Here is a 57,671-nt window from a genome sequence, read left to right as displayed (position 1 = left end):
GTAAGGGCCAGAGGCTTAGACATGGTAACTCCTGATTAGGCTTTATTTTTTAGAATTTTGGCGATGGGTATGAATTGCGGCAGAAATAGCTGCGATAACGTTTCCGTCTATTCCTGGTTGTACCGCTTGATTGTTTCGACTCAAATTAGCTGAAGGCCCTTTTAAATTTGCTGAAGGCTCTTTTAAATGAGCTGAAGGCTCTGCTGTTTCACCAGGAAAAGCTTCACAAAATCGGGCAATGAGATGAATACCCACAATAAGAAGCCCTAAGAATGAGAAAACAAATACCATTCCTATAAGCATAAGAGAACCTGCTTCAAAGAGCAGGCTAGCGACGGATCCCGAATCCATATTCAATCCTGTTGTTATTTTGTACCTGAATAAGTATCACGTGGTTTTTCAAAACACAACAAAGCAGCATAAAAAACCACTTTAAAATGAATAAAACCCGCCAAAATGAAACTTAATGCATTATTCTTTAATAAATTTGCAACAAAAGTATATTTTAGGAATTAGCATAAGCGTTGCCGATGCCAGCAATCTACGTTTACGTTCATTTATACTCACGCCTTAATGAAAGCCTATATTTTCCGTAAAGTCACTGTCTAGCTGTTTAGCGAAATCTTTCGCATGCATCGCCAACAATACCAATCCACATAGATAATCGCCCACTCAGAAGGCGCTGGCAAGTTTCCTAGCAAAGCGTGGGAATGCAGGAATGGCTGTTCCCTTTCAAATTCCCAGAATGTAGCTAGGAAGCTTGCCAGACCTTCCCGAAGGGCGAGTTTAAAATGTCCGTACTCTTTGTTGTGTCACCTTGATGTAGAACCACTATACCTACGGTAACACGCCGCGATTACGAACATTTTAACTCTCGCTGAGTGGGTGATTATCTATGCGGACTGGTATAAATCTAGCTGCATATGTCGTTCATCCTCGGGTACGTAAGCAGGCACATTTACTGGGTTTCCCTCACAGTCCACCGCCATAAAAGTTAAATAGCGATTTGCGACAGACGTAGTGTTTTCCGTGGCGTCGCCCGATTTAACCACAACATAGATATGCATACTTGACGCTCCAGTGTGTACCAACGATGCGGTTATCTCAACTAGCTGACCTACTTTTATAGGTTTTATGAAACGTATGCCATTGGCAGACACCGTGACGCAGTAACATTTGGACCACTGCGCGGCACAGGCATAGGCTGCTTGGTCAATCCATTTCATTAAGCTGTTATAGAGAGCATGCCACCGTGAACGTTACCGCCAAAGTTTACGTCGGTAGGTTCAGCTAAAAATCGAAAAGTAGTAGATGGATGTGCCATAGCGTACCTCGCGCTTTACTGCTGTTAGACACATTAAGTTTAGCTTAAATTTTAAACAGCGCGCTTAGACGAAAGTGGAGAGAACAAAAATAAAAGGAGTAGAAATGAAAAAACCCACCTAAAAACGTGGGTTTTTCAATATGGCGCGTGTGGAAGGATTCGAACCTCCGACCGCCTGGTTCGTAGCCAGGTACTCTATCCAGCTGAGCTACACACGCGTAAACTTGTGTACTTTTGAATTCTACCTCAAAAGGTGACGCCTTAAAATAAGTGGCGCGTGTGGAAGGATTCGAACCTCCGACCGCCTGGTTCGTAGCCAGGTACTCTATCCAGCTGAGCTACACACGCGCAAAACTTGTTGTTGGCCGTCACTGCCAACGAATAATGGCGGAGAGGGAGGGATTCGAACCCTCGATACGCGTATATGCGTATGGTTCCTTAGCAGGGAACTGGTTTCAGCCACTCACCCACCTCTCCTTGACTGCGGGGTGCATTTTACGGATTCATTGGCCTGAGTCAAACCTTTTTTATAAAGAAATTGTTCACCCGCTGCCATTTTAAACGATTCGAGCAAAAAACCAGTAATTTGTTCGCAATACAAGCAATTAAACCGAATTTTATTTAACGATGCTCGTTAATTTGCATTTGAATATGCGCAGCTTCATTGCAGTTTTAACTGACCCGCCTTAATAATTTAGTCAATTTTTCAAAAATAATATCAAAAAGTTTTGAATTTATTTGTTCAAAACCAAGTACGCTGATTCGTATTACTTACTTAAGTTATTTAAAAGCGCTCCAAAATCTCAGATAAAGCGGTTAATGTCTCGATTTAAAAATCGCCCCCCCAGAAGGCATTATGCTAGAAAAAAGCTGTGCACGACCCAGAGACTTAACTTGGTCGTTAGCGCGAGACATCACAACGTCATTTCTGGCGAAATAGAACAGAAACAATAGACTTGCGCTAAAGCCCGATAAGATTTACTCACTTAAAACAAAAAAGGCCAGCGTAAGCTGACCTTTTCCAATGAAGCGTATAATGCAATTATTCTGCAGAGCCTGGCTGACCGCCTTTTTCTGCTTGAATGCGCATGTATATCTCTTCACGGTGCACAGAAACTTCTTTTGGTGCATTCACACCGATACGTACCTGATTCCCTTTTACACCTAGTACGGTAACGGTTACATCGTCACCAACCATAAGCGTTTCACCAACTCGACGAGTCAAAATAAGCATTCGCTTGCTCCTGTTCCTTAATACTGAACATCATCCATTAAGATTTGCCAACCCATCGGCACGACCCGATGGAAGCGACAGTGATTCCATGTTTCTGCGTCACTTCAAAAACTCACTGTTATACACAAAAATAATTATAGCTTATCTTGTAACCAAGCGTTAACCGAATCTAGCGCCTGGCCTAAGTTTTCAGGCTGGTCACCGCCTGCCTGTGCCATATCTGGACGACCGCCCCCTTTGCCACCTACTTGTGATGCGACAAAGTTAACTAGCTCGCCCGCTTTAACTTTACTAGTGAGGTTTTTAGTAACGCCAGCAATAAGATTCACTTTCGCGTCATTAGCCACACCTAATACTACGATCCCTTCACCAATTCGGTTTTTAATGTCATCCATCATTGAACGCAATGACTTCGCTTCAACACCTTCCAAATTCGCAATAAGAACTTTAACGCCATTTATCTCTACTGCATTACTAAGCATATCAGCACCTTGCTGACTCGCCAGTTTTTGTTTCGCAGAATTGAGCGCTTTTTCTAGTTCTTTAGTCTGATTTTGTAGAGAAACTACGCGATCAAGTACATTTTGGCTGTCTGTTTTCAATAACGCTGACAATGAAGACAGTGTCGCTTGTTGGGTTTGCACGACTTCAAGTGCATGCTCGCCAGTAACTGCTTCGATACGTCGAACGCCCGATGCAATACCCGCTTCACTGGTAATTTTAAACAAGCCAATATCACCAGTACGTGTAACGTGAGTACCACCACATAGCTCAACAGAGAATGGCCCCATGGTTACCACGCGAACTTTTTCGTCGTACTTTTCACCAAATAGCGCCATTGCGCCTGATGCTTTGGCTTCATCCAAATCCATTAGTTCAGTTGCTAACGTGTGGTTTGCACGTATTTCTTGGTTAACTCGTCTTTCAATCTCAGCAAGTTGCTCAGCCGTTACTGCCTCAAAGTGCGAGAAGTCAAAACGCATGCGCGGCGCTTCAACCAATGAACCTTTCTGAGTTACGTGCTCACCTAAAATTTCACGCAGTGCTGCATGAAGTAAATGCGTTGCGCTGTGGTTCTTTTTAATAGCTTCACGATTTGCTGCATCAATCGCTGCGGTTGCCGTATCACCTTTAGATACCGAACCTTTAGCAATACCTTTGTGTGCAAACGCATTACCCATTTTTTGGGTGTCGGTAACGATGAATTCACCGTTTGCCACGCGAAGCACACCTTTATCTCCAGCCTGACCACCACTTTCAGCGTAGAACGGTGTGCTGTCTAATACCACAACGCCTTCTTGACCGTCTTCAAGCTTCTCAACAAACGCATTGTCGGCAATAAGTTCAACCACATTCGCCTGGCCTTCTACATCGGTGTACCCAGTAAATGAGGTTGTGTGGTCAATGGCGAGTTTACTATTGTAGTCTGCACCAAAGTTGCTAGCCTGCTGTGCACGGGCACGCTGTGCTTGCATAGCAGCTTCAAAACCTTCTTCGTCAATCTTAAGGTCGTGCTCACGTGCTACATCATTGGTTAAGTCAGTAGGGAAACCATAGGTGTCGTAAAGCTTGAACACTACGTCACCCGGCACTGTGTCGCCTTCTAGAGTTTCTAATGTATCGTTTAGGATAGCCATACCACGGGCTAACGTTTTGCTAAACTGCTCTTCTTCAACACGTAGTACTTTTTCAATTACCGGTAGCTGGTCTACAAGTTCTGGATACGCTTCACCCATTTCTTTGGCAAGTGATGCTACAAGCTTATAGAAGAAGATATCGTTTGCGCCAAGCTGGTAGCCGTGGCGAACAGCGCGACGAATAATGCGACGTAATACGTATCCGCGCCCTTCATTTGATGGCATAACGCCATCGCAAATTAAGAAGCTGCACGAACGAATGTGATCGGCGATAACCCGTAGCGATTTATTTTCTAAATCTTCGCTTCCAACAATTGATGCTGCTGATTTGATCAAGTTTTGGAAAAGGTCGATTTCATAGTTGCTGTGCACGTTCTGCAAGATAGCGGAAATACGCTCTAGGCCCATACCGGTATCGATTGAAGGCTTAGGGAGTGGTTCCATGGTACCGTCAGCTTGTTTGTTAAACTGCATAAATACCAGGTTCCAAATTTCGATAAAGCGGTCGCCGTCTTCTTCTGGTGTTCCCGGAGGACCTCCCCAAATGTGCGCACCGTGATCGTAAAAGATTTCAGAACAAGGACCACATGGACCGGTATCGCCCATAGACCAGAAGTTATCTGACGTACTAATGCGAATAATCTTTTCTTTTGGAACACCAATATGGTTTTCCCAGATGTCGAAAGCTTCGTCATCTTCAGAATAAACGGTGACTAAGAGCTTTTCTTTTGGCAAACCAATTTCTTTGGTAAGGAAATTCCACGCAAACTCTATCGCTTCTTTTTTGAAATAATCGCCAAAGCTGAAATTACCCAGCATTTCAAAAAAGGTATGGTGACGCGCAGTGTAACCTACGTTCTCAAGGTCGTTATGCTTACCACCTGCGCGAACGCAGCGCTGTGACGATACCGCACGGGTATAGCTGCGTTTTTCCGCACCTAAAAAACAGTCTTTAAACTGGTTCATGCCCGCGTTGGTAAAAAGAAGTGTGGGATCATCTGCCGGAACCAGTGACGAGCTAGCCACCGCTTGGTGGCCATGGCTTTTAAAATAATCGATAAACTTGTTACGTAAGTCAGCAGTTGATAATGTCATTGAAAACCTAACTTCCTTTATTTTATTTTTGAAACGTGCGATTTGCCTGTTCTGATGAGCTTTATAATCGGGGCAGTTTGCGAATACGCAATACGCTTATCCTCGCTATAATTCTCTGGATAATTAAAATGCACACAAATTTGCGCAACAATACCATGGATAACGCAATTTTGTTAAGTGTAACGGGGAGAAGATAGGCTCAAATTTCACTTTAAATCGACGAAAATAGCCAGTATTCATAAAACGAATCGCCAACGGCATCTATTTGTCGGTAAACATGAGCATAAACCAGCCGTTTTAGCTAGATTCGTTTGCGCTTACCGCATATTCAATGTGATCTTGGTAAAAGCCACGATATTGAAGAAATTGTTTCTGCTTCTGTCTCAACGCGAATTCGGTTTCATAAAACTCGCCAAACTTTTTCTCTTTTACTTTTTTAGCACTTTCAAACCAGTCAGCGTCAATCTCTCTCATTGCGTGTTCTGCAGTACTTTCATCTACACCGTATTGCTGTAAGTCTAATTTAATTGCGCGGGGTCCCTTCCCTTTTAAATACAGTGCGCGAGCTCGGCTTTCTGCAAATCTAGCATCGCTTTGGATATCAGCATCTTTGAATTTCTCCAGAATAGGCATGAAAGCATCACTCGCTATTCCCTTCTGCTGCAACTTTCGCATAATCTCGTTAAAGCTATGCTCTCGTCGTGCCAGCATGCGAGTAATCGCGTCGGTAATGATTTTTCGGTCGAACTCTGACATTTTTGTAAACTTACTCTTCTGTATTAAACGTAGAAACCGCGTTATTTTAGCGTTAATTACTCGTACATTGCGACTATCTAGCGTTTTACGCACTTAACCTCTACATGATGTAAACTGCATGACAGCATCCAACTATCGCATAACAATAATAGATTCGATTGAACAGATCTCTAAAGAGCGCTGGCAATACCTCGCAAAAGAATCGGGTCCTTTCGTTTCTTATGAATTCTTACATGCGCTAGAACGCAGCGGCTCGTGCAGCAATGAATCTGGGTGGCAGCCTTGCCATATTGCTATAGCGAAAGGTCAGCATGAGGCTGCAAATCTTGTTATTCCCGGCTACCTGAAAACTCACAGCTACGGTGAATACGTGTTTGACCACGCATGGGCTAATGCTTATGCACAGCACGGTCTCGACTATTATCCTAAATGGATATCGGCCATCCCCTTTACCCCCGTAACAGGCTCTAGACTACTTTCTGATGGACACATTGCGCTTACTCCGTCACTTTTAAGTGAACTAGAAAATACATTGACAGCGTATGTAGAGTCCGTATTTGGTAAGGCTTTATCTTCTTTTCATTGGCTATTTCCCAATGAAAGCACCTCGGCTCAACTTATTGGTAAAGGCGAGCCTGAGGCCAGTGCATTAGCCGCTGATTTGCCTAATGACCAATTCAAAGTTCAACCCAGTATTCCCAACCACTACCTGACCCGATACGCAGTTCAGTTTCAGTGGCATAACTACGGTTATGGTGATTTCGACGATTTTCTTAACGCGCTTACCTCCCGCAAAAGAAAAGATATCAAGAAAAGTCGACGTAAACTGAACGAGCAAGGCGTCCGCTTTACCCATCATACTGGCAATGAGATTAGTCCAGAGATACTGCAGTTTTTCACAAAGTGTTACAAAGCAACCTATTTAAAACGAAGCGGTCACGTGGGATATTTGAACGATGCGTTTTTCGAGCAGCTAGTCGAGAGCATGAGCGATAACATGCTTATAGTGACGGCAATAGAGAATGAGGTAGCAGTAGCCAGCGCCCTCTTTTTCTATGATGAGACAGGACTGTATGGCAGATACTGGGGAGCACTGAAAGAAATAGACGGGCTACATTTTGCCTGCTGTTATTTTGAAGGCATTGAATTCGCCATTGAGAAAAAGCTATCGCTTTTTAATCCCGGCACCCAAGGTGAACATAAAATACTTCGAGGCTTCGAGCCTATTTATTGCCGTTCTCATCACAAATTACAACATCCGTCGTTTCACACTGCTGTAGCAGACTTTTTACAGCGAGAAACGCCACATATCGCAAGCTATTTTAATCAGGCACGGAATGCTTTACCGTTTAACAAGGAATTTGTGCCTACTTTAAAAACAACGAGTGTCACTGCACCTAACGACGACACTTATAATCACAACGAGAAAAACGATGAAATATAAACTTCTTGCCGTAGCGATTACGGCATCTTTGGGACTTGCTGGTTGCGGTCAGCCTGAACAAGCCCAAGAACAAACCAGCAATGTTGAAGCGCCAGAAATGAAGGGCGAAGCGGAACTAGGCTCTTTTGGCGTAGACTTGACCGCTCGTAATGAAGCGGTAAAACCTGGTGATGACTTCTTCATGTACGCGAGCGGTACATGGTACGACAACTACGAGCTGCCCGCTGACAAAACTCGCTACGGCGCGTTTACGGGTCTTGCAGAGCGTAGTGAAGAGCAAGTTAAAAACATCATTGATGGGCTAATGGAAAAGTCTTCTCTAAATGCAGAAGAAAAGCTTGTTCACGACTTTTTTGTTGCTTATATGGATACAGATACCATCAACGAAAAAGGTATTGAGCCAATTAAAGACGTACTCACGTCTATCGATAGCATTGAAAACAAAACTGACCTAACCAAAGCATTTGGTAACAGCTGGTTAGTAGGCTCAACCACGCCAATTGGCGGCGGTATGTGGTACAACCGCCTTGACCCAAATGAATACCAATTAAGTGTTGGTGTTGGTGGTTTAGGCCTTCCTGATCGCGACTACTACCTGAGCGATAGCGAACGTTTTGTTAAAATTCGTGAAGCTTATGTAGCGCACATCGAGCAGATGCTAAATTTTGCAGGCGAAGAAAACGCAGCTGAAAAAGCGGCGAACATTCTTGCCCTTGAAACACAAATTGCAGAAATTCAGTGGCCTCGCGAAAAACGCCGTGACCGCGATCTTACTCTCAACCAGATTGAACGTAGCAAGCTGTCTGACGAGTACCCTGGCTTTGATTGGGATACGTATTTTGCTCAAACCGGTTATAAGGTACCTGAGCTAAATATTACACAGCCTGAGCCAGTAAAAGACGTTATTAAAATTATTAACGAAGCTGATCTCGCTGATTGGAAGTCGTACTTGAAATATCACACTATTTCAAACAATGCGGATTTCCTTTCTGAAGATATCTACCTAGCCAACTTTGACTTCTTTGGTCGTACACTAAGCGGTCAGCAAGAGCCTCGTCCTCGTTGGAAACGCGCAGTGAGCCAAATGTCTGGTACTGAGTCACTTGGTTTTGCTATCGGCAAGATTTACGTAAACGAATACTTCCCAGAAAGCTCAAAAGAGCAGATGGCAGAGCTGGTTGAGAACTTGCGTACAGCACTAGGTGAGCGTATTGAAAACCTAGACTGGATGAGCGAAGAAACCAAGGTAAATGCCAAAGAAAAGCTAATGGCATTTAACCCTAAAATTGGCTACCCAGACGAATGGCAGTCTTTCGACGGCGTAACCATCAGCGACAAAGACTTAGTAGGCAATGTTCGAAACCTACGCACATTCTTCCAAGACCAATCGGTAGAACGTGAGCTAGAGAAAACAGATCGCAATCGCTGGGGTATGACACCGCAGCGCGTTAACGCCTACTACAATAGCTCGTTCAACGAAATTGTATTCCCAGCGGCTATTTTGCAACCACCATTCTTTGATCCAAACGCCGACGCAGCAGTTAACTACGGTGCAATCGGTGCGGTAATTGGTCACGAAATGGGACATGGTTTTGACGATCAAGGCTCGAAGTCAGATGCAAACGGTATTCAGCGCAACTGGTGGACCGATGCTGACCGCGCAGCGTTTGAAGAAAAAGCAGATATGCTAGCCGAGCAATACAGCCAGTACGAGCCTATCGAAGGTAACTTCGTAAATGGTCGCAACAGCTTGGGTGAAAACATTGGTGACGTGGGTGGTCTAGCCATGGCTTACCACGCCTACAAACTTAGCCTTAACGGCAAAGAAGCACCGGTAATTGACGGCCTAACAGGCGATCAGCGTTTCTTCCTTGCATGGGCACAAGTGTGGAAAGAAAAACGCACTGAAGAAAGCATGTTGAATCAACTTCGCGCAGGTACACACGCGCCAGGTCGTTATCGTGCACAAGCTCCAAGAAACCATGATGCATGGTATGAAGCGTTTGACGTGAAACCAGGTGATGCACTTTATCTTGCGCCTGAAGAACGCGTTAGAATTTGGTAGCTCATTGAGTTTAGCACTTAGTGAGCACATGCTAGCTTCTCGCGCCGGATAGAATTTGTATCTGGCGCCAGCTAATACCAGTCCGCATAGCTCATTTAGAAAGTGTAGATAATTAAAAAGGGCGGTTCGACTTATCTCGAACCGCCCTTTTTATTTCTCTAATCAGTATTCGATCAGTGGTACTTATACGCCAGCCGCGAGTACTTGTTTAACTTCCGTTTGCTTATTTATCTTCCGTATTGGGCAACTAAATCGCGAACGTATTGCTTACAACGGGCTACAGCTTCTGAAAAATCACCGTTACCCACACTGCCCATGGAATAACGAAGCCAATACCCATCAATTAATGCAGCGGTAGACGCAGCGGCGTTTTTGACCTGCTCAGGTTTAAGTAGCTTGCGGTAACTAAACGCTAAATTACGCTCTAAGCGTTTGTGGTTAATACACTGCAAACGATGCAAGCCTTCGTTGTGTAGTGACAACGCCCAGAAGTTAAACCAGGTATTGGTGGCGGAACTCGCCCCTTGCGTTTGTGAAAAGTTATTTTCAATAATGAAATCAATCCGCTCTAGGGGATCGTCAATACGCTGCGTGATTTTTAGCGCATCGAGAAGGTGGCGCATCGTTGCTTCAATTAAACCTTGCTTGTCACCAAAATAGTGACTGATTATCCCTGAAGAAAGCCCAGCTCTTTTGCTAATTAAGCTAATCGTTGTACCGTGATAGCCAACTTCTGCCATCACTTCTAGCGTTGCTTCTATTAATTGCTTCTTGCGAACTGGCTCCATTCCCACCTTGGGCATGCTACAACTCCAAACCTTAAATCTAAAAAATAACCTGCGACAGCACAATGCCGCCGCAGGCATGATATCACGATTAAAAGGTTAAGCGCGCGTTGACTGCAACAGCGCGAGGTGCGCCAATCCAAAATGCACCTGGTGCAATGGTAGACGCATAGTCTTCATCAAACAGGTTGTTTACTGTTAAACGCACTTCTAGCTCTTCAGCACCTGAACCAATGTTTTCGATAAAGCCGCCAATATAGAAGTCGCTAACGATATAGTCATCAACTTGTGCTGCATTATCAATATCCAGGTAGCGGCTATCAACGTACTTGGTAGACAGGCCTGCAAAGAAGTTATCGCGTGCCCAATCAAGGCTAATTACCGCCATAGTGTCAGGCGTACCGATAACCGTATTACCTTCAATAGCTACCAGTGACACTTCTGGGTTTTCAGGGTCAGCGATGGCTGCCAGCGCATCGTCAAGTGTATCGTATTGCGTACCTGAACTACCTACCGTCGCTACATATTCTGACTCGCTTAAGGTAATAGAAGTAAACAACGAGAATTCTTCGGTTAGCATAATGTCTGCTGAAATTTCAAAACCACTAGACTCAATACCGCCCACGTTTTTATATCCACCCGCGGCCGCTTCAAGAAAGTCTATGCCCTCTGAGGTTTCGTTACTGGTAAATTGAATACGGTCGTTAAACTCAATATTGTAGTAAGTCACGCTGGCATTGAAGCCAGGTGAAGAGTAGCGGAAACCTACGTCAATGTTGTCGGCTGTTTCTGGCTTTATAAAGCGAAGGTCAGTATCGTTGCGCTCTAGTTGCGCATCTTTAATTGCCGCAAAGTTCTCACCGTAACCTGCGAAAACTTCCACTCCTTCAATGGGTAAAGGTGCAACGATGCCGGCTGAGAATAAGGTATCTGAGTCAGTATTCACCGCTAAGTTGTTGGCTGAATCAAAGTTGTCCGTTTTCTCGATATCTACGTTAAACTTCTTGGCACCAGCACGGATGCGGGCAAAGCCTAAATCAAGCTCATCTTCCACATAGTACATCAAGGTATCAACTGGGAAGGTTCTGTCGTACTGCACCCAGTAAGGCACGTTGTCATAATCGACGCTAATAGACGAGTTGGTAATTTTATGCCAATCGCGAGACTCGCCACGCTCATAGTCTTCCCACCAAATACCAAAACGTACGGTATTATCAAAATCACCAATTTTGGTGTACCACACAGCATCAGCATTAATGCCAAAACGCTCTTTATCATAATGGGTATGACGATATGAGCCCACGGGAATAGCGCCTTGCGCATGACAGCCTGGGTCATATTCTGCACCTGCACCACCATAAGGGAAGGTCAGTGAGCTTTGACACCCCTCAATAGGGCTTAGCTGGTTGCCTTGTCTATCAACAAAGTAGATTTGTCCCAGCTCCTCTCCACCGAATACCGTATTTCCAACAATAAGCTCTGAGTGCCCTTCTGCTCCGTCATCAGTGATATCAACAATATAGGGTGGAACCCATTCGCCGCGTCCTTCATTGTCGTGATAATACACGTTAGTCATAAAATCGACCTGGCCAATAGTAAAGTCAGCCTGTAAATAAGCGAAAAGGTTTTCGCGTAGGGTAGACCAACCTCGACGATACGCCTGATCTTGATAAGGCACGCCTGTCCACTCGTCAGTTAACTGGTCCCAATCTGGATTTTGCTCATATTGCGCCAGCCCGTATATGCGCTGGTAGTTATCTTCGTGGGTATCGTCGTAAGACAGGTAACCTGTAAGAGACACGTCGTTAACGGTAGAGATAAACTTCAGGGCTAAATGATCACGGGTGTTCTCTGCTGCCTGCTGCATAAAGTCAGAACTTTCTTGACTTGAAAGGCTTATCCACGCGTAAGTATCTTTAAAGATTTCGCCTGTTTCGTAGCGTACATAATATTTTGACGCATCAAATGAACCCGCAGTCACACTGGTTATTAAGCCCTGCTCCGCAGACGGGTTAATGGTGGTGAAATTCAGTGTGCCGCCCAAGGCTTCGTGTGAACGGGAAGCGATATCCGCCGTACCCTGAGAAACTTCAACGCCTTTTACGTTTTCGGTATCGATATAGCGATTCGCTTTCGCGCCACCACCGTAATTCGAGTTACCGTTGGCGATGCCATCTACCGTCATGCCAATTTGCTGCTCGTTTAGGTTTACTTGAAAGCCACGAATAACAATAGACGTTGACCAGTCATCAGCCCCAAAGGTATCACCTTCGTTAATAAGCACACCCGGCAGGTTATCAACCGCGGCTAACACACTGCTAAGATTAGCCTGTTGTTTAAACATATCGTCGCTCGTTGCGTTATTCGCGTAAGAAACGCTTCGCCCAACAACGGTAATTTCTTCTATGCGCTCTTCGTCAGCACGCTCTGCTTCCTCTGCCCACGCCACTGTAGGTGTAGTCATAGACGAAAGTGCTGCAAGTACAGCTAACGAGAGTTTATTGTGTGTTTTCATGTGTTTCCCAAAGTAGTTGTGTAATGTTTACTCACTACTCTAGGGAGGAATTGTTACAGTAGCGTTAAGTTTAATTGAACAATCAATTAATAAAACATTTTCCATGTTTGTTTACTCAATGACATCCAAGTAAACACGCATCAGCTATAAACTGCCCCAGAAATTTAGCAAAGAAATCTTTGCCTAACAGACACAAAAAAGCCCTCACTAAGGAGGGCCAAAAGGGAAAGGTTTATCTTACCTTGATATTACTTTACGACTGCGTTGCGGCTTGAAAACGGGTGTTTTTGCTTTCAGTCCCGGCTACTTGCTTTTCTGCGTAAAGCAAGGCGTCGTGGAGCGTGTCAAAGTTAGGGATACCTGGGTGCGCTTCGTTTACGCCCTCAAGCACCTTATTGACTTCTGCATTAGCACCGCAAATAACCAGCTGACGACCTGCCGCTAGTGCATCTGAGGTAACTGTATCAACTGCCATCGCAGCAGAAACATCCATAAGTGGAACGCGCGAGAAATCTAAAATGGTGACTTTAGAACCCGGCTTTACACGCTCACGAACGTGGTGGCCCAAATCGGCAGCCGCACCAAAGCTTAGTGGTCCGCCAAAACTAAAGATTGATACTTTGTCTTTAAGAGATTCCAATAGCTCATTGTCTTTAGGGTCGTTTAACGACTCAGGGATTTTCTTAAGCTCTTCAATTTGCAGCTGTGCGATTTGCTTAACGTAAGCTAATGCTGCGAATACCACGCCAACACCAACTGCTGTGATCAGATCTACAAATACCGTTAGCGCAAGCACCATAATCATAAGGCCGAAGTCCCAACGTGGGCCTTTGTGAGCGCGCTTCAAGTAACTCCAGTCGATGATATCTAAACCAACTTTAACCAAGATACCAGCAAGAACTGCGTGAGGAATTTGCGCTGCTAGCGGGCTAAGACCTAACACAATTGCTAGAAGAACTAGTGCGTGTACCATACCTGAAATGTTGTACTTACCACCGCTACGGATATTTACAACCGTACGCATGGTAGCGCCTGCACCTGCGATACCGCCGATAAGACCAGCAAATGTATTACCAATACCTTGGCCGATTAGCTCTTTGTTACTATCGTGACGGGTACGCGTCATGTTATCAGCAACAAGAGATGTAAGTAGACTATCGATGGCTCCCAGCACAGCTAGAATAAACGCGGCTTCAAGAATAAGCAGTGCTTTGCTTTGGTCAAATACTGGAAGGTGAAGGCTAGGTAAACCCGTCGGGATATCACCAAGAATTGGCACAGACAACGCTAAACTTACAAGCGTGCCAATGATAAGTGCAGCCAGTGCACCAGGCACATACTTGCCTAGTTGCGGTGGCCATTTGTAGGCAATAACCAAGGTACCAAGGCCTAACGCCAAGGTTGCAAAATTAATATCGGCAAGCGCGGTTGGCAAGTATGTCAATGCGCCGATTGTTCCACCTGGAGGCTCATGGCCCAGTAAGCGGCCGATTTGAAGAATAATGATGATTGCACCGATGCCCGACATAAAGCCCGATATTACCGGGTAAGGCACTAGGCGAATGTATTGACCAATACCAAGGACACCAAAAACAATCTGGAATATACCGGCCAATATCACCGCTGTGAATATAAGGCTGGTGTCGCCTGATAGACTTGCGAACAAGCCTGCAAGAACAACAACCATAGGCCCCGTTGGACCAGAAATCTGTGCTGGTGTACCACCGAAAAGTGCGGCAAAGAAGCCAACCGCAATAGCACCGTACAGACCCGCCATTGGACCTAAGCCTGACGCGACACCAAGTGCAAGCGCCAGTGGTAAAGCAACGATACCGGCTGTTAAACCGCCGGTAAAATCGCCTCGTAGGTTTGAAAGGTTAATTTTTACCATCGTTATAGACCTTATTCACCGCGAGCAAGTTGTGCTTCGGCAGTAGACTCGTCCATTACATCAAATTCACCAGACTCAGTGTTGTAGTAAAGCACTTCACCTGAACCAATGTTATATACCCATCCGTGAAGCTTAACCTGACCTGTTGCAATTTTTGCAGCAACAGCAGGGTGAGTACGAAGGTGCTGAATTTGCTGAACAACGTTCTCTTTCGTTACCGCTTCTAGATCGTCAATAGAAAGGTCTGAATGGCCACAGCGCTCTTTAACAACTTCAGTTGCAACACGGCAATGACCTAGCCACTCTTTTACATGCGGAAGCGCACTTAAGCCTTCAGGGTTGATGGCGCCTTTCATTGCACCACAGTCAGTATGGCCACAAATAACAATGTGAGAAACGCCCAGTGCAGCAACTGCAAACTCAATAGACGCTGTCATGCCACCAGTTTGGTTGCTGTGAGGAGGTACGATGTTGCCCGCATTACGGCAGATAAATAGCTCACCCGGATCAGTTTGTGTTACTAAGTTCGGGTCGATACGTGAATCAGAGCACGTAATGAAAAGCACTTCAGGGTTCTGCCCAGTAGCTAGTTTTTGAAACGTAGCTTTTTTGTTTGGGTAAACTTCTTTCTGGAATTTGGCAACACCTGAGATAACGTGATCCATATATAACTCCCAATTTTTTAATAATTGTAATGATTATGTAATTACGCCAGTTTCACCTGATAGATTAATAGTTTAATATACTAACTCGCGATAGCTAAATACTATCACTGCTTACGTAACACTACCCATAAGCATAGTAAGAGAGAGCCATTTTCACCATGCAATTCAACGGAAAGACCCCGTCAATTAACCAAATCCGCTATTTTGTTGCAGTGGCTAAATACCTAAGCTTCAGGCAAGCAGCGGGAATATTGGGAATTAGTCAGCCTACTCTGACCAGTCAGATCAGTGCGCTAGAAAACCTTTTAGGGCTAACGCTTTTTGAACGATCACGCACGGGAACGCTGTTATCTCCCCAAGGTAAAGCCTTGCTTGATGCAGCGGAAGAGGTGCTGCAGGCCTCTCAACGGTTCAGCGAAATTGCACGAGACTTGTCCGAGGGTGAAGTTGTAACCTACCGGTTAGGGATACCGCCAACACTAGGGCCTTATTTACTTCCCTTTGTGCTACCAGATCTGCACAAACGGAAGCCCGGCTTGCGCTTCTATGTTCGAGAAGGCGCCCCTAACGCATTGCAACACGGTCTACTGCGTGGTGAATATGACCTAATTCTTTCCCCACTTTCGGGCGAAAACTCTCAATTGATCACGCAACCACTCTTCAAAGAGCCTTTAAAATTCGTCACGCCTTCTGATCACAAATTGTCAGGAAAAGCCTATGTTAAGCCAGAAGAAATAAGCGGCGAGAAAGTGTTAACACTCGAAGACCGACATCACTTTCATCATCAAGTGCAGCGCATTTGCGATGAGATTGGGGCAGATTTACAGCGTGATTATGAGGGCACCAGCCTCGATACTTTGCGTCAAATGGTGGTAATGGGCATGGGTGTAGCCTTCCTACCAGGGCTTTATATTCATTCTGAGTTGCACAAGCCTGAAGCGTTACACGTGTGTGAGATTGCCGATATGCCTATTGAGCGTCAGCACTCATTAGCGTGGAGAAACACTGCGCCTGGACGAAAGACCTTTAGAGAAATATCAATTATCATAAAAGAGATAATTGAAACTCGCCTGTCGGACGCCGTGACTATAGTCAGTGCTGCCCCAAGCCCTCTTCAAAAACGTTAAACTGGTTGTAATTTATTATGATTGATAGACAACATTTACGAATAGTAAGAGCGATAGATGCTGAAGGCACGATGACAGAAGCGGCAAAATCGCTTTTTCTAACCCAGTCAGCGTTAAGCCACGCAATGAAAAAGTTGGAAGCCCATTTTGACGTACCGCTTTGGAAAAAAGACGGCAGAAGACTCACGCTGACTCAGGCAGGTCAGAGTGTATTGGGCTTAGCTCACCGAGTTTTACCCCAGTTTGAGCATACTGAAGCCCAATTACGCAGATTCGCTGATGGTAAACAGGGCATATTACGTATTGGGATGGAGTGCTACCCGTGTTTTGAATGGTTGCTCAAGGTAGTGGCGCCTTTTTTGAAAACCTTTCCAGATGTTGATGTAGATGTACGTAGAGCTTTTTCTTTCGGCGGATTGCAGGCGCTTCATGGCTATGACATTGATATTTTACTCACGCCAGACCCACTTTCACTCGATACTATTACTTACACGCCGGTATTTGAATACGAACAAGTGTTGGTAATGGATAAGCACCATCCCTTGGCGAAGAAGCCTTTCATAACACCGCAAGATTTAAGCAGTGAAACCCTGATAACCTATCCGGTAGAGCTTAGTCGTCTGGACGTATTCACGCATTTTCTTACTCCTGCCAATTGCACAGTGAGGCAACATAAAACGATTGAAACCACAGAGATCATCTTACAAATGGTAGCAGCGGGACGTGGTGTTACTGCGCTACCTAAATGGTTAATTGATGAATCAAAAGAAAGCGATCTCCTGACTTGTCGGTCGCTAGGTGAACAAGGTGTATCAAAAACGCTGTACTTGGGTCATAGAAAAGCGCAGGACGTATTGGGGTTTGTAGATGATTTCATTGCCCTTTCGCAAACGCACAAGCCATAGGTTTTCCAAACTTTATTTCGGAAACTTATGTCAAACTAAGGAATAAAACAACTCGCTTGCCAACAATGTTGGCAAGCGACAACGCTCTAATTAAAGACTATTGCGCATTATGCGCGGTTAACGGTATGAATGGCGCTAAATTTTAAACTGCCCCACCAATTCTTTTAAGTCACCAGAAACGGCACTTAACTGCGTAGCTTCCACAGCTAACTCTTCTGCATGCTGACTAGTTTTATCACTTAAACCAGTGATAGCTACGAGCGACTTATTAATATCTTGCGCCACCTCCGTTTGCTGCTCGGTCGCAAGTGCTATGTGAGTACTTTGCTCGTGAACCAAACCTATAGACTGGGTAATGTCTTTAAGCGTTTCGACCACTTTCTCTGTTTTATCGACACCAGATTGAGAACGGGATTGTCCTTCCTGCATAACACTGTTGGTCTGCTCAGACATCGCCTGCAATCGCTCTACCATTTTTCGTATATCAGTCGTCGATTCTTGTGTACGACTTGCTAATGAGCGAACTTCATCTGCAACAACGGCAAAGCCGCGCCCCTGTTCACCGGCTCTCGCCGCTTCAATGGCTGCGTTTAATGCCAGTAAATTAGTTTGTTCAGCTATGCTGTTAATTACATCGACTACAGCACCGATGCTATCTGACTCTTTGCTCAATCCGCCCACAACTTCAACACCCTGACTGATGGCGTCAGCCAGCGCGCGAATTTCCCTCATGGCATCTTGCACTTGCTCACTGCCGGCTTGTACCAATTCATCTGCTTTAGTCGCAGCGTCACTGGACTGTGCCGCATTTTTTGAAATTTCAACGACGGTAGCAGCCATCTGCGTGACTGCCGTAGACACATTGTCCACCTGACTACGCTCTTGGTTAATTTCCTTGCTAGTCGCGTGACTCACATCTCGAAGGTGATCCGCTGCATCAGAAACAGCCTTAGTGTTAGCGGCAGCATCTTTTAGCAATGATCTTAGTTTATCGGTAAAGGTATTAAACTCTATGGCAAGCGCACCGATTTCGTCGTTACTCTTAACTTCCAGACGCTTGGTTAAGTCGCCGTCGCCATGCGCTATTTCCGCCATTGCGTTGCGCATTTCGACCAAAGGTTGAGTGACTTTAGCACTCGCAAAATAAGTAATAAGCGCTATTAATCCAATAATCACAAAGGCGACGATAATTGCCGTAGTAATTGCATTATTTATAGGGCTATCAATGATGCTTGCAGGGATAAGAATGCCCAGCGACCAATTCATTTGTGGGTTAGTTAACTGAGCGTGCTCAAAAACCGCAACATAGTCTTCCTCCTTCCAGGTTACGTGCACAATACCAGATTCATTAGCCGCTATATTACTTGCCAACTTGCCAAACCCTTCAGTGCTATCAAACACGCTGTCAAAGTTGCGAATAGAGGAGCTTAGTGGCAACGCTTTGCTCTGTTTTGGAAAGTAAACAATGTTTTGGTTTTCATCGAGTAAAAACGCCGTGCCTTGTTCTTCATAACGAATGGCATCTATGACCTTACCCACCGTGCTAATAAGAATATCGACACCGCCAACGCCTAGTAACGCTCCATTTTTGTATATCGGGGTTTGTACTACTGCAGATACGCTTCCATCTTGGGAATCGACAGCAGGAGGCGTTACGTATAGCTTTCCTTTTTCAACGGCAGTAGTAAACCACGGACGCTTAGTTGCAAAGTAACCGGCGTTAGGATTGCCAGCATCAGGACCCGAAGTGTCGACGCCGACTCGGCCCTCTTCATAGAAGTATTCACCCGTCTTAGCTGAACCAAAGAACGCCGATTTAATAATGGGATCTTGACTGCTGATGCCCTCAAATGTGGCATAGATATCTTTGGATTGAGTCAGTTGGCTTTCGGGCGCCCCTCGCGTGTTATGGCGCGTAAAAAAATCTTGTAGAAAAGGACTACTTAGGAATGCTCTAGCAACGCCGCCATAGGTTGCGAAGAAGCCTTCAACGTCATTAGCCTCACGTGCAACTAAGGATTTAAGCTCTTTTTCTACGCGACTGCGGGTGTTATCTGCAACGGTATTGACTAAGAAAAACGCCGTAATGAGTAACATCAAAGCTATGCTACCGCCAACGATAAGCATGAACTTTTTTTGGAGTGATATGGATTTCATTTGTACTTCTCATTGTTTACTAAACGCCACAACGTGTGAAAAGTGTATTCCAGCACTAGGGCCTGTTGACCTTTGTTGTACGTTTTTGCAGCGGTCTTTGTGCCATCTAGACAAGGCGGATGTTTGACGGTTTCGTGGTTCTAAGTCGAAAACATTCAACGCAGTATAGATGGCACAAAGGCGCTGCCCGAAGGGGTCGTTATGGAAGCCTTTTACTCTTTGTCACAGCCCTTTAACTTAGCCCACTAGGCTTGCAGGACTGTTTCGCGATTAAAAGGCTTCCATTTAGACCAAAATTCGTACATCAAAGGTCAACAGGCCCTGATAATTCGCTCACATTTCAGGTTTAGTTTTATTAGTATAAAAGCGCAAGTGAGCCGAGCTCGCTTGCACTTCTAATACTTTGAGATATACAGAGAAATTTTACAACCTCTGAAAGTCAATTCTACGAAAGTTTAAATACAGAGTGAATTAAACGCTTTTAAGAATTAGCTGTAAAAGCAAAGATAAGCGGTAGGCGTAGACACTTTTACGTCAAAAGAAGCATCGGCGGGTACATTAAAGCTGGTGCCTGTAGCAAAAGATTGCCATTCGTCACTTCCCGGAAGCTTCACAACTAGCTCACCTTCAACCACTTTCATTAGCTCTTTTTGTGATGTAGAAAATGTATATTCACCCGGCGACATCACGCCCGAGGTACAGGGGCCGTTTGCAGATTCAAACCCAATCGAGCTCACTTTATTGTCGAAATAATGGTTTACTTTAAAGCTCATAATTACTCCTTTCATTGATGCAAGAGATGCTTTTCTAGCGTTTTTGCCAAATAAGCATATGGTTATTGGCGGGCATGTCGATTATTTCTTGCAAGCTTAGCTCGCCTGCCCAAGCAGTAAGCTCATTGATATCGCGGTAGCCACCATAACCACGCGCTAAAAGCGAAGTATGGAAGGCTTGGTTACTTTCAGAAGTAAACTTACCACTATGTGTAAAAGGGCCATACTGACAGAAAACGCCCCCTATGGGTAAGTGCAACGCTACTGATTCCATGAGTAGCTTCGCCTCTTCTTTTTGCATGATATGCGCGGTGTTTGCCGTAAAAATGCCGTCTATGTCGAGGTTGGGAAAGTCATCTTGCCCAACGGTGAATGCAATGGGAGGTTTCACATTCCGCGTATTTGAATCACTCAGCCACGCGGCAATGCCTTCGTGATAGTGTGGTTGGTCGCTTGTGTGCCAAATAAGATGGGGCAAATGCTCAGCCAAAAATACGGCGTGCTGACCTGTTCCACTCCCTATCTCTAATACTTGTCGGCAATTGGCAAATTTACGTTCAAGCACGCTCAAAATGGCGCGCTTGTTGTTCTCACAAGCCTGACTAAAAGGCTTTTCGATTTGCATACACGTTACCTGCCTAATCAGCATTAATCACTTAAGTTTGGACCCAACCACTTTTCAGCCTCTTCTAGGGTCCAGCCTTTACGTGTGGCGTAATCTTCTACTTGGTCGGCTTGAATTTTGGCGACAGCAAAGTATTTGGCATCAGGGTGAGCAAAATACCAACCCGATACTGACGCCCCCGGCCACATGGCGTAACTTTCCGTAAGCTTCATACCTGTATGCTGCTCTGCTGACAATAAATCCCAAATAAGCTGCTTTTCAGTATGCTCGGGACACGCGGCGTAGCCTGGTGCCGGTCGAATGCCTTGGTATTTTTCGCGAATAAGTTCTTCGTTACTTAGTGATTCGTCAGCGGCGTAACCCCAGTAATGCTTACGCACTTGCTCGTGCAGATATTCCGCAAACGCTTCGGCAAGCCTGTCTGCCACCGCTTTAACCATAATGCCGTTGTAGTCATCGCCAGTCTGAATATAGCTATCAGCAAGCTCGTCTTCACCTATACCGCCGGTGACGGCAAAAGCGCCCACATAATCATTTATGCCACTCGACTTTTCAGCTACAAAGTCTGCTAAACAATAATTAGCGAATTTGTCTTTTAGGGTTTGCTGACGCAAGTGATGGGCAACACCTTGAATCTGGTTTCTCGACTCATCGGTATAAATTTCAACATCGTCATTAACGCGATTGGCAGGAAACAAGCCGATAACGCCTTTCGCCTGAAGGCTGTTCTCTTCGATAATTTTATCCAGCATGGCGTTGGCGTCGTTAAACAGTGACTGTGCCTGCTCTCCCACCACCTCATCTTCAAGTATACGTGGGTACTTGCCTGCCAAAGACCAGGTTAAGAAAAATGGCGTCCAATCAATGTAGTTGCGCAGCGTAGCCAAATCGGCGGTTACCGGTGTTACACCCAGGCTCGCAGGTTTTACTGGCAAAGTCGTAAAATCTGGCTTAAAAGCGTTTTCTCTGGCTTGAGCTAACGTCACCGGCTTGCTGCGCGGCTTTTTGCGGGCGTGCTGTTCACGTACCGTATCGTATTCTTTTGCCAATTCCTGCGCGTAAATATCGCGGGACGTTTTGTTTAGAAGGCGCTGACATACGCCTACTGCTCTACTAGCATTTGGAACATAGGCTACAGGCGCATGGTAGTTTTGTTCAATTTTTACCGCAGTGTGCGCTTTAGACGTAGTCGCCCCGCCAATAAGCAGCGGGATATCAAAGCCCTGACGCTCCATTTCTTTGGCAACGTGAACCATTTCATCTAGTGAAGGTGTAATAAGGCCCGACAGGCCTATCATATCAACGTTTTCATCTTTAGCGGTTTGTAAGATTGTCGCCGCTGGCACCATTACGCCAAGATCAATCACTTCAAAGTTATTACACTGAAGTACCACGCCAACAATATTTTTGCCGATATCGTGAACATCGCCCTTTACCGTGGCTAATAGAATTTTGCCGTTACTTTTCGCGTCGTCTGACTTTTCTTCTTCAATGTATGGCTGTAAATGGGCTACCGCTTTTTTCATTACACGTGCCGACTTTACTACCTGAGGAAGGAACATTTTACCTTCGCCGAACAAATCTCCCACCACGTTCATGCCGTCCATTAACGGCCCTTCAATAACGTGTAATGGACGCTCAGCTTGCTGGCGCGCTTCTTCGGTGTCATCAATGATGTAGTCGGTGATCCCTTTAACTAGGGCATGCTCTAAGCGCTTATTAACCTCTTGCTCGCGCCAGGATAAATCTTCTTTTGCGGCAGCCTTTCCATCGCCTTGATAGTTCGGTGCAATATCGAGTAAGCGTTCAGTGGCATCACTTCTGCGGTTTAAAATCACGTCTTCAACCGCATCTCGAAGTTCAGCCGGTATTTCGTCATATACCTCTAGCTGACCTGCATTCACAATAGCCATATCCATACCCGCTCGAATAGCGTGATATAGGAATACCGAGTGCATAGCTTCACGTACTGGGTTGTTACCTCTGAACGAGAATGAAATATTAGAAAGACCGCCGGAAATATGAGAGTACGGGCAGGTTTTACGAATCTCACGGGTAGCTTCAATAAAATCAACCGCGTAGTTATCGTGCTCTTCAATACCCGTCGCTACTGCGAAAATGTTAGGGTCAAAAATAATATCTTCAGGTGGAAAGCCGACTTCTTCTGTCAGCAGCTTGTAGCTACGCTGACAAATTTCTACTTTTCGAGCCTGCGTGTCAGCCTGACCAGTTTCGTCAAACGCCATCACTACGGTTGCTGCACCATAGCGCTTTATTAGCTTGGCTTGGTTTAAGAAGAGCGCTTCCCCTTCTTTTAAGCTGATAGAGTTAACAATCGCTTTGCCCTGTACACACTTAAGTCCTGCTTCGATAACATCCCATTTAGACGAATCGATCATAATAGGTACGCGGCTAATATCAGGCTCAGAGGCGATTAGGTTCAAAAAGGTGATCATGGCCTGCTTAGAATCAAGCATGGCCTCATCCATATTGATATCGATGATCTGCGCGCCGTTCTCTACTTGCTGCCTTGCGACATCAAGTGCAGTTTCATAATCACCTTCAAGAATAAGTCGTTTAAAACGAGCGGAGCCTGTTACGTTGGTACGCTCACCGATATTAATAAATGTAGAAAATTCTGCGCTCATAATGCCCTCCTAGTGTACAAACGGCTCTAGGCCTGACAAACGCATTTTGGGTTCGAACTGTGGCACTTTTCTTGGCGCAATTCCATTGACCGCGTTAGCAATATCGCGAATGTGTTCTGGCGTACTGCCGCAGCAGCCACCTACGACATTCACTAGCCCTGACTGCGCCCATTCTTTGATGTGCTCGGCCATTTCAGGGCCTTCCATGTCGTATTCACCAAACTCGTTGGGTAAACCAGCGTTAGGGTGCGCTGAAATTAAGCACTCACTAACAGTAGCCACTTCATCCACGTATTGGCGCAGTAAGTCTGGCCCAAGAGCACAGTTTAAGCCGAATGAGAATGGACTGATGTGTCGCATGGAATAATAAAACGCTTCCGCGGTTTGACCAGACAGCGTGCGCCCTGAGGCATCGGTAATCGTGCCAGACACCATAACGGGCAGCGATATACCTAGCTTTTCAAAAACCGACTCTACCGCATAGGCTGCCGCTTTCGCATTAAGTGTATCGAAGATGGTTTCCAGCATGATTAAATCTGCACCGCCTTCAATGAGCGCTTCGGTAGACTCGCTATACGCTTCCACGAGTTCGTCAAAAGTAACATTGCGTTTGCCTGGGTCGTTAACGTCAGGCGAAATTGAAGCAGTGCGATTTGTTGGGCCAAGTACACCTGCCACGAAACGGGGTTTGTCGGGTGTCTTTGCTGTGAACTCATCGGCAGCTTTACGCGCCAATTTAGCTGCAGCTAAATTAATATCACGGGATTGAGCCTGCATATCGTAATCGGCCATAGCGATAGTCGTAGCATTAAACGTATTCGTTTCAATAATGTCCGCGCCAGCTTCAAAGTAATCACAGTGAATTTGATAGATGATATCGGGCTGGGTAAGAACCAACAAATCGTTATTACCCTTTACATCACAGTGCCAGTTGGCAAACTGTGTTCCGCGATAATCTTCTTCTTCTAACTTATGGCGCTGGATCATGGTGCCCATGGCGCCATCTAATATAAGGATGCGCTTTTTAGCGGCTTCTGTAAGCGTTGCTTGCGCGCTAGAATTTGGTCTTTGGCTCACGTGCTACCTCTTTGGCTGTGACTTTTCAGCAAGCTGACTTAAATCGTAAGGCGTGGTCTGATAGACATAATAATTCAGCCAGTTTGTAAACAATAGGCTGCCGTGTGAGCGCCACTGTACAATAGGAGACTTGGCTGGATCATCCCCTTCAAAATAGTTTTTTGGAATTACTGGCGTTTGTCCCGCGGCAATATCTCGAAAATACTCGTCTTTAAGTGTATCTGGATCGTATTCCGGGTGACCCGTTACAAATACCATGCGCTTATCTTCTGACGCCACAATATAAGCGCCTACATCGTCAGACTCTGCAACAACACTAAGTCCATCGACGCTGTTATACAACGAGGTGTTAATATGCCCATAACGGGAATGTGGTGCGTAAAAAGAAGGATCAAAGCCTCTTAATAGCTCATTGTTCGGGTCATTCACTTTATGTTTAAAGACACCTGAAAACTTTTCGTCTCTAAGCTCTCGTGTAATGCCGTAAAAGTGATACATGGCGGCGTGAGCAGCCCAACATAAGTAAAGGGTTGAGTTCACGTGACGCTGCGCCCACTCCAATATGGTGGTCATGGTTTCCCAGTACTTTACTTCCTCGTAATCGATAAGCGCGAGAGGCGCACCGGTGACAATGAGGCCATCGTATTTCTTATTCGCTACCGCTGAAAAGTCGTGATAGAAAGCATCCATGTGCGATTGCGGGGTATTCTTCGGCGCTTGATTATCAATTCGAATTAAATCCACGTTTATTTGCAGTGGCGTGTTCGATAACAGGCGAAGTAACTGTACCTCTGTTTCTATCTTGTTCGGCATTAAATTAAGAATACCGACTTCAAGAGGACGAATATCCTGATTGGCAGCCCTGTCCATGTCCATGGTAAAAATGTTTTCACCTAGTAGTACATTCTGCGCGGGTAACTGCTCAGGAATACGAATTGGCATAGAGGGCTCCAGTGATAAATTACAATATCTGTATTGTGTCTATAACTGGCGATATGTCAACATCTTTACGTCTAGACGTCTAAACGTTTTTTCTCTGATGCTCAAAAATACTAATTATTTTGTTTATGCACCATTACCAACATCTCAGCTTCGGCACGAGGAATGTCGCAGGCTTCAATAATTTCATCAATGCTAGCGCCTTGCTTGACTAAGTCCGCCGCACGCTGATATAGGCGTAGGGAAGGATCTTGAAGCTTGAGTTCTCGAAGCTGGTTTTCAATATCAGTTTGCTTTTCGTCTAACTCTTGAAGGTGTCGAGTGATCACCAAGGTGCGTGCTTGCGCCTCAGTTTGTTGATTATTTGCATTTTTAGCAAGGGCTTCAGTGCGGGCAATAGCCTCTGCGTTAGCATGTTCGCTTTCGCTTAATGCAGAACGCAACTGCTTAATGTGTGAATACAGCACACCCATCGCGGCAATGAGTATAACTACAAGAATACACAGTATGAGCTCTAATAAGGTAGGTGCAGCAAGCTGCCAATCCATGGACATAACCCTTGGGGAAATGTAGGCAGTATTATAATCAATACCGCCTATTCATTTATTTAGATGTTGCTAAGCTCATCCCACTCTTCGTCGCTTAACAATTTATTAAGATCTACAAGAATAAGCAGTTCGCCGTCGCGGTTACTTACACCTTGGATAAACTTAGCACTCTCTTCAGTACCTACGTTAGGGGCACTGTCAATCTCTGAAGATTTCAAGTAAACCACCTCAGCGACACTATCCACCAGAATACCAACCACCTGCTCGTCAGACTCAATAATAACGATACGGGTATTGTCAGTAATTTCTGTTGGCGGTAATCCGAAACGAGCACGTGTATCAATAACCGTTACTACGTTACCACGCAGATTGATAATACCAAGTACATAGTCAGGTGCACCGGGTACAGGGGCTATTTCGGTATAACGCAAGACCTCTTGAACTTGCATCACGTTGATACCGTAAGTTTCTTCACCTAAGCGATACGTTACCCATTGAAGGACTTCGTCGTTGCTGTCGGTGGCGTTATTATTTATTCTTTCGTCGCTCATGAACCTGGCTCCCAATACTATGGCGTCTGGTCGTTACTGCCTAAGCCTTTGTTAAGCATAGATATTAATTCTTCAACGTCAATTAACGCGCACATTTTTTCTTTAACCATCCCTGCTAACCAGGGACGCTTACCTGTGGACTCGCGCCATTTAACATCATCGGTAGTCAAATTGACCGTATTGACTAGCTTTTCACTAGCCAGACCCCACGCACTTTCCCCTAACATTATAAGATATCGGTAGTTAAGCGATTGTGCGAGGTTTTCGTCATATTTTTCTGGCATTACCCATTTTGCAGAGTCAACAACACTTAGTTTAGACTCTCTGTGCAACATTACACCCATAAACCAATCAGGTTTTCCAAATAAAGGGCCAATCTTCTCAATTTGGTGGATCCCACCTAGCGACGTCAAAGGCACCGCAAGTGTTAACCCTGCAACCTCAAAGAATAGCGCCTGAAAGCGAAAACCGAGAGTATCCTTTAGTGGAACTTTTGTTTTTTCAGCGCGGTTTAACGCAGCTTCTTGTTCATTTTCTACTAAAGTTTCTGCGTGAGACTGTTGCTGTTCATCTTCAATTGTCTCTGCTTTTTGCGTTTCAATTAACGATGTAACCTTTTCCGCTATCGCTTCTTGTTCATTCGATTGCGGCTCACTTTCATTGGCGGTAGAAGCAAGTGCCGTTTCAGCCATCTGCTGAGAAGCCTGCTCGAGCAATTTTGCCGTGCGCGCAGTCACATCTTCCGGTGCTTCTGGCTCTTTGAGGAGGCTATCAAGGTATGCCTCCATCACTTCTTCACGGGCAAAAGGCGATTGCTTGCTCATGTTCTCGTTATTTCTCCAATACCGCTAATAGTTTCTCGTACGCAGACACACCTCGTGTTTTGGGGTACGCTGCGGAAATGGGAAGCTGTACTAAACTTGCATCCCTGAAGTGCGTGTCGACGGGAATAACCCCTTCCCACACGCGCTCACCATAGTCATTCATTAAGCGCTTTCGCGATGCAAGCGCCGCGTTAGTGCGCTTATCAAACATAGTTGGAATAATCACAGTATCAAAGGATTTGTCCAACGAACGTCCCATAATTTCCATGGTACGAATCATTCTGTCTAGCCCTTTAAGCGCCAGATATTCTGTTTGGGTAGGCACGATAACCTTGTCACACGCTGCAAGAGCGTTAACCATCAGCACCCCTAGCACTGGAGGGCAATCGATGATAGCAACATCAAATTCCCCTGCGATTTTTGCCAACGCTTTTTTTAGGACTAAGCCCATACCTTGTTCGCTACCCATCGTTCTATCTAAGGTCGCGAGCGCCATTGTTGCAGGAAGCACATATAAGTTGTCTAACTTTGTCGGGCACAGACAATCCATAACATTATCGGCCGTAATGTCATTAGACTTAATAAAAATATCGTAAACTGAATGACTTGACGCTTCTGCATCGATACCGAAGTAATAACTCAGCGATGCATGTGGATCAGTATCAATCATGAGCACTCGCTTGCCTTGCTGTGCAAGCAAGCCGCCAAGGCTCACCGTAGTGGTAGTCTTTCCTACACCACCTTTCTGATTCGCTACTGTCCACACTTTCATATTTGCTGTTCCATTACTGTTCAAACTGCTATCGCATTTCGGTTTGAACGCAACTGCTCATATCATCAATGTTTATATTTTTACTGGATATATTGGCAACGGCTACAGCTTGAGGCATACCGTACACAACGCAGGAATCTTGGTCTTGAGCCCAAATCGTTGCGCCTTTTTCCTTGAGCATTCGGCATCCTTCTCTGCCGTCAGCTCCCATACCCGTTAATATAATTCCTAATACATCCCCACCATAAGCTTTAGCCAGAGAACTGAAAGTGAGATCAACACTGGGCTTATAATTCACCTTGCCACTCGCACTTGCATCAACAATGGCAATGCGTTTATTCGCACCTATGGTTTCTAGCAACATTTGCTTCCCACCGGGAGCAAGATACGCATGACCTGGTTTTAGAATGTCGCCGTGCTCGGCTTCTTTTACTCTAATCTTACAGTTTGTGTCTAAACGCTGTGCAAATGCCGTAGTAAATGTTCCTGGCATGTGTTGTACAAGCAAAATGGGGTATGGAAACTCTGCAGGTAAAGGAGACAGCACTTTTTGAAGCGCCACAGGCCCGCCTGTAGAAGCCCCAATTGCCAAACACTTGTAGTGCTTTCCCGTCGCTCTTACAGACGAAACGGTTGGTTGTTTGGCTGCGTCTTTATGCCCTGATAGCAACCCTGATGTTTTAAAGAACGCCTGCTTTGGCGCATTATCAGGAAGCTTTCTTGCCTCTGTAGAGCGAAACGACGGACGCTTAAGACCAATACCACGACGCGCTATTAAGCGTACTTTTGTACACAACAAGCGCGATGCGTCTTTTCTGTCCTGCGCGATATCTTCAAATTTCTTCGGTAAGAAATCGAGCGCGCCCGCTTCTAACGCATCTAATGTCGCTTGCGCACCATGATGCGTAAGCGAAGAAAACATAAGAATAGGTGTAGGCCGCTTGTCCATTATGGCCTTTACAGCTGAAATGCCGTCCATGACAGGCATTTCAACATCCATCGTTATCACATCCGGCTTAAGCGCTTCTGCTTTTTCGAGTGCATCGCGCCCATTTCTCGCTTCCCCAACAACTTCAAGTTCCCTATCGCCATCGAGTATTTCTTTTACTCGACGACGATAAAAAGTCGAGTCGTCCACGACAAGGACTTTAAAGACCATGGATTATTATTCCTGTTAATTCATCGCCTTACTTGATGGGTTTACGCGCATACCGTTTAAGCAGGCTCGGAATATCTAAAATTAGTGCAATTCCACCGTCTGATGTAATCGTGGCTCCCGCCATACCAGGCGTGCCTTGCAATAATGCATCAAGAGGTTTAATAACCACTTCTTCTTGGCCTATTAGCGCGTCTACTACGAATCCTACTTGTTGTGTACCAATTTGCACTACAACAACGTGTCCCTTTTCTCTATCGATGTTTTTGGGACCTCGAATCAACCATTCACCAAGGAAGAACAACGGAATTGCTTTTGAACGAACTATCATTGTTAGCTGGCCATCGACCGTGTTGGTCTTTTTGATGTCCATATTTATTATTTCGTTCACCGCGCCTAATGGTAACGCAAAGGTTTGTTTTCCTACAACAATCATTAGCGTCGGAAGAATGGCTAGCGTTAGCGGAACTTTGATATCCAGTCGCGTGCCTTTTCCTAGCTGTGAATCAATGTTCACGGTGCCGTTAAGTTGGTTAATTTTGGTCTTAACCACGTCCATGCCCACACCGCGACCAGAAATATCACTAATTTCTGTTTTGGTTGAGAACCCTGGCGCGAATATCAAGTTAAACGCTTCAACATCCGACATACGTGCAGCTGCGTCTGCGTCTAGTACACCGCGACTAATAGCAATTTCTTTAAGCTTTTCAGGATCCATTCCTTTACCATCATCTTCGATGGTTAGAAGAATATGATCGCCTTCTTGAGATGCCGATAGCTGAACCGTACCCATGCGCGGTTTACCCGCTGCAGCACGGTCATCAGGCATTTCAATACCATGGTCGACGGAGTTTCTCACCAAATGCACAAGTGGATCGGCCAGTGCTTCAACCAGGTTTTTGTCTAAATCAGTTTCCTCACCCACAAGCTCAAGGGTTATTTCTTTTTTCAAGCTTCTAGCGAGGTCTCGAACAACGCGAGGGAAACGACCAAACACCTTCTTGATAGGTTGCATGCGGGTTTTCATTACCGCACCTTGCAAGTCGCCCGTTACCACATCTAAGTTGGCAATGGCTTTGGACATGCTTTCGTCGTTACTGTTGATACCCAAGCTTATTAGCCTGTTTCTCACTAGTACGAGTTCACCCACCATGTTCATAATTTGGTCAAGGCGCTTGGTATCTACACGTACTGTAGTCTCAGCAGGAGGCGCAGCTGGTGCCGCCTTCTTCTCATCTTTTTTAGGCGCTGCTTTTGGTGCAGCAGGTGCGCTTGCTTTAGCTGGCGCTGCGGCGCTAGGAGCAGGCGTCGCTTTTGGCGCAGCTGGCGCTGCTTGTTTCGCTTTTTGAACCGCTTCTGTTGCTGCCTTATCTACAGGAGGCTCTGGCGCCTTTGAAACGGCTCCCTGCTTGGTAGGCCCTTGCCCTGAGCCATGCAGTTGGTCAAGCAGTGCTTCAAATTCGTCATCGGTGATTTCTTCATCACCAGCTGCACTCGGCGTAACTGGTGCTGGAGCTGGTGTATTTGCCTTTGGCGCAGCTTCTTCACCACCAAACTTGCCTTTGCCATGTAAATCATCGAGCAGCGCTTCAAATTCTTCGTCGGTGATATCGTCGTTATCACTAGCGGCAGCAGGTGCAGCAGCCTTTGCAGGTTCGCTTTTAGCCGCTGAGGACTGTCCTGGTGCCCCAGAGCCATGAAGCTCATCAAGCAGCGCTTCAAACTCATCTTCAGTGATTTCGTCAATACCGCCGCTATCACCAGAGCTTGGTGCCTGTGCAGTAGGCTCTTCAACAACTAATTCTGGCTCTTCAATCGCGGGCTCAGGTTCTGACGCCGGCGCGCTTTGTTCACCAAAAATATTCTCATCTGGAGATTCCGGGCGACTTAGTTTGTGTAACAAGTCGACTAGGTGTGCGTCTGCTGGCTCTAATGGATCCCGAGCTTTCACTCGTTCAAACATTTCAACAACCACATCTGTGGCTTGCAGAATAATATCCATCAGTTCAGGGGTTAGTGTTCGTTGCCCGTTACGCATTACGTCAAAGACGTTTTCCGCACCGTGACAAATTTCTACTAACTCGGTAAGAGACAGGAACCCTGCTCCCCCTTTAACTGTGTGATAACCACGGAAAATTGCATTCAGCAAATCCGCATCTTCAGGATTGTTCTCAAGATCAACGAGCTGTTCTTGTAATTGTTCAAGTATCTCTCCAGCCTCAACTAGAAAGTCCTGTAATATATCCTCGTCAACATCAAACGACATGCGCCCGCTCCCCTAAAAACCTAAGCTAGACAGAAGATCATCTACATCATCTTGGCCTGACACGACGTCGTCGCGCTTATCGGCATCAATGATAGGGCCTTCTGCCTCTACACCGTCAACCTTATCGGCCTTAACGCTGGATGGTTTAGTTTGTTCTGCACCGTCGCGTTCACCAAACATGGTAAGCATGTTAACTAAGCTGTCTTCCACTTCTTTAACCAAGTCGATAACGCGGCGAATAACCTGACCAGTTAAGTCTTGATAACCTTGAGCCATCAATACTTCTGTAAGTAACTGTGTAAGTTTAGCTGACTGTGCCGAACCTTCTTCCAACAATTCGTCTAAGTCTGCGCATAAAGCCTTGAATTCACCCAACTCTATTTGGCGATTCATCAGCTTCTTCCACTCAGGCATAACCTTTTCGATGCGCGCCGACAGCATTTCAGCTATAGGCATGCTCGCTTCAACGGCATCCATAGTAGTATTAGCAGCTTTTTCAGTTTCTTCAATTACGTAGGTTAGGCGGGATTGTGCATCGGGAATATCATCGGTCGCGAGATTTTTAATGCGGTCGTCTATTTGGAAATTATTCAGCGCGTCATGGAGCTGACGCGTCAGTTTCCCTACTTCGGCAAATAACTCAACGTTTTCTTTCATTGAGGCCGCTTCTAATAGGGCATTGGCTGAAGCGTTGTCACCCTCTTCAAGGTAGGTGACAAGCTGTTTTGCTTCTTCCAACGAAATTGGAACGTTTACATTCGTTGACATCCAGTAAACCTCATTTCTCTGGTGAGCGTCTGGATCAACCTAAACGTTCGAATATTTTATCTAATTTTTCTTTAAGTGTTGCTGCAGTGAACGGCTTAACAACGTAGCCATTAACACCTGCTTGCGCAGCGGCAACAATTTGCTCTTTCTTCGCTTCAGCAGTAACCATAAGTACTGGTAGGTGCTTGAGCTTGTCATCGGCTCTAATCGCGCGAAGCAAGTCAATACCCTGCATTCCAGGCATGTTCCAATCGGTAACTACGAAATCGAAATCACCTTGCTGCAACATAGGCAATGCAGTACTTCCGTCATCCGCTTCCTGGATGTTGGAAAAACCCAAATCTTTAAGTAGGTTTTTGATGATACGTCTCATGGTAGAAAAATCATCGACCACGAGAATTTTCATGCTTTTGTCCAAAATAGCCTCCAGTGAGGGGTTAATTGTTATTAATTTCTATTCTTCGTCAGCTTGCCACGACTTCATTCGTGATTTGAGTTTTAACATGGCCTGACTGTGAATTTGACTGACTCTCGATTCACTTACATCAAGAACCTCACCAATTTCTCTTAGGTTCAGCTCTTCATCATAATACAGCGAAAGTACAATCGCTTCTCTTTCAGGTAATGTCGTAATTGCATGGGCAAGCGCTTTTTGGAAAGCGCCTTGCATCAAATCTTCCAGTGGTGCGTCGCTACCTCGATTTTGCTCTGTCGAAATAACATCTTCTGACACACCTAAATCTTCAATACCTACCAGCTTTCCGGCATTTACTTCATTAAGCATTTGGTGATAGTCCTGCAAGCTTACATTAAGCTTATCAGCAATATCAGAATCTCTAGCATCGCGGCCTGTTTCGCTTTCTACTTGCGAAATTGCTTCAGTGATCGCTCGGCCATTTCGGTGAACTGAACGCGGTGTCCAATCCCCTTTGCGAATTTCATCTAGCATAGCACCGCGAATGCGTATACCGGCAAACGTTTCAAAGCTGGCTCCTTTTGAACCATCAAAGTTTCGCGCGGCTTCTAATAATCCAATCATGCCTGATTGAATTAAATCGTCTACAAGAACACTAGCCGGCAATCGCGCTATCAAGTGATGCGCTATACGCTTAACCAATGGCGCATGTCTTTCGACTAACTGCGCTTTATCGGTTTGTTGTTGATAAGCGGCTGCCTTGCTGTTCAACGCTGACTTCCTACGGCTTTTTCTGCAACTAATTGTTCAATGAAAAACTCTAAATGGCCACCTGGCTGCGCTGGAATAGGCCATGTTAAGGCTTTGCTCGCCAACTGTGTTATTGCAACGGCTGCCGGTGAACCAGGGTAAGCATCGACAATGGCTGTTTGTTTACGCACTGCTTTACGAATGTTCTCGTCAAACGGTACTGTCGCCACTAATTCTAGTGCAACATCTAAAAAACGCCCTGTCACTTTGCTTAATTTACTAAATAGCTCTTGGCCTTCTCGCACGTCGCGCACCATATTAGCCACGACTTTGAAGCGGAAAACACCGTGCTCTCTATTCAGAATTTTTATCAATGCATACGCATCTGTCAATGAAGTAGGCTCGTCACACACAACGACCATGATGTCTTGTGAGGCTTTTGAAAAGCTCAACACCATGTCTGAAATACCTGCCGCTGTATCAACGATTAGCACGTCAATTTGCGAGCGCAGCTCACTAAAGGCACGAATTAGGCCAGCGTGTTGCGTTGGCGACAATTCTGCCATCGACTGCGTGCCTGATGTGGCAGGGGCAATCTTTATTCCGTGCGGACCGGTCACTAATACTTCATCAAGTGTACATTCGCCGGAAAGCACGTGGGATAAGTTTTTCTCAACACGCAAACCTAACATAACGTCTACGTTAGCAAGACCGAGGTCCGCATCGAGAACCATTACACGTTTACCTTGCTTCGCCATGGCGATAGCGGTGTTCAATGTAATGTTTGTTTTACCTACGCCACCTTTGCCACCGGTGACGGCGATTACTTTGATTAACCGTGATTGCTTCATTTTTCTTAAGCTACTCGCTTGGTCGTCAATCATACTGCTTATGCTGTTTTAATTGCGTTGTTACCACTAGTATGATTCAAACCGTACTTTTTATAAAGCTTTGCAGCAGCGGAAACCAAAGATTTCGCTTCTGCAATCTTAATGTCTTCAGGTACTTTTTGACCATCGGTGACATAACTAACCGGTAATTGGTATTCAACCGCTGCACTAAGCACCTCTCCTAAAGAGTAGCACTCATCTAACTTTGTGAAAATACAGCCACTTAGTTCAATATCATCATACGCTTGAATGATTCTCTGCAAAGCAGGATATTGCGTATTTGCTTGCGCTACCAAATATTTTTTAACATTTGGCATTTGTCCGTTATCAAACTGCTTAATTTGTTTAATTAATCGACTGTCTCTTTGACTAAATCCAGCCGTATCAATCAATACTAGTCGCTTATGACGAAGTTGGAATAATAAATCCGCAAGTTCTTCACTAGTCTGCGCTTTTCTCACCATGCAGCCAATAATCTTTCCGTATGTCGCTAGCTGCTCATAGGCGGCAATTCTATACGTATCGATGGTAATCATCGCAACCGACTCTGCACCGTATTTCTGCGCATAGCGGGCAGCAAGTTTCGCAACGGTAGTTGTTTTACCGGTACCTGTTGGTCCTACTAATGCAACAGCACCTTGTGCGCTAAGTATATCGTTTCCTGTCACATTTATGCGATTAGCCAATAGGTTAAGAAGATATACCCATGCATCTCGTTCGTTGTAATGTGACGGCGTATAGCTAATAAGCTGTTTCGCTAACGCGTTGCTTAACCCCATATCGGTTAAACGGGTGATTAGATATTGATGAACAGGTTTTTGACGTTTGTTCTTAGCTTCCATCAAGTCGGCCACTTGATATTGCAATACATCGCGAAGAGACGCTAGCTCTTCCTTGATTTGCGCAAGCTCCGCTGACTGCGTCACAGAGGTATCATCCATACTTGACGCTTGATGTTCTGGGAAAGCGTTCTGACGAACTGGTTCATGAGAAGACTGCTGGGCTTCTACGTCGTCAATAAAGGCTTCTGAGAAGTCTAAGTGCGAAGCAATTTCATTGGCGTGCTTAGCATTCGCTGTCATTGGTTGGTTAGGTTGCGCGGGACTCGCCACGCCATTATTTCCACCGTGCTGCTTTTCTAGCAGTGCTTTAAGGCTATCAGGACCGTCGTCACCAATGATTTCGCTCAAGCTAGGCACTGCCTTTTGACCAGGTGTTTTTGCAGCGGCTTGTGGGGACGCTTTCGGCGTAAACAGCTTCGCTTCAGGTTCTTTGTCGTAGGCTGCGACAAGCTCAATACCGTCAGCGACTTTGCGATTTGACATGATCACAGCGTCACTGCCCAATTCAGCTTTAACTTGGCTTAACGCCTCACGCATATCTTTGCCGAAGAAACGTCTAATTTTCATTGCAACCTCTCCAATCACCCAGTGTCAGATTATTGACCGACCGAACTGACTATTTTTATTTGTTTGTCGTCAGGCACTTCTTGGTAAGACAGAACATGAAGCCCAACAACCGAATATTTTAAGAAGCGAGACAGAACGGGTCGTAGCATGCCTGAGGTAAGGAGTACTGCAGGCTCTCCTTCTAACTCTTGCTGCTGACTGGCTTGCTGCAATGATTTTTGCAGCTTGTCTGCCAGACCTGGTTCTATGCCAGCGCCATCTTCGCCACCTGCTTGAAGTGACTGGTGCAACATCTGTTCCAACTCTGGCGCCAAGGTTATGACAGGTATCTCTTTTGCACCTTGAGTAATTTCTTGGACAATTAAACGTTTAAGGGCAATACGCACTGCAGACACTAAAACATCGGGGTCTTGGCTGCGCGTGCCGTACTCACTGAGTGTTTGAACGATTGTACGCATATCGCGAATAGGCACACCTTCAAACAATAAGGTTTGCAGTACCTTCACGACGGTGCTTAACGGAAGAATGTCTGGTACTAACCCTTCAACCAGTTTCGGATGCTGTTTGGCAAGCATATCAAGAAGTTGTTGCGCTTCCTCGTGCCCTAATAATTGATATGCATTGTTAGAAAGTAATTGGCTTAAATGGGTCGCTACAACGGTCGCAGCGTCTACAACTGTGTACCCAAGAGTTTGTGCATGCTCCCGTTTGTTGGGCTTAATCCATACTGCGTCTAAGCCGAACGCGGGGTCTTTAGTGGCACGCCCTTCTAATTTGCCGAACACTTGCCCTGGATTAATAGCAAGTTCTTCATCGTGACTGATGATGGAATCGCCTATCGTTACGCCTAGCATAGCGATGGTGTAAGTGTTGGGCTCTAAATCCAAGTTATCGCGAATGTGGACAGGCGGAATAAGGAAACCCAGTTCTTGCGATAGTTTCTTACGTACGCCTTTAATGCGCGTCAACAACTCGCCACCTTGGGATTTATCGACAAGAGGAATTAAGCGATAGCCCACTTCCAATCCGATGGTATCTACCTGCTGAACATCATCCCAGCCAAGCTCTTTCACTTCAGGCGCAACCGATTCATCTTTTACCACATTGTCTGGCACTTTGGGCTCTGCGGCCTTTCTCTTTTCTTGGACCGACTGCCAGTAAGCAAAGCCGGCAATCAAGAATGAGAACCCTAAGAATGCGATATGAGGCATCCCAGGAATGATACCCATAACAAACAACACGCCTGCCGCAATATAAAGCGCTTGGTTGTTACCAAGCTGACCGCGGATTTCTTTGCCCATTTCCTGGGTTTCGTTTTCACGAGTAACGATAATGGCTGTAGCGACCGAAAGTAACAATGAAGGAATTTGCGCCACCAAACCATCACCGATGGTCAATATGGTGTAGATTTCTATAGCGTTACCGAATGAAAGCCCGTGCTGAATCATGCCAATAAAAAGACCACCGACAATATTAATCAGCATGATAAAAAGGCCTGCGACCGCATCACCCTTTACAAATTTTGACGCACCGTCCATCGACCCGTAAAAATCCGCTTCAGCGGTAATCTCTTCACGGCGTTTACGTGCTTGATCTTGATCTATATACCCTGCATTTAAATCAGCATCTATGGCCATTTGCTTACCGGGCATAGCATCTAACGTAAAGCGAGCGCTTACTTCTGAAATACGTCCTGCGCCTGCGGTTACAACTTTGAAGTTGATAATAAGAAGAATGGCGAAAACAACAATACCTACGGCGTAGTTACCACCAATCACGACCTCACCGAAGGCTTCGATAACTTTACCTGCTGCATCGCCGCCTTCATGTCCATAAAGTAAGACAACGCGAGTAGAAGCCACGTTAAGCGCTAGTCTCAAAACGGTAGCGATAAGTAACACCAAGGGGAAAATGCCGAAATCTACTGGACGCTGGGTAAGTACAGCCACCAAGATAATGACTAGCGACAACGCAATATTAAAGCTAAACAGCACGTCCAGTAAGAATGGCGGCATAGGCAATATAACCATGCCCATAATTGCTAAAAGGACGATGGGTGCGCCTAAACCACTGGTAAAATTTTGCAGCTGATTTTTATCGAATCGCTGAAGATAACCGGATAACTGCATGGCTTGGTGTCTCTCTATCAGAAAATTGACGCTTTATGTGAATCTTCTAGTGAGTTTTCAACTAACGTGCCAGCTTTGTGTTTTACGCAAAAGTTATCCAAATCTGAGCTGTAATCATGCGTGATTACTGTCTACAGTGACTTGTATAGGGCGATTAAGATTTTGTATCCGAGGGACATACGAACAGTTTATAATTACGTCACTATTCCTAGGGCCTACTCTTCGTTTTAAAAGGATTATTCATGGTAGTACTACAAAACCGTGTTGCAACGTTTTGTTGGGTCAGCCTTGTCATCATGCTGACTTTTAGTCATGGAGCTCATGCATCTAAACAACCTAACTTACGACAGCGTGTGGAGAATTTGCTAGTTGATTCAGTGGAGATATACGGTTCACAAAATAGTAACCCATTTCGTGTGCACAATAGAGTTTTGGTAAGCGAGGTCTACACTCGACAGGGCTATCAGCTTATATGGTTTGGTACTAGTGATGCTGAAAACCGTCTTCAGGAACTCCTCCATGAAATTGCTGATTCAGAGTTACATGGCTTCTCGCCCGAGTATTACCACGCGTCAATGCTCGAAAGTCGCGACGCCAATACGGCACTCTTAGATGTACTAGCAACCGATGCCTTCATCAGTCAAACTCTGCATCGATTAAATGGGCTTGTTAGCCCCGCCAATGCAGATTCGCAGTGGTTCCTTAAGCAAAGAGAAGCGGATCCTGTGGCATCGCTAAATCACGCATTAACTAACGGTGTTTCTGCAACATTGCGGGCCATGTGGCCATCACACCATGAATACCAGTTACTGTTAGAAAAAAAGCGTAGTTTACTCACGGCAGTTTCTACAGTTACCACACAAATTCCAATTGGCCCAACACTTAAGCTGAACTCAACGAGCGAAAGAGTTGTGTTGCTGAAGTCTCGTCTTTTAGGGCCAGGCACCTATTCAGAGTTATTCGATAAAGATTTACTGGACGCGGTTAAGCAGTTTCAAATGTCTGCGGGCTTAGAGCCAGATGGTATTGTGGGAAGTTCCACTTTAGAAGCATTAAATGCTACCACGTTTTCTTGGTTAGAAAGAATTGATGCAAACTTAGAGCGTTGGCGCTGGCTCCCTCATCAAACTTGGTCAACATATTTACGCGTTAACATTGCTTCGTTTCAGTTGAGAGGATTTACTGAAGGTGAAGAAACATTGGGAATGCCTGTGATTGTCGGTACACCAGTGAGGCAAACGCCCGTTTTCGCTGAATCAATGAAGTATATGGTGTTTAACCCCTACTGGACCGTGCCTTTCAGTATAGCCACTAAAGACAAGCTGGCGAAATTGAAAACCAATCCTTCTTTATTGGTCGAGCAAGGTTACGAAGCCCAGCCCGCCGGTGTCAGCGGCTTCAGCCCTGTCGATGAATTTGATTGGACAAATGTTAGCCGTGGTACGTTTCACTATACACTCAGACAAAAGCCCGGGCCGCACAATGCCCTTGGTAAAGTGAAATTCATGCTTCCAAATAAGCATGCCATTTATCTTCACGACACGCCCGATCACAGCCTTTTTTCGAAATTAGAAAGGAACTTCAGCTCTGGCTGCATCAGAGTCTCTAACCCTTTGAAGCTGTCTCAATGGGTACTCACTCATTCAGGCCAGACAGAGGCAATACCGCAAGCTGAGCAATTACTTCAAAGTGAAGAGACCAGTACACTGTATTTGAAGAAACCGATACCTGTTCTTATTGTGTACTTCACAGCGTTTGCAGATGAAGCAGGAACCATTGTATTTCGCCGCGATGCATACAATCGGGACAGCCATATTATTGAGAAATTGAAGGAGTTTAAACGTGCGTAAGTGTTTGTTAGTGCTGATTGCTCTTTTAACTGTAGTGCGCGCCGGTGATGCGTTCTCCTTTGACAATGACATGCTCAACTCTAAGCTTGCTATTAATGGAAGTACGGTCCCCTACCCTATTTTCTCTATTTTCGTAATGCCGAATAAAACATTCACTGTTGAGTTTGACAACAAAAGCCATACTGGGAACTTTCAATTTCACCAAGCGAACGGTGAGGCACTAAAGACGAGTTCGAACCTTCCAATAGTTAGCGGGGTTGTGGGGAAAGCGCCAATAATGGCACCTAAGAAATCAGGGCACTATGTACTTAAAACCACCAACGCGCAGTCAGGTGAAACTGCGACGCTCAACGTCTTTGTGATGACATCTTTGGAAAAGGTAGACAAAACAGGTAAGTTGAACGGCTACACAATTGGTAAATATCCTGATAAGCCTTTAAAAAACAATCCCATTTATTTACCCCCATCAGGACTTATTGAAATATCGCCAGAACAAACGGACGTAAGGTTGTCGCCCAATTTCACCCTAGGTCAATTTCTATCCAAGCAGCAACAAGGATTTCCCAAATATGTACATTTGCGAGCAGGCCTTTTGTTGAAACTGGAAAAAATACTGCACACCTTAAATGACGAAGGGCATGCAGTTGAAGGATTAACCATAATGAGTGGATATCGCACTCCGTTCTACAACAAAGCCATTGGCAACGTTCAGTACAGTCGTCATGTCTGGGGAGGAGCGGCAGATTTCTATATCGATCAGTCACCGAAAGATGGGGTGATGGATGACCTCAATAAAGACGGTGTGGTAAACCGCGAAGACGCGGTATGGCTTGCGAACTTTATATCAAACATGTCTAAGCAAGGCGCTTTCGGTCCAAGAGTCGGTGGGCTTGGTATTTACGGTGCTAATGCGGCGCACGGGCCTTTTGTTCATGTGGATGTGAGAGGAACCCTAGCGCGCTGGTAGAATTGTTGGTTCGGGGCACATACCTATGCCCCACCTTCAAAGTCAATTTTCACCCATTTAGCGGTTGGGTTAGTGTCGGTACTCTGGTGGGATAGGCAAATCCCGTTTAAGTGGCTTAGGACGTTTACCCTTACCTGCTCTATGCGCTTTTAACTGATAAACATGTGCGAGCACCTGCGCTACCGCCATAAATAAGGCGTTAGGAATTTCATCGTCCACTTCAGTGGAGTAGAAAATGGCGCGGGCAAGCATGGGAGAAGGGATCAACGGCACATCGTTGGCGGTAGCAATTTTTCTGATGTGCATCGCTAGCTCATCAGCACCTTTAGCGACCACAACCGGCGCCCTCACTCCCTTCTCATCATACTTGATAGCAACCGAGAAATGGGTCGGGTTAGTCACCACTACGTCTGCTTGTGGCACTTCCTGCATCATGCGCTTGGTTGCAGCCTGATATTGCAGACGGCGAATTCGGCCTTTAACCATAGGGTCGCCTTCCGCATTTTTCCGTTCGTCTTTAACCTCTTGCTTGGTCATCTTCATTTCTTTGTTGTGCTTATACATTTGATAAGGCACATCAATGAGCGCGATAGGGATCATGCCGCACACCAGAATAAGAAACGCCCACTTAAGCATGTCGAGTGCGTGAAAGATGTTTCCCGGATAAAGCTCCATATCAAGGTGGAGCGCTTCATCTTCAAAGAATAGTAACGCTCCGATGGCCATGCCAATTATGACCACCACTTTCGCTATAGACTTGAGTAACTCAACCAAGCCGTTCATGCCGAACATACGCTTGAAGCCTTGAATAGGGCTCATTTTTGAACCCTTAGGTTTTGCACCTTCCCAGGTAAAGTTAAAACCGCCAAGGGCGATAGAGCCATAAATGCCCGCTATCATTGCCACAACCATGTATAGCAGCACGGCAGGACCTACTGCCGAAAAGGCTTCACCCCATGCGCCAAACATGTGGGTGATATCATAGGTTTCGTCACGAGAGAGAATGAACATTCTCTGAGTAAGTTTAAAAACAGATTCAGCAATCCACCCGCCTACAAACAAGAACATAAAAGCACTGACGATAAGTACTAGGGTCGTAGAGAGTTCACGGGAACGGGCTAGCTGCCCTTTTTTTCGGGCATCTTCGAGTTTTTTCCCCGTGGGGTCTTCTGTTTTTTCGCTTGAATCTGCCATGTTTTCCTACGAACAAATATTCAATAGTTCACACATAAACTGTTCGGCTCTAAACCATTGGGTTTCGAAGTGTGCAGTAAAGTTATCAAGTGTTATCCAAATAATCAGTAATCCCATTACCTGAGCAATGGAAAAACCAATACTAAAAATGTTTAGCTGTGGTGCAGCTTTAGTCATTACGCCAAACGCCAAGTTCACGATAAGCAGCGAGACGATTGGCGCAAGAGAGAGGGTCACTGCCGATATAAACATCCAGCCTGCCCAATGGGCAATATCGCGGAACTGTTCACCGGTCCACCATGCTTCGCCTATAGGAAACGCCTCAAAGCTCATTACTATCATTTGGATCATGGACAAATGCCCATCCAAGGTCCAAAACAATAAGGTCGCTAGTATCAGATAAAACTGGCCGACTGCGGGCACGTTAATACCGTTTACCGGGTCAACGATTGACGCAAACCCCAAACCGGTTTGCATTGCTATAATTTGACCTGCAAGCACGAAGGTATTGAGCACCATCATTGATATAAAACCAATAGCAATGCCTATTAGCAACTGCTGAATAACGATTAAAAATGTGCCCACATCCACCAAATTTTCTATGGGTGACGGGGGCACTACCGGCATGATAATGAGCGTGAGCATTATACCCAACAAGGCTCTTACCTGCGGCGGAATGGATTTAGCACTCAAGCCAATCATGGCCACGAATAAGCCGCTAATGCGCATAAACGGCAGCAGCATGTCTGCTAGAAATTGATTGATGGTCGCAAGTTCGACTTCCACAGCTTTAGCCTTCTATCCCACAACCTGCGGGATCATATCAACCATTCTGAAAGTAAAGTCCATAAGCTGTTGCACCAACCAGTTTCCGCCCCAACTCAGCGCGAGAAGCGTTACAAGTAAGCGGGGCAAGAAACTCATGGTCTGTTCGTTGATACTTGTCGCCGCCTGAAAAACAGCAACAACTAGACCTACGATCAAGCTTGGAACAATCACCGCAGATACCAACACAATAACCATGAACATGGCTTCTCGCAGTATTTCTACAAAGACTTCTGGTGACATAAGCCCTCCTAGACGCCCATGCCGAAGCTGGTCGCCAACGTGCCGAAAATCAAGTTCCATCCATCAACCAACACGAACAACATGAGCTTAAACGGTAAGGATACAATCATAGGTGAAAGCATCATCATACCCATAGCCATCAATATAGACGCTACCACCAAGTCAATGATGAGAAAGGGAATAAATAGCATAAAACCGATTTGAAACGCGGTTTTAAGTTCACTGGTTACAAAAGCCGGAATTAGGATGGTTAGCGGTACTTCATTGGTGTCAGCGTATTTTCCTTCATCTCCAGCTATCCGTACAAACGTTTCTAAGTCTTTTACCCGTGTTTGAGAAAGCATAAACGCGCGCATAGGCCCTTTGGCTTGCTCAAGAGCGTCTAAACTGGTGAGCTGCTCGTTAAGATAGGGCTGTAAAGCTCGCTCGTTCACCTCTTCAAATACCGGCGCCATAATAAACATGGATAGAAACAAACTAACGCCAATGAGTATCTGGTTTGACGGTGATTGCTGTAAGCCAATCGCCTGACGCAGAATAGACAACACCACAATAATACGCGTGAAAGAAGTCATCATCATGATAAACGCAGGAATAAGGCTTAGCGCTGTCATGATAAACAGCGCTTGAAGTGTCATGGTGTAGTCTTGAGAGCCATCTTGATTGGTTGTCACCGTGACGGCTGAAATTCCCTGTTGAGCATAGGCGGGCTCAACGAGAAGTAATAAGGGCAGTATTAAAAGTAGCCAGGCAAACTTACGCATCTCTCGACTCTTCCTTTGTTTTATTCTTTTCTATATTCGGGTTGAGCTTTCCCGCCATGGCAGCAACAAGTTTTTGTTTAAACGCATCGGCACCATTTTGTTGCTCGCCTGTGGTTTTGTTCACACCTTTCACAGGCACATCGAGATTCTTATCTAATTTGCTTAAATGAGAGATGTTGTGACTGGTTACACCAATGAGGTGCTGCTCTTCACCTACCTGAATCACCATGATTTTTTCTTTTGCGCCAACAACCATGCTGGCCGCGACTTTCATTTGATTTCCACCCATCGCAGTGACATTAAATCGACGCATCACATAAGCGAGAGCGAAAATGACGCCAACAACGACAAGTAAAGAAAGGAAAATTGACAGTACCGACGTGGGATTTGTGATTGACTGGGTCGACTGCGCGACGGCTATCTGGCTAAATAAAAGGGGCAGCATTGCGCAACCCCTTACTTTATAAGAAGTTTTATCTGAGCTTCTTGATTCTCTCAATTTGACTGATAACATCCGTTAATCGAATACCGAATTTGTCGTTGACCACTACTACTTCTCCATGAGCAATCAACGTGCCATTAACTAATACATCTAGTGGCTCACCGGCAACACGATCCAGCTCCACCACAGAACCCTGGTTCAACTGTAGCAGATTTCGGATACTTATTTGACTACGACCGACTTCCATCGAAATAGTCACAGGAATATCTAGAATAGTATCTAGCTTTTTCTTTTCTTCTTGCGTAATCGGCGCGTCGTCAGTTAATTCGTCAAGTTCAGCAACTTGTACGTCTTCGTTATCGCCAGCCTCTTGTTCCGCTTCAGATTCGGCTTGTTCGGCCATTGCCGCTGCCCAATCGTCCATACCGTCTTCACTCATGGGAACTCCCCTCTACCTTACAGGTCTTCTTCGAGTACTTGCAGTTCTGCGTCATTATCAATAATGCGCCCACCGCGGGTTAATAACTGTAGCTCAGACTTCACTGAAGTCGGTCTTGCAATCTTCTCTACAATTTTCAGTGCCAAATTGTCGCGACTGCGACCTAATTTAGCCCTGAACGTGGGTAAATCTTCAATTAATACTGTGATGGTTTCTGGCATCTCCACAGGTATGATATCGCCAGGTTTAAACTCCATCACATCGCGAAGCGGTACATCAACGTCTAGCATATGCGTAGTTAACGCCACTTTAACGTCCATAATTTCATCGCGAAGGGCCTTACTCCAGCGTAAGTCTGTATCTTCTTTGTCGCTTTGAACACCCGCATCAAGCAGTTCGCGAATTGGCTCCAGCATTGAGTATGGTAAAGACACGTGGAAGTCGCCACCGCCACCATCTAGCTCGATATGAAACGAGCTGATGACCACCACCTCGGTCGGGCTCACAATGTTCGCCATCGCAGGGTTTACTTCTGAGTCCAAATATTCAAACGACACATCCATGACCGGTGCCCAGGCTTCTTTATAATCTTCAAAGATTATTTTAAGCAGCATCTGGATAATACGGCGCTCCGTTGGCGTAAACTCCCGGCCTTCAATCTTCGCATGATAACGTCCATCACCGCCAAAGAAGTTGTCTACCAGAATAAATACCAAGCGGGCTTCCATGGTGATAAGTCCCGTGCCTTTAAGCGGACGGAAGCGCACCATGTTCAAACTCGTTGGAACAAATAACGTATGGATGTATTCGCCAAACTTGATCATCTGGATACCGTTAATCGATACTTCAGCTGATCGTCGCATCATGTTAAACAAACTCACACGCATGTGACGTGCGAAACGTTCATTAACTATTTCAAGCGTAGGCATACGCCCACGCACAATTCTGTCTTGCGAGGAGAAGTCGTACTCGAGCGTAGAAGCATCAGAGTCGCTGCCGCCGACCTCTTCTTCTTCTACATCATCTACCCCGTGTAATAGGGCATCGATTTCATCTTGAGATAATAAATCACTCACCGTCTTCTACCTTACTTAGTCAATGCATTACTGCATGACAAACCCAGTGAACAATACGCGCTCAACTACATCGCTGCCCGTAATGTCCTTTAATGCTTTTTGTACTTCAGTTACTGCCTGCTCGCGAAGCTCAATTTTGCCGGCTTCGGTAACCAGATCGTCTGCGTTTGAAGTACTAAAAGCCTGTAGTAATGTCCCTTCAATTAGCGGTATATGCGTCTTCGCCAGCTCTTCATTGTCAGAACCGCGCACAAGCAACTGCACTTTTATCTGAACCAACCTGTCTCTTCCTGCGCCCGGCACGTTAAAAACAAATGGTCGTGGCATCGCTACGTAAAGCGCAGTGCCCATTTCAGCTTTCCCTGCTGCTGCTGCTGATGCTGGTGCACTCGCAGCCGCTGCGGCAGCATCAGTCTCGGCAAGCTGTTCGGCTGCTGGCTCATCACCGCCTGCGAACAATAAGAAATAGGCAGCTGCACCGCCTCCTAAAAGAACCACAGCGATAATGATGATCAACATCATTTTGCCTTTCTTTTTACCGCCTTCTTCTACTTGTAATTCTTCTTCAGCCATGTGTAACTCGTCAGTAATGCTCGGAAAAAACGTATTATCAAGGTTCCGTCAAAAATGGCAATGCCATTATTTGAGGAGAACAAAATGTGTACGGGTAATTTTTTGCGTCTTCACGCTTCCTATTACCCTCTAATATCACCCCTACTGCTCACTCCTTTCATTCAAAACATAGCAGCGTTTACGTATTCTCTCTATGCGACCTATTGGTAATAATTCATACGGGATGTGGTTAAGCGTAAAAGTCTATGCCGCCCTTGTCCGCGCGCGAAATCGACTGCTCAATAACCCGCATGCCATCCGTGTCGTCTACACCGTCATTTTCTCCACGATCCCCAGCTCCCTGACCTTGGTGACTGTTTCCTGCAAGTTGCTGGCCATTTTCTTGACCAGAAGAATTATCTTTCCTAACTTGGGCGTCGCCTAACTCAATACCCTGTTCTGAAAGCATATCCCTTAGCTTAGGCATAGCATCGGCCAATGCATCTTTAGCTTGCTGTGATTGCACAACAAAGCTCACGCTTGCAGCGTCACCCGCCACATTTACTCTCACCTGCATACTGCCAAGCTCGGGAGGATCTAAGCGAAGTTCAGCCATGGTATTCCGCGCATTAACCATCCAGCGAATTTTCTCACTAAGCTGCTGGTGGCCGTCGCTCTTATGAATATTGACCGCTTTATCAAAACCTTCAAACTGCTGCTGAGTTTTTGACGCTTCAGCGCGAAGCTGAGAGTTTTCCTGCATAACCGATTCAGTTGGATTAACCAATCCAGCAATAGCGTGTTGAGCACTTGCTTGAGTTTGCGTCATCAAATTTAAGAATTGACTGGCTTGACCGTCTACACGCGCTGTCATTGAAGCAACCACATCAGCACTTACCGCAGCATCTTTTGCGGCATCGGCAACAATAGTTGATAAATCAATGCCAGGCTCTCTACCTTGCTGGACTTGTTGCTGAAACTCGTTAATGCCAGCGATAATGTTAGCCTTCACCGCTTGTTGCTGTGCACCACCAGGCAGAGCCGCGACTACACGCTCTGCAAACGCTTCCGTTGCCTTTTGCGCGCTTTGTGGCGATAGCTCACTTATCGCTGAAAGCAGGTCGTTTGAAATTTCTGTAGCACCAAAAGAATCAGTTACCTTGGTTTGCTCGCCGCTGTTTTCAACGTTTGACAGCCCCTCAGATGATGCTGATTTAGCGTCGCTTGATGCTGCTGCATTTACCGCCACGCTGCCCGCAACAGCTGCCTCTGAAGTTAACTCGGCCAATAACTCTTGAGCCTCGGCGAGATTATCATCAAGAGATTTTGCCTGAATATTGTTAAGTTCATCTGCTAGTAGACTTAGTACGAGCGATTCATCGGCCGATTTTTTGCCGCTTTCAGATAGCCCATTTAACGTTTCTAACATACCGCTTAATGCATTTGCGGCTTCAGTGTCTGACGCTAGACCTTGTTCGGGATTTTCTGTGTGCTCAGTCTGCATGAGCTTGGCAATTAATGCTGAAAGCTCATTGTCATTTTTTACTTTTTTATCTGAATTAGTATTGATATCGGTTTGCGCATTTGAAGACGCATTGTTTGCTTCACTATCACTTCCACTCTGTTGATTGTTAGCGTTGCCACCAATAAGAAGTGAAGTTAGTGCAGTGAGTGTTTGTTGTGCTTCAGACGACAGGGATTCGATGGCTAATTCACCATCATTGTTACTATTAAGTTGCGACAAAAGATGAGCCATGACCGATGGCATATCGCTCGCATCCACATCCTCCGGAAGCTTCCATAGTTTTCCGCTTTCTTTTATAGATACGACGTTAACTGCCTCGCCTGCAGCTTCAGAGAGACCCTTATCTTCTGTGGTACCTGATTCACCTGAAGATTCATCACTTTTTCCAAAACGATCGGCTACCGTCTCAACGTAGGCAATCCAGTCTGGCTCGCCATCGTCTTTGCTTGGCTTTCCATCTGGCGTGCCAGGTGAGGTAATAACGCCAGCCTCGGCATCTTTTCTGCCGCCTTCTCCAATGACATACTGCGCGTCGGTCACGTTTTTTTGTTCAACGGCGCCTTCAGCGTCGTCAATAACGAGATTGGTATTTTCACCGTCAGTCGAGGGCTGCGTTGTCGTTGCTGAACCTTGCGCAACCTCGTGTGCACCAAGCGCTGCATTTTCTTCTTGATTTGCATTATGAGAGTCAGCTTCAGACTCAACTGGAATATCTGTCACTTCGTCACGAACAGGTAAATCTGTATGTCCCGCATCGCGGTCTTTACCATTTTTGATCGTGTCACTGGAGACTGAAGATTGGGGAGCCGCTCTGTCCGAACGGTTTGCTGTTCGAGATTGAGCAACCTGATCTTCTTTTTCGTTTAAAACAAAATCTGACTTGGTCGTTTTCGCGTCTTGATAAAGTCGGTTAAATGCTTGGTTATTTTCATCGTTCGCTTGTTGCTGAGTTCCGATACCCGTTCCAACGGCTTTCGCCGTACCAGAAGCAGAGAATGGTAATGCGGCAATGTCTGTTTTATGTGCGGCAACTTGTTGCATATTGTCCTACCGTCCTACATTTAAATCGTCTTTCACCAAGAAGACGTATCGTGATGCGAATGATTCACGTGGCGTTTTATTACAAAAAACTTGATGCCATTTCATCGCAAACCCACCAACGCTTACTTTAATTACAATCACTTAGCATTACTTAGTCAGCATGTATCGCTATGATTTTTCGCTACGGCCCTTAGTCGCCCTCGCTGAATTTCAAACGCTATACTGTGTGATGAAACTCAAAGAAACGATGATTTACCGTAGTAGCGATTGCAAAGTAATTACGTCGCGCTAGTACATTATGAAATGGTTTTTGCAAGGGTTGAGCCAAAGTAGCAGAGGCTCGACTAATTATCAGAAAGGCGAGCGCTTAGCTCTGAAAAATCGTTGGGTAGCGAACTCATCCATCATGGCCTGCTCAGCTCTGGCTTCTTTTTTCTGCTCTGCCAACTTTTTCTTATCTAGCAACAAGGTAACAGCTTTCACTTTTTGTTGTTGCTTTAGCCAAAGTTGCTTTCGCTGATCCGCCGCCATTTGTGCACGAGCAATCACTTGTATCTGTTGTTCGCATGCTTTATCCAGTTTTCCAACGAAGGATAAATGCTGCTGATAATAGGTGGCGGTAACACCTGCTTGACCGGTTTGTTGAATACCTTTTATGTAGTCAATGCGGTACTGCTCAAGACTGGTTAGCTTTTGCTTTTGCTGATTAACGTTCTGTTGGGCCTGTTTGTAGTATCGGGCTTCTCGCTGCTCTTTTTCGCGCTCGAATTCAGCTAAACGTTCTAGTTGTTTAGACATTATGCGATACCTTTTGGAAAGTTGATGACTTCTGGATCATAGCCAAGCTAACTTGCATTGCAGCGCTATACATTAGCCTTGCCCCAGCCCTTTAGCCAGTGCAGCCATGCCTTCTAAGCTCTCGTCATACGGTATGACTTGTTTCATCCCTTGCTGCAATAAAGCGTTGATTGCAGGCTCTGCGCGAATAGCCAGATCAATACGCGGGTCTGATCCTTTCGCATAAGCGCCAATAGAAATGAGGTCTTGGTTTTGTTTGTAGTTTGAATAAACTTGTCGAATACGACGCGCCATCAATTGATGTTCTTCGCTCACGACCATAGGCATTACACGGCTTATTGACGCCTCAATATCAATAGCAGGGTAATGACCGCTATCGGCAAGGGTTCGCGACAACACTACGTGACCATCTAAAATAGCGCGAGCAGCGTCGGCAATAGGGTCTTGCAAATCGTCACCTTCGGTTAGCACCGTATAAAAAGCCGTGATAGAGCCCTGTCGTTCGCTGCCGTTACCTGCACGCTCAACCAAAGCGGGAAGCCGAGCAAATACCGAAGGTGGATAACCTTTTGTGGCCGGTGGCTCACCCACAGCTAATGCAATCTCACGCTGCGCCATGGCATAGCGAGTTAACGAATCAATCAGCAACAGCACCTTCATACCTTTGTCGCGGAAGTACTCAGCAATCGTTACCGCAGTTTCACATCCTTTCAATCGCATAAGCGGCGAAGTATCGGCTGGCGCTGCCACTACAACCGCCCGTTGGCGTTCTTCTTCTGTCAGTATTTCGTGGATAAACTCTTTTACTTCTCGGCCACGCTCACCTACAAGCCCAACCACGACCACATCGGCTTCACAGCCTCGGGTCATCATGCCAAGTAGCACACTTTTACCCACGCCACTTCCTGCAAAAAGCCCCATACGCTGACCAACGCCAACCGTATTTAACGCATTGATGGCACGTACGCCAACATCCATAGGGGTGTTGATTGGACGGCGAATGAGCGGGTTCATAGGAGGACGCGTGGTGGGAGCTCGCGCTTCGGCATTGATTTCACCCAGTCCGTCAAGGGGCTGACCGTTGCCATCGACCACACGACCCAACAGTCCCATACCTACTGGCAAACCGCTTTGCCGGTTTAACGGCATAACGCGACTCCCTGGCACAATACCGCGAACCGCTTCAGTGGGCATCAAATAGGTAATATCATCACCAAAGCCAACTACTTCAGCTTCTATTTCGCCTTCGATGGTTTGCACTAAACATTGACTGCCCACCGGCAGCTGGCAACCTACAGCTTCAAGGGTAAGCCCTATGCCCCGGACTAATTTTCCCGCTGCAACAACGGGTGGCGATGTCACTTGTTTAGTAAGTGATTCAAAATGGGCATGCCAAGGGCTAGTCATTAGATAAACCTTGGTTTAAAAGAAACTTATCGATAACGTCGCGGCATCGACGCTCAATCGACACATCTACGGCATTTTGCGCAGTGGTAATGTCACAGCCACCGCGTTCCATTGCTGGTGCTTCAACCAAATTCCAGCCTTTTTTGGTAATTTCCTCTTCACCAAAATGCTCTTTAACCAATTCAATATCTTCAGGATTCATATGAATTTGATAGTCAGCTTGATTAATTGGTAGCGCTTTAATACCTTCGCTTAACGCCTGCATTATAACCTGTTGGTTAGTACTTACCTCTGTTTTAATAACTGCTTTTGCAAGAGTTACGGCGAGTTTTACCAATTGATCTCGGGTTTCATCGTTGGCTTGCGAGAGTGGGTCGTGAAATTTTTCAGCAAGCATTTGCCACACTTCGGCTTGTGCCGTCATTTGCTGGCAGCCTTCTTCAAGCCCTTGTTCAAGTCCTTCGGTGTGACCTTGCTCTTTACCTTCCGCTAAACCTGCTTCAAGGCCTTGCGCTTTTCCTTCTTCAAAACCTTTTTCTTTACCTTCCTGATAACCTTCATCATAAGCAGCCTGACGTATAGCTTCTATTTCTTCAGCGGTAGGCGGCTTAATCTCTTCCTCAACTTCAGGCGGTTCATACTTCCAGTCCGAACGTTTGTTTAACGCGTTGGTCGGCTCGTTTTCTCGGGGTGCAGTGGGGTCATCAACGAAAGGTAGGTCCCATTTTTTAGCTTCATTTACTTCGTTTTCGCTGAAACTTTTTTTGGCAGTCATATGTTTACCTAGGCTGAATGAGTGACGGGACTAACGTTCCTACAGGAACTCTTCGCCGCCGCCACCACCAAGCATGATTTCACCAGAGTCAGAAAGTCGACGGGCAACAGAAAGGATCTCTTTCTGCGCTGTTTCCACTTCACTAATACGCACAGGACCGAGCGCTTCCAAATCATCATTAAGCATTTCAGCAGCACGCTTAGACATATTGCGCATAATTTTGTCTTTAAGCTCTTCGTCAGCACCTTTAATGGCTTTAAGCAGCGCGTCTTGCTGTACTTCGCGCAGTATGGCCTGAATACCCTTGTCGTCTACATCGACTAAATTGTCGAATACAAACATCAGGTCTTGAATTTGCTGGCTCATCTCTTCGTCTTGCTCGCGAATAGCGTCCATTAATTGACCTTCTATCGCAGTATCCAGGTAGTTCATGATGTTCGCCGCCGACTTCAGGCCGCCCATTTTGGCTGCTTGTGTACCCGCTTGACCTGCAAACTGTTTCTCCATGATTTCGTTCAGCTCTTGTAGTGCAGCCGGCTGAACTTCCTCAAGATTTGCTATACGCATTAGCAAGTCGAGTCGTACTTTTTCAGGGAACTGCGCCAATATTTCAGCACTTTGTTCAGGCTCTAAATAAGACAATACGATAGTTTGAATCTGCGGGTGCTCATTGCGAATAATGCTGGCTACTTGCTTAGAATCCATCCATTTCAATGAGTCTAGGCCTTTTGCACCGCTTCCCATCAGGATTTGATCAATTAGGTTTGCCGCCTTATCTTCACCTAACGCGGCTGTTAGCGCACGTTTAACAAAGTCTTGGCTTTGGAAGCCAATGGTACTGTAATTCTGAATTTCTTCGATAAAGTGCTTATGAACCGCCGTAATTTTGGTTTGCGTCATATCGTCCACTTTTGCCATTTCAGTACCGAGCTTTTGTACTTGCTTGGGCTCTAAGTGTTTCAATATCTGGGCGGCGTCTTCTTCAGAAAGACTCAGCAGCAAGATGGCCGCTTTTTCTACGCCTTCTAATTTACTGACGTCGTATGACGGCTCGTCAACATTGGCAAGTTCTTCAGCCATAATCTTATCTCACTACTCGTCTTGCATTAACCAGCCCTTCACTACTTGGGCTGATAACTCAGGTTCATTGGCCACAAGGGCACGTACGGCTTTAAGTACATCTTCATCTTTGTGCAGGTCAGGCAGCATGAGTGAACCATCTGGCGCAAAACCTACCTGTCCTTCGTCAAAGTCAGACGTTAGCATGCTAATGGTGTCGTCGCCCAAATCTAAGCCTTCATCTGCATCAAATTCATCGGCGTCGTTCGACTCATCAGGATTAATAAGACGACGTAGCATAGGACGAATCACGAAGATGATAAGCACTATTATAACCAAGCCACCAACAACTAGCTTAAGAATTGGTAGAAATCCGGGCTGCTCCCAAATAGGCGCGTCTTCAATTTCCCCTGCGTCCATCCGAGTAAAGGGTACGCTTACAACTTCTAACGAATCACCACGGGTAACGTCAAAGCCAATGCCGCCCTGTAAAAGCCTACGTATGTTGAGAATCTCTTCTTGTTTACGCGGTGTTGGCGTCATCGCACCGTCTTCACCCGCAACTTGGGTATAGTCCACCGCCACAGATACACTTAATCTGCGAATAACCCCGGTCTGTTTCTTGGTATGACTGATAGTGGTATCAAGTTCGTAGTTGCGTGTTGATTCTTTCGCTGTGCGCCCCGGCATAGTTTGTTGACTGCCGCCCACAGCATTTTCTGGAATATTAGAATCTAACGGAGGCTGATTAGACAGTGCACCAGGAATACCGCCAACACCGCCACCTACGCTGTTTTCTTCCATTATCATTTCACTGCGAACCGCAGGTAAATCAGGATTGTAGCTACGCTGTGTTTGTTCCATAGCTGTAAAGTCCATGGTAACGTCAGCTTGTGCTGTGTAGTTACTTATGCCCAATACAGGAATCAGTATCGCGTCAATTTTTTCTAAGTACTCTTGCTCACGCTGGCGCTCAATCTCGTATTCTTTTCTGGCACGAGCACTCATAGAATCTTGAGAGCCTGAGTTAAGCAGACGACCATTGCTGTCTGTTACGGTTACCTTAGACGGCTCCATGTTTTGCACTGCAGACGCAACGATATCGACAACAGCATCAACCTCTTCACCTGCAATAACGGCACCGCGCTTAGCCGTTAGCACAACGGTTGCCGACGCTTTCTTCTCTCTTCGCGCAAATACGTTCTCTTTAGGCATAGCTAACAAGACACGGGCTTTCTGAATACTCGCGATATCTTCGATAGTGGCCGCGATTTGTTGCTCGCGGGCGTGTTTTAGACGTTCCATCTCAACACGCTGGCTCACGCCAAACCCCATATCCTGCATAATGATATCTGTACCGGCATCAGAGGCCTTAGTTAACCCTTGGCGGGTCATGCCTAAACGAATATTTTGGAATTCGTCACTTCTTACGTAAACAATATTGCCTTCAAGCTTATAGTCGATTTGGTTCGCATCCATATAATCGAGGGTTTCAATAAGCTCTTGGGTTTCCATTTTCGCAAGTGGACGGTAATCAGGTTCTTGCGACCAGATAAGAATAAAAATAGCGATGGCGACGCAGATTACCAAAACAACCACAAGGGCCATTTGGCGCATCATATCTGCGCTACCTAAAGTGTCCATAAAACCAGATTTGTTTTCTGGCTCATTGTCCACTGCTTGATTTTGATCAGGAACCGTAAGGTTTGTACCTGTAGCTTCAGCCATAACCTACTCCACCTACACCGGCATATTCATTATTGTTTTATAGGCTTCAAGTACTTTGTTACGTACTTGAACAGTGGCTTCAAAAGCAATGCCCGCCTTTTCTTTCGTCAGCATAACTTGAGCTAGGCTTAAGTTAGGGTCGCCCATTTCAAAACGCTGCTGCGCGTCTTTTGATTCGAGCTGCATGCCGTTTACACCATCTACCGCATTCTTTAGCATGGTCGAGAAATCACTTGCCGAGCTATTAACTTCACTAAGCGGCTGCTGTTGAGGCTCATTAACTTGAAGACGAGTTTGCCCAATCATGTTCTGCATTTCTTGATACAAACTATTGGCTTTAACGTCCATAACCACTCCTAGTGCTTTTTCGAGACCGCCTGAACATCGGCGTATAACTTATGTATAGAGGGGATTTAGCAAAGGGCTTGCCAACTTTAAAAAGCTATACATATCAAGAAGATAAATCAAAAATAAGAGGATTAGCCAAATTTATGGCGTTTGACTTAGTGTGAGCAACAAAAAACCGCCGCCTTCTTTACTACAGAGGCGACGGATAAGGACGAGGAAACCGAAAGTGTAGAAAGCGACCTTATGCGGGCACTTCAATACCATCTTCGCGCATGCGCGCTAATTTGTAACGAAGGGTTCTTGGACTAATGCCGAGCTTTTCTGCCACATCTTTACGCTTGCCGTTACACGACACCAATGTATCGAGGATAATTTGATGTTCTTGGTAGCGCAGCTCAGACCCTAGCCTATTATCTTCAACATGCTCTTGCGGTGTTTCAACAGGTGCAGTCATGTCTTCGTCAATCATTAAATCGCTGGCGTCGATTTCATTGTGTTCACATAAAATAAGCGCCCTTTGAACCACGTTTTCTAGTTCGCGAACGTTCCCTGGCCAGCTGTATTGTGACAGCTTATTGCGTGCTGCTGCGCTTAACCTGATAGTACCCAGCCCTTGAGAACTAGCGTGACGCTGAACCAGGTGTTCGGCAAGAGGGACAATATCACCCGGACGTTCCGAAAGCGGGCGCCACTCGATAGGGAATACATTTAAGCGATAGTACAAATCTTCTCTGAACTCTCCCGCATCCACTGCTTTTCTCAAATCTCGGTTACTTGTAGCAATAACACGGACGTTGAGCTTAACGGTTTTACGTCCGCCAAGACGCTCTACTTCGCGCTCTTGTAACACGCGTAGCAGTTTAGCTTGAAGCGCCAAATCCATCTCGGTTATTTCATCAAGTAACAGCGTACCGTCTTGGGCTTGTTCAAATTTACCCGGGCAAGCTTGGATTGCGCCGGTGAACGCACCTTTTTCGTAACCAAACAAGGTCGCTTCTAGCATGTTCTCTGGTATGGCTGCACAGTTGATGGCGACAAATGGCGCATCACTTCGCGGCGACTGATCGTGAATATAGCGAGACAGCACTTCTTTACCCGAACCGCTTGGTCCCATTACCATCACAGTGGCGTCGGACTTCGCGACTTTGCGAGAAAGCTCAAGTAACTTCAAGCTTGAAGGGTCAGCAACAATAGGCGTGCGTGACTCTATTTTTTGAGCCGGCGCGTAGCGTCCCACTAAATTAAGCAGTACTTCTGGGGCAAACGGTTTGGATAGATAATCTGTTGCGCCATCGCGCATTGCCTGCACGGCATCATCAATAGTGGCATAGGCTGTCATCAATAGCACCGGCATATTGGGGTACTTAGTTTTGATACTTTTAAGTAGCGTTAAACCGCTCATTTCGCCCATTTGAATATCGCTTACCACTAAATCGACGGAGCGCGAAGACAGCACCATTAACGCTTCTTCAGCACAGTCAGCGGCAACAACCTCATAGTTACCTAACAGAAGGGTGTCTAGGAGTGCTTCGCGTAATCCTGCGTCATCTTCAACAATTAAAATGGTAGTTTTAGACATTATTCTCTCCTATGACCTACGCAACATGAGTCAATGTTTGTGAAGATTGAGCGTTCACCACACACGGCAAAGACACACTAAAGCACGCCCCACCTTCTGGCATATTTGATACGCTAAGCAAACCGTTGTGGGCGTTTACGACGGATTTAACCACCGCAAGGCCAAGGCCCGTGCCATGAGTTTTAGTTGTGAAAAACGGTTCAAAAATTTTGTTTTTGAGTTTATCCGGTACGCCAGGACCTTTATCTATAATGGTCACATGCAAACGTTCATCAGACACTGCAGTTTCTACGTGCACGCACTCCCCTTTCGGAGTAACTTGGCTCGCGTTGTGAACAAGGTTTAATAACGCGCCTTGAAGCGCTGTAAGATTACCGGTAATAGATACGTTTTTATCGAAGCCGCTAAAAGTTAGCGTTTGCTGTGCTTGAGCCGTCATGGTTTGGGCACTGCCTTCAATTGAAGTAAACAACTCTCCCAAGCTAATTTGGCTGACCACTTGTTCTTCCCCTGACTTAGCGAAAAGCAGCATGTCGTTAACCTGACTCTCTAGCTCTTTAAGCCTGTCAGTTAGCTTGTTTGCAAATTGAGTTTGTGCTTCTTGTCCCAAGCCTTTGCGCGTTAAATTAGACGCATAGAGCATGGCCGCAGAAAGAGGCGTACGAATTTGGTGAGCAAGGGATGCTACCATTTTTCCCAAAGAGGACAGGCGCTGCATATGGCTCACGCGTGCTTGCAGCTGCCGCGTTTCGGTTAAGTCGGTAATAACAATTAATTGCCCAGGCTCATTTTCTAATGGCGTGATAGAAAGCTTCACTCGGCGACCGTCAACAAGTGAGACTTCGTGGCCGTCGTCAGCGCGAGGCTTGAATGAGCGCGTGATAATACTTCGCCACACTTCCTCTTCCAGCGGTTCACC

Annotated in this window: 51 protein-coding genes and 3 tRNA genes (2 of these 54 cut by a window edge); 6 read left to right on the top strand and 48 right to left on the bottom strand. The window is 45.8% G+C overall.

The genetic code is table 11. From position 1 onward, the window contains the following. The 9 genes from oadA to MHM87_RS06135 form a co-directional block, all read right to left on the bottom strand. Nucleotides 1–23: the beginning of a sodium-extruding oxaloacetate decarboxylase subunit alpha gene (oadA, locus tag MHM87_RS06175; RefSeq protein WP_239258087.1), read on the bottom strand. The gene continues 1,798 nt to the left of window position 1, outside the view; 23 of the gene's 1,821 nt are visible here — the first part of the coding sequence; the start codon lies at nucleotides 21–23; its stop codon lies off the left edge, out of view. A gap of 19 nt (nucleotides 24–42) precedes the next feature. Next, entirely contained in the window at nucleotides 43–351 is a 309-nt protein-coding gene (locus MHM87_RS06170) for an OadG family transporter subunit (protein ID WP_039233292.1), read from the bottom strand. Between the two features lie 542 nt (nucleotides 352–893). After that, a complete protein-coding gene (locus MHM87_RS06165; RefSeq protein ID WP_239258085.1) occupies nucleotides 894–1,226 on the bottom strand; it encodes a hotdog domain-containing protein in 333 nt (110 codons plus the stop codon). A 239-nt stretch (nucleotides 1,227–1,465) separates the two neighbouring features. Further along, nucleotides 1,466–1,542 (bottom strand) — tRNA-Arg (locus MHM87_RS06160). 53 nt (nucleotides 1,543–1,595) lie between these two features. Next, a tRNA-Arg gene (locus MHM87_RS06155) sits at nucleotides 1,596–1,672 on the bottom strand. A gap of 37 nt (nucleotides 1,673–1,709) precedes the next feature. After that, a tRNA-Ser gene (locus MHM87_RS06150) sits at nucleotides 1,710–1,801 on the bottom strand. A 565-nt stretch (nucleotides 1,802–2,366) separates the two neighbouring features. After that, complete coding sequence (csrA, locus tag MHM87_RS06145; RefSeq protein WP_012517705.1) at nucleotides 2,367–2,558, bottom strand: carbon storage regulator CsrA; 192 nt, start codon at nucleotides 2,556–2,558, stop codon at nucleotides 2,367–2,369. Between the two features lie 134 nt (nucleotides 2,559–2,692). Beyond that, nucleotides 2,693–5,290 carry an alanine--tRNA ligase gene (alaS, locus tag MHM87_RS06140; RefSeq protein WP_014948671.1) on the bottom strand — a complete coding sequence of 866 codons (2,598 nt, stop codon included), beginning with the start codon at nucleotides 5,288–5,290 and terminating at the stop codon, nucleotides 2,693–2,695. Nucleotides 5,291–5,587: 297 nt separating this feature from the next. Continuing rightward, nucleotides 5,588–6,046, bottom strand: a complete 459-nt coding sequence (locus MHM87_RS06135) for a regulatory protein RecX (protein ID WP_239244420.1) — start codon at nucleotides 6,044–6,046, stop codon at nucleotides 5,588–5,590. Between the two features lie 118 nt (nucleotides 6,047–6,164). Here MHM87_RS06135 and MHM87_RS06130 point away from each other — a divergent pair, with 118 nt between their 5' ends. After that, entirely contained in the window at nucleotides 6,165–7,490 is a 1,326-nt protein-coding gene (locus MHM87_RS06130) for a GNAT family N-acetyltransferase (protein ID WP_239244418.1), read from the top strand. After that, nucleotides 7,480–9,555 (top strand): M13 family metallopeptidase, encoded by a 2,076-nt coding sequence (locus tag MHM87_RS06125; protein WP_110287704.1) that lies wholly within the window; start codon nucleotides 7,480–7,482, stop codon nucleotides 9,553–9,555. The genes MHM87_RS06130 and MHM87_RS06125 overlap by 11 nt, the downstream gene beginning before the upstream one ends. Before the next feature lie 227 nt (nucleotides 9,556–9,782). On the opposite strand, the gene betI is transcribed toward MHM87_RS06125, so the two are convergent. From betI to MHM87_RS06105, 4 genes are all read right to left on the bottom strand, one after another. Next, nucleotides 9,783–10,358, bottom strand: a complete 576-nt coding sequence (gene betI, locus MHM87_RS06120) for a transcriptional regulator BetI (RefSeq protein ID WP_069943918.1) — start codon at nucleotides 10,356–10,358, stop codon at nucleotides 9,783–9,785. 73 nt (nucleotides 10,359–10,431) lie between these two features. Further along, nucleotides 10,432–12,855: a TonB-dependent receptor gene (locus MHM87_RS06115; RefSeq protein WP_239258083.1), complete on the bottom strand. Its 2,424-nt coding sequence runs from the start codon at nucleotides 12,853–12,855 to the stop codon at nucleotides 10,432–10,434. Nucleotides 12,856–13,108: 253 nt separating this feature from the next. Beyond that, the gene (locus MHM87_RS06110; protein ID WP_239258081.1) at nucleotides 13,109–14,746 is read right to left on the bottom strand and encodes a SulP family inorganic anion transporter; all 1,638 of its coding nucleotides are present in this window, start codon (nucleotides 14,744–14,746) and stop codon (nucleotides 13,109–13,111) included. 11 nt (nucleotides 14,747–14,757) lie between these two features. Then, on the bottom strand, nucleotides 14,758–15,411 hold the full coding sequence (locus MHM87_RS06105; RefSeq protein ID WP_014948664.1) for a carbonic anhydrase: 654 nt from the start codon (nucleotides 15,409–15,411) through the stop codon (nucleotides 14,758–14,760). Between the two features lie 158 nt (nucleotides 15,412–15,569). Here MHM87_RS06105 and MHM87_RS06100 point away from each other — a divergent pair, with 158 nt between their 5' ends. Together MHM87_RS06100 and MHM87_RS06095 are read left to right on the top strand one after the other, a co-directional pair. Continuing rightward, entirely contained in the window at nucleotides 15,570–16,538 is a 969-nt protein-coding gene (locus MHM87_RS06100; protein WP_014948663.1) for a hydrogen peroxide-inducible genes activator, read from the top strand. Nucleotides 16,539–16,555: 17 nt separating this feature from the next. After that, nucleotides 16,556–17,443 (top strand): LysR family transcriptional regulator, encoded by an 888-nt coding sequence (locus MHM87_RS06095; RefSeq protein WP_275443221.1) that lies wholly within the window; start codon nucleotides 16,556–16,558, stop codon nucleotides 17,441–17,443. 135 nt (nucleotides 17,444–17,578) lie between these two features. On the opposite strand, the gene MHM87_RS06090 is transcribed toward MHM87_RS06095, so the two are convergent. From MHM87_RS06090 to flhA, 18 genes are all read right to left on the bottom strand, one after another. Then, nucleotides 17,579–19,600 (bottom strand): methyl-accepting chemotaxis protein, encoded by a 2,022-nt coding sequence (locus MHM87_RS06090; RefSeq protein WP_239258079.1) that lies wholly within the window; start codon nucleotides 19,598–19,600, stop codon nucleotides 17,579–17,581. A gap of 488 nt (nucleotides 19,601–20,088) precedes the next feature. Then, complete coding sequence (locus tag MHM87_RS06085) at nucleotides 20,089–20,373, bottom strand: pyrimidine/purine nucleoside phosphorylase (RefSeq protein WP_014948660.1); 285 nt, start codon at nucleotides 20,371–20,373, stop codon at nucleotides 20,089–20,091. Nucleotides 20,374–20,407: 34 nt separating this feature from the next. Next, nucleotides 20,408–20,998, bottom strand: a complete 591-nt coding sequence (locus MHM87_RS06080; protein WP_239258077.1) for a DUF938 domain-containing protein — start codon at nucleotides 20,996–20,998, stop codon at nucleotides 20,408–20,410. Nucleotides 20,999–21,021: 23 nt separating this feature from the next. Next, complete coding sequence (gene metH / locus MHM87_RS06075) at nucleotides 21,022–23,646, bottom strand: methionine synthase (protein ID WP_239258075.1); 2,625 nt, start codon at nucleotides 23,644–23,646, stop codon at nucleotides 21,022–21,024. A 9-nt stretch (nucleotides 23,647–23,655) separates the two neighbouring features. Beyond that, on the bottom strand, nucleotides 23,656–24,723 hold the full coding sequence (locus MHM87_RS06070; RefSeq protein ID WP_239258073.1) for a homocysteine S-methyltransferase family protein: 1,068 nt from the start codon (nucleotides 24,721–24,723) through the stop codon (nucleotides 23,656–23,658). A 3-nt stretch (nucleotides 24,724–24,726) separates the two neighbouring features. Further along, the gene (metA, locus tag MHM87_RS06065; protein WP_039224879.1) at nucleotides 24,727–25,665 is read right to left on the bottom strand and encodes a homoserine O-succinyltransferase; all 939 of its coding nucleotides are present in this window, start codon (nucleotides 25,663–25,665) and stop codon (nucleotides 24,727–24,729) included. A 110-nt stretch (nucleotides 25,666–25,775) separates the two neighbouring features. After that, nucleotides 25,776–26,210 (bottom strand): DUF2802 domain-containing protein, encoded by a 435-nt coding sequence (locus MHM87_RS06060; RefSeq protein WP_014948655.1) that lies wholly within the window; start codon nucleotides 26,208–26,210, stop codon nucleotides 25,776–25,778. A 59-nt stretch (nucleotides 26,211–26,269) separates the two neighbouring features. After that, on the bottom strand, nucleotides 26,270–26,761 hold the full coding sequence (locus MHM87_RS06055; RefSeq protein ID WP_014948654.1) for a chemotaxis protein CheW: 492 nt from the start codon (nucleotides 26,759–26,761) through the stop codon (nucleotides 26,270–26,272). Nucleotides 26,762–26,778: 17 nt separating this feature from the next. After that, nucleotides 26,779–27,585 carry a chemotaxis protein CheW gene (locus MHM87_RS06050; protein WP_014948653.1) on the bottom strand — a complete coding sequence of 269 codons (807 nt, stop codon included), beginning with the start codon at nucleotides 27,583–27,585 and terminating at the stop codon, nucleotides 26,779–26,781. A 7-nt stretch (nucleotides 27,586–27,592) separates the two neighbouring features. Then, a complete protein-coding gene (locus MHM87_RS06045) occupies nucleotides 27,593–28,357 on the bottom strand; it encodes a ParA family protein (RefSeq protein ID WP_014948652.1) in 765 nt (254 codons plus the stop codon). A 28-nt stretch (nucleotides 28,358–28,385) separates the two neighbouring features. Continuing rightward, a complete protein-coding gene (locus tag MHM87_RS06040) occupies nucleotides 28,386–29,516 on the bottom strand; it encodes a chemotaxis response regulator protein-glutamate methylesterase (RefSeq protein WP_239258071.1) in 1,131 nt (376 codons plus the stop codon). A 28-nt stretch (nucleotides 29,517–29,544) separates the two neighbouring features. After that, nucleotides 29,545–31,779, bottom strand: a complete 2,235-nt coding sequence (locus tag MHM87_RS06035; protein WP_039224875.1) for a chemotaxis protein CheA — start codon at nucleotides 31,777–31,779, stop codon at nucleotides 29,545–29,547. 12 nt (nucleotides 31,780–31,791) lie between these two features. After that, nucleotides 31,792–32,547 (bottom strand): protein phosphatase CheZ, encoded by a 756-nt coding sequence (locus tag MHM87_RS06030; RefSeq protein WP_014948650.1) that lies wholly within the window; start codon nucleotides 32,545–32,547, stop codon nucleotides 31,792–31,794. Nucleotides 32,548–32,581: 34 nt separating this feature from the next. Next, a complete protein-coding gene (gene cheY / locus MHM87_RS06025; RefSeq protein ID WP_012517682.1) occupies nucleotides 32,582–32,965 on the bottom strand; it encodes a chemotaxis response regulator CheY in 384 nt (127 codons plus the stop codon). A gap of 36 nt (nucleotides 32,966–33,001) precedes the next feature. Beyond that, nucleotides 33,002–33,733: an RNA polymerase sigma factor FliA gene (locus MHM87_RS06020; RefSeq protein ID WP_014948649.1), complete on the bottom strand. Its 732-nt coding sequence runs from the start codon at nucleotides 33,731–33,733 to the stop codon at nucleotides 33,002–33,004. Next, a complete protein-coding gene (locus tag MHM87_RS06015; RefSeq protein WP_014948648.1) occupies nucleotides 33,730–34,596 on the bottom strand; it encodes a MinD/ParA family protein in 867 nt (288 codons plus the stop codon). The genes MHM87_RS06020 and MHM87_RS06015 overlap by 4 nt, the downstream gene beginning before the upstream one ends. A 5-nt stretch (nucleotides 34,597–34,601) precedes the next feature. Then, complete coding sequence (flhF, locus tag MHM87_RS06010; protein ID WP_239258070.1) at nucleotides 34,602–36,011, bottom strand: flagellar biosynthesis protein FlhF; 1,410 nt, start codon at nucleotides 36,009–36,011, stop codon at nucleotides 34,602–34,604. Between the two features lie 29 nt (nucleotides 36,012–36,040). After that, on the bottom strand, nucleotides 36,041–38,140 hold the full coding sequence (gene flhA / locus MHM87_RS06005) for a flagellar biosynthesis protein FlhA (RefSeq protein ID WP_239258069.1): 2,100 nt from the start codon (nucleotides 38,138–38,140) through the stop codon (nucleotides 36,041–36,043). 242 nt (nucleotides 38,141–38,382) lie between these two features. On the opposite strand from flhA, the gene MHM87_RS06000 reads away from it, so the two are divergent. Together MHM87_RS06000 and MHM87_RS05995 are read left to right on the top strand one after the other, a co-directional pair. After that, nucleotides 38,383–39,990, top strand: a complete 1,608-nt coding sequence (locus MHM87_RS06000; protein WP_239258067.1) for a L,D-transpeptidase family protein — start codon at nucleotides 38,383–38,385, stop codon at nucleotides 39,988–39,990. Further along, complete coding sequence (locus tag MHM87_RS05995; protein ID WP_239258066.1) at nucleotides 39,983–40,957, top strand: D-Ala-D-Ala carboxypeptidase family metallohydrolase; 975 nt, start codon at nucleotides 39,983–39,985, stop codon at nucleotides 40,955–40,957. Before MHM87_RS06000 ends, MHM87_RS05995 begins: the two co-directional genes overlap by 8 nt. Nucleotides 40,958–41,026: 69 nt before the next feature. On the opposite strand, the gene flhB is transcribed toward MHM87_RS05995, so the two are convergent. From flhB to MHM87_RS05910, 17 genes are all read right to left on the bottom strand, one after another. Then, entirely contained in the window at nucleotides 41,027–42,151 is a 1,125-nt protein-coding gene (gene flhB / locus MHM87_RS05990) for a flagellar biosynthesis protein FlhB (RefSeq protein WP_131137291.1), read from the bottom strand. A gap of 6 nt (nucleotides 42,152–42,157) precedes the next feature. Further along, a complete protein-coding gene (gene fliR, locus MHM87_RS05985) occupies nucleotides 42,158–42,937 on the bottom strand; it encodes a flagellar biosynthetic protein FliR (protein ID WP_014978604.1) in 780 nt (259 codons plus the stop codon). A gap of 12 nt (nucleotides 42,938–42,949) precedes the next feature. After that, nucleotides 42,950–43,219: a flagellar biosynthesis protein FliQ gene (gene fliQ, locus MHM87_RS05980; protein ID WP_012517675.1), complete on the bottom strand. Its 270-nt coding sequence runs from the start codon at nucleotides 43,217–43,219 to the stop codon at nucleotides 42,950–42,952. An 8-nt stretch (nucleotides 43,220–43,227) separates the two neighbouring features. Further along, nucleotides 43,228–43,983 (bottom strand): flagellar type III secretion system pore protein FliP, encoded by a 756-nt coding sequence (fliP, locus tag MHM87_RS05975; protein WP_014948641.1) that lies wholly within the window; start codon nucleotides 43,981–43,983, stop codon nucleotides 43,228–43,230. Beyond that, nucleotides 43,976–44,428: a flagellar biosynthetic protein FliO gene (fliO, locus tag MHM87_RS05970; RefSeq protein WP_239218626.1), complete on the bottom strand. Its 453-nt coding sequence runs from the start codon at nucleotides 44,426–44,428 to the stop codon at nucleotides 43,976–43,978. The genes fliP and fliO overlap by 8 nt, the downstream gene beginning before the upstream one ends. Before the next feature lie 28 nt (nucleotides 44,429–44,456). After that, nucleotides 44,457–44,864, bottom strand: coding sequence for a flagellar motor switch protein FliN (fliN, locus tag MHM87_RS05965; RefSeq protein WP_014948639.1), 408 nt, complete (start codon nucleotides 44,862–44,864; stop codon nucleotides 44,457–44,459). Between the two features lie 17 nt (nucleotides 44,865–44,881). Next, nucleotides 44,882–45,940: a flagellar motor switch protein FliM gene (gene fliM / locus MHM87_RS05960; RefSeq protein WP_014948638.1), complete on the bottom strand. Its 1,059-nt coding sequence runs from the start codon at nucleotides 45,938–45,940 to the stop codon at nucleotides 44,882–44,884. 27 nt (nucleotides 45,941–45,967) lie between these two features. Continuing rightward, the gene (fliL, locus tag MHM87_RS05955; protein WP_239258065.1) at nucleotides 45,968–46,513 is read right to left on the bottom strand and encodes a flagellar basal body-associated protein FliL; all 546 of its coding nucleotides are present in this window, start codon (nucleotides 46,511–46,513) and stop codon (nucleotides 45,968–45,970) included. Between the two features lie 229 nt (nucleotides 46,514–46,742). Continuing rightward, a complete protein-coding gene (locus MHM87_RS05950) occupies nucleotides 46,743–49,058 on the bottom strand; it encodes a flagellar hook-length control protein FliK (protein WP_239258064.1) in 2,316 nt (771 codons plus the stop codon). Between the two features lie 351 nt (nucleotides 49,059–49,409). Next, the gene (gene fliJ, locus MHM87_RS05945; protein ID WP_239258063.1) at nucleotides 49,410–49,856 is read right to left on the bottom strand and encodes a flagellar export protein FliJ; all 447 of its coding nucleotides are present in this window, start codon (nucleotides 49,854–49,856) and stop codon (nucleotides 49,410–49,412) included. 72 nt (nucleotides 49,857–49,928) lie between these two features. Continuing rightward, nucleotides 49,929–51,263: a flagellar protein export ATPase FliI gene (gene fliI, locus MHM87_RS05940; protein ID WP_014948634.1), complete on the bottom strand. Its 1,335-nt coding sequence runs from the start codon at nucleotides 51,261–51,263 to the stop codon at nucleotides 49,929–49,931. Then, nucleotides 51,256–52,038: a flagellar assembly protein FliH gene (gene fliH, locus MHM87_RS05935; protein WP_239258062.1), complete on the bottom strand. Its 783-nt coding sequence runs from the start codon at nucleotides 52,036–52,038 to the stop codon at nucleotides 51,256–51,258. The genes fliI and fliH overlap by 8 nt, the downstream gene beginning before the upstream one ends. 39 nt (nucleotides 52,039–52,077) lie before the next feature. Continuing rightward, entirely contained in the window at nucleotides 52,078–53,118 is a 1,041-nt protein-coding gene (fliG, locus tag MHM87_RS05930) for a flagellar motor switch protein FliG (RefSeq protein ID WP_014975903.1), read from the bottom strand. A gap of 12 nt (nucleotides 53,119–53,130) precedes the next feature. Next, nucleotides 53,131–54,825, bottom strand: coding sequence for a flagellar basal-body MS-ring/collar protein FliF (gene fliF / locus MHM87_RS05925; protein WP_239258061.1), 1,695 nt, complete (start codon nucleotides 54,823–54,825; stop codon nucleotides 53,131–53,133). Between the two features lie 12 nt (nucleotides 54,826–54,837). After that, entirely contained in the window at nucleotides 54,838–55,173 is a 336-nt protein-coding gene (gene fliE, locus MHM87_RS05920; protein ID WP_014948630.1) for a flagellar hook-basal body complex protein FliE, read from the bottom strand. Nucleotides 55,174–55,414: 241 nt separating this feature from the next. After that, nucleotides 55,415–56,752 carry a sigma-54 dependent transcriptional regulator gene (locus MHM87_RS05915; RefSeq protein ID WP_049588047.1) on the bottom strand — a complete coding sequence of 446 codons (1,338 nt, stop codon included), beginning with the start codon at nucleotides 56,750–56,752 and terminating at the stop codon, nucleotides 55,415–55,417. Nucleotides 56,753–56,768: 16 nt separating this feature from the next. Then, on the bottom strand, nucleotides 56,769–57,671 hold the 3' portion of the coding sequence (locus MHM87_RS05910) for an ATP-binding protein (protein WP_239258060.1). Its footprint extends 240 nt past the window's final position; only the last 903 of its 1,143 coding nucleotides appear in the window; its start codon lies beyond the right edge, outside the window; it ends in the stop codon at nucleotides 56,769–56,771.

It is taken from the genome of Alteromonas sp. Cnat3-28 (assembly GCF_022348265.1).
Lineage (GTDB): Bacteria > Pseudomonadota > Gammaproteobacteria > Enterobacterales > Alteromonadaceae > Alteromonas > Alteromonas macleodii.
This window is presented reverse-complemented; position numbering and strand designations above follow the sequence as displayed.

Excerpts from the sequence above, each read along its gene's own strand:
- metA (WP_039224879.1), bottom strand. The coding sequence starts at position 25,665 with ATGCCAATTCGTATTCCTGAGCAGTTACCCGCGCAGAATGTACTACTA.
- fliL (WP_239258065.1), bottom strand. The coding sequence starts at position 46,513 with ATGGCTGAAGAAGAATTACAAGTAGAAGAAGGCGGTAAAAAGAAAGGC.
- fliE (WP_014948630.1), bottom strand. The coding sequence starts at position 55,173 with ATGGACGTTAAAGCCAATAGTTTGTATCAAGAAATGCAGAACATGATT.
- betI (WP_069943918.1), bottom strand. The coding sequence starts at position 10,358 with ATGCCCAAGGTGGGAATGGAGCCAGTTCGCAAGAAGCAATTAATAGAA.
- fliI (WP_014948634.1), bottom strand. The coding sequence starts at position 51,263 with ATGACTAGCCCTTGGCATGCCCATTTTGAATCACTTACTAAACAAGTG.
- MHM87_RS06015 (WP_014948648.1), bottom strand. The coding sequence starts at position 34,596 with ATGATTGACGACCAAGCGAGTAGCTTAAGAAAAATGAAGCAATCACGG.
- fliH (WP_239258062.1), bottom strand. The coding sequence starts at position 52,038 with ATGACTGCCAAAAAAAGTTTCAGCGAAAACGAAGTAAATGAAGCTAAA.
- MHM87_RS06095 (WP_275443221.1), top strand. The coding sequence starts at position 16,556 with ATGATTGATAGACAACATTTACGAATAGTAAGAGCGATAGATGCTGAA.
- flhB (WP_131137291.1), bottom strand. The coding sequence starts at position 42,151 with ATGGCAGATTCAAGCGAAAAAACAGAAGACCCCACGGGGAAAAAACTC.
- MHM87_RS06165 (WP_239258085.1), bottom strand. The coding sequence starts at position 1,226 with ATGAAATGGATTGACCAAGCAGCCTATGCCTGTGCCGCGCAGTGGTCC.
- MHM87_RS06030 (WP_014948650.1), bottom strand. The coding sequence starts at position 32,547 with ATGTCAACGAATGTAAACGTTCCAATTTCGTTGGAAGAAGCAAAACAG.
- MHM87_RS06135 (WP_239244420.1), bottom strand. The coding sequence starts at position 6,046 with ATGTCAGAGTTCGACCGAAAAATCATTACCGACGCGATTACTCGCATG.
- MHM87_RS06090 (WP_239258079.1), bottom strand. The coding sequence starts at position 19,600 with ATGAAATCCATATCACTCCAAAAAAAGTTCATGCTTATCGTTGGCGGT.
- MHM87_RS06110 (WP_239258081.1), bottom strand. The coding sequence starts at position 14,746 with ATGGTAAAAATTAACCTTTCAAACCTACGAGGCGATTTTACCGGCGGT.
- MHM87_RS06125 (WP_110287704.1), top strand. The coding sequence starts at position 7,480 with ATGAAATATAAACTTCTTGCCGTAGCGATTACGGCATCTTTGGGACTT.
- MHM87_RS06115 (WP_239258083.1), bottom strand. The coding sequence starts at position 12,855 with ATGAAAACACACAATAAACTCTCGTTAGCTGTACTTGCAGCACTTTCG.
- MHM87_RS06060 (WP_014948655.1), bottom strand. The coding sequence starts at position 26,210 with ATGGATTGGCAGCTTGCTGCACCTACCTTATTAGAGCTCATACTGTGT.
- flhA (WP_239258069.1), bottom strand. The coding sequence starts at position 38,140 with ATGCAGTTATCCGGTTATCTTCAGCGATTCGATAAAAATCAGCTGCAA.
- MHM87_RS06035 (WP_039224875.1), bottom strand. The coding sequence starts at position 31,779 with ATGTCGTTTGATGTTGACGAGGATATATTACAGGACTTTCTAGTTGAG.
- MHM87_RS05915 (WP_049588047.1), bottom strand. The coding sequence starts at position 56,752 with ATGTCTAAAACTACCATTTTAATTGTTGAAGATGACGCAGGATTACGC.
- fliJ (WP_239258063.1), bottom strand. The coding sequence starts at position 49,856 with ATGTCTAAACAACTAGAACGTTTAGCTGAATTCGAGCGCGAAAAAGAG.
- fliF (WP_239258061.1), bottom strand. The coding sequence starts at position 54,825 with ATGGCTGAAGCTACAGGTACAAACCTTACGGTTCCTGATCAAAATCAA.
- MHM87_RS06130 (WP_239244418.1), top strand. The coding sequence starts at position 6,165 with ATGACAGCATCCAACTATCGCATAACAATAATAGATTCGATTGAACAG.
- MHM87_RS06055 (WP_014948654.1), bottom strand. The coding sequence starts at position 26,761 with ATGAGCGACGAAAGAATAAATAATAACGCCACCGACAGCAACGACGAA.
- flhF (WP_239258070.1), bottom strand. The coding sequence starts at position 36,011 with ATGAAAATTAGACGTTTCTTCGGCAAAGATATGCGTGAGGCGTTAAGC.
- metH (WP_239258075.1), bottom strand. The coding sequence starts at position 23,646 with ATGAGCGCAGAATTTTCTACATTTATTAATATCGGTGAGCGTACCAAC.
- MHM87_RS06050 (WP_014948653.1), bottom strand. The coding sequence starts at position 27,585 with ATGAGCAAGCAATCGCCTTTTGCCCGTGAAGAAGTGATGGAGGCATAC.
- fliN (WP_014948639.1), bottom strand. The coding sequence starts at position 44,864 with ATGAGTGAAGACGGTATGGACGATTGGGCAGCGGCAATGGCCGAACAA.
- fliG (WP_014975903.1), bottom strand. The coding sequence starts at position 53,118 with ATGGCTGAAGAACTTGCCAATGTTGACGAGCCGTCATACGACGTCAGT.
- fliP (WP_014948641.1), bottom strand. The coding sequence starts at position 43,983 with ATGCGTAAGTTTGCCTGGCTACTTTTAATACTGCCCTTATTACTTCTC.
- MHM87_RS06080 (WP_239258077.1), bottom strand. The coding sequence starts at position 20,998 with ATGCAAATCGAAAAGCCTTTTAGTCAGGCTTGTGAGAACAACAAGCGC.
- csrA (WP_012517705.1), bottom strand. The coding sequence starts at position 2,558 with ATGCTTATTTTGACTCGTCGAGTTGGTGAAACGCTTATGGTTGGTGAC.
- MHM87_RS06170 (WP_039233292.1), bottom strand. The coding sequence starts at position 351 with ATGGATTCGGGATCCGTCGCTAGCCTGCTCTTTGAAGCAGGTTCTCTT.
- MHM87_RS06040 (WP_239258071.1), bottom strand. The coding sequence starts at position 29,516 with ATGGTCTTTAAAGTCCTTGTCGTGGACGACTCGACTTTTTATCGTCGT.
- MHM87_RS06045 (WP_014948652.1), bottom strand. The coding sequence starts at position 28,357 with ATGAAAGTGTGGACAGTAGCGAATCAGAAAGGTGGTGTAGGAAAGACT.
- fliO (WP_239218626.1), bottom strand. The coding sequence starts at position 44,428 with ATGCTGCCCCTTTTATTTAGCCAGATAGCCGTCGCGCAGTCGACCCAG.
- MHM87_RS05950 (WP_239258064.1), bottom strand. The coding sequence starts at position 49,058 with ATGCAACAAGTTGCCGCACATAAAACAGACATTGCCGCATTACCATTC.
- fliQ (WP_012517675.1), bottom strand. The coding sequence starts at position 43,219 with ATGTCACCAGAAGTCTTTGTAGAAATACTGCGAGAAGCCATGTTCATG.
- MHM87_RS06000 (WP_239258067.1), top strand. The coding sequence starts at position 38,383 with ATGGTAGTACTACAAAACCGTGTTGCAACGTTTTGTTGGGTCAGCCTT.
- MHM87_RS06100 (WP_014948663.1), top strand. The coding sequence starts at position 15,570 with ATGCAATTCAACGGAAAGACCCCGTCAATTAACCAAATCCGCTATTTT.
- MHM87_RS06105 (WP_014948664.1), bottom strand. The coding sequence starts at position 15,411 with ATGGATCACGTTATCTCAGGTGTTGCCAAATTCCAGAAAGAAGTTTAC.
- MHM87_RS06085 (WP_014948660.1), bottom strand. The coding sequence starts at position 20,373 with ATGAGCTTTAAAGTAAACCATTATTTCGACAATAAAGTGAGCTCGATT.
- alaS (WP_014948671.1), bottom strand. The coding sequence starts at position 5,290 with ATGACATTATCAACTGCTGACTTACGTAACAAGTTTATCGATTATTTT.